This window comes from Larkinella punicea, from assembly GCF_003334855.1.
GTDB lineage: Bacteria > Bacteroidota > Bacteroidia > Cytophagales > Spirosomataceae > Larkinella > Larkinella punicea.
This window is the reverse complement of sequence record NZ_QOWE01000040.1, coordinates 560-49852: the sequence shown is the minus strand read 5'-3', so window position 1 is coordinate 49852 and position 49293 is coordinate 560. Positions and strand designations below refer to the sequence as shown.

Genomic DNA, 49293 nt, shown 5'->3' with positions numbered 1-49293 from the left:
GTGCCTTTGGGTACGCAACAGGCAGGTGCAGGTGATTGCGTACCCAAAGGCACGCGGGCTTTCTTGATGGCACACTGTGGCTACAAACATCCGTCCGCTACGCGGCCAACCACCCCTCATTTGCGTTTGCATCGACAAGAGTCTGCAAAAATCGTGACCAAAAAAGGGAAGGAAAAACGGTTTACTAATCATTTTAAATCCTTCGTACAGTACTGATTTAAAATGATGAATGTCAAATGTAAAAGTGCGCGGCATTGAAACACTTTATCATTTGACATTCATTATTTTAAATTTTAAATTAAAAAACTGCTCAATACCCCGGATTCTGCGTCAGATTCGGGTTCAGATCCCGTTCGCGCTGCGGAATCGGATACAGCGTATGCGTTTCGGTAATGCTGGTTTTGCCTTTGGCTTTCAGCAGTGGCACCAACCGGCCCGTCCGTACCAGATCGAACCAGCGGTGTCCTTCAGCGTTGAACTCCCAACGCCGTTCGTCCCAAATCGCCTGCCGGAAGGCTTCTTTGGTTAAAGCCGCCGTGAAGTCGGCTGTCGAAGCGCCGGTCAACGGAAAACCGTAAGCCCGGCGACGAATGGGGTTGATAGCGTCCAGAGCCGCAGCCGTGGGGCCGCTGATTTCATTTTCGGCTTCGGCAAACATCAGCAGCACATCGGCATACCGGATGATCGGGAAGTTGTTGTTGGCATCGCCAAACGCCCGCGCCGACGGATCGACGTATTTGTTGAAATGCTGGAAGGTATTGACAGTTTGACCCGCTCCGTTTACGTACGAATTCAGGAACAGTTCCCTGCGCTTATCCCCGGTTTTGAAGCTGTTGTACAGATCCATCGTCGGAATGAACGACCCGAAACCCCGGCCCGTAATGGGCGAGTTTTCCGGCGCAAAATACGTCACCATACCACTGCCCTGGCCACTGCCGCCACCCACAAACTGAATCTCGAAAACCGACTCCTTCCCGTTTTTATTCGAAATGGCAAACACGTCGATGTACCGATCAAACAAACCGTAACCGTATTTGGCGGCATTGTCGATCACCTCTTTGGATTTAGCCCGCGCGTTCGCAAAATCCTTCTTGTTGAGGTACACCCGCGCCAGCATCGACTTGGCGGCACCGGCGGTAACACGGCCCAGATCGGCACCAGTAAACTTGTCCGGCAACGACGTTTCGGCCTCGGTCAGGTCCTTGATGATTTGCGTATAGACCTCATCGGCACTGGCCCGGGCCACATCTTTCCCCGCACTCAGCGACTGGGTTTCGGTCAGCATCAGCGGCACCCCACCATACCAGCGAACGAGGTAAAAATAATAGAAGGCCCGCAGGAATTTCGCTTCCCCGATCAGCCGCTTTTTCAGCGTTTCGTCCATCGAAATCCCCGGAATCCGGTCGATGGCGGTGTTGGCGCGGTTGACGCCCTGGTAGATCACCTGCCAGCTCTGCGTTACCACACTGTTGGTCGGAATGGTCTGGAAACTCCAGAGCTGAACCCGGTCGGCATTGTTCAGCAGGGGGTCCATATCATCCGACGGCAAATCGCCCATGATGATGAAATTCCGGCTTTGATCGCCCACCTGATTGGCAATGTCATAGACGGCATTGACGGCCGCCGTGGCATCGTTGGCATTCGTATAAAAATTGACCGGAGCCAGCGACGACGGGGGCGTTTCTTCCAGCGAACACGCTCCCAGCCCGAAAGTCAACGCGGCAACAGCAAGGATAGGTTTGATTTTCATGATCTTACAAAAAGTTTAAGGTCGGATTAGAGTCCAATGTTCAGACCGGCCAGAATCATTTTATTGCCCGGATAGCTCCCGTAGTCACTGCCCTGGCTCAGCGTACTTTGTCCAAACCGGTTCACTTCCGGATCAAAACCGCTGTAGTTGGTGAACGTAATCCAGTTCTGCGCACTGACGTAGACCTTCACGTTATACAGTTTGATTTTACTGACCAGCGACGACGGCAGCGTGTACGACAAATTGATGTTTTTCACCCGCAGATACGACCCATCTTCAATCTGGCGGCTCGACAACACGTAGGCATTACCAACGGCGTTGGCGCGCGGAATGGTGTTGCTCGGATTCGTCGGTGTCCAGCGGTTCAGCGTTTCCGTCGACTGGTTGCTTACGCCGGTCAGCGACTCCTGCTCAAAGCGGTTGATGTTGAAAATGCTGTTGCCGGAGGTTCCCTGCATGAAAATGCTCAGTTCGACGCCTTTGTAGGAGAACGTATTGGTCAACCCACCGTAGAGTTTCGGCTGGGCATATCCCAGAATCACGCGGTCGCTGGCGTTGATGGCACCGTCGCCGTTCTGATCGACGTAACGCCGGTCGCCGGGTTTAGCGGTTTTCTGCGCTGATCCATCGACTTCGGCCTGCGTCTGAAAAATGCCATCCGTTTTGTAGCCGTAGAACAAGCCAATCTGCTCGCCCACCCGCACCAGCCCGGAGTTCGGAAGCTGAAGGTGACCACTGGCATCGCCCGACGCAAATTCCGTCTGATCGCCCAGATTCAGCACTTCGTTGCGGTTGGCCGCAATGTTAAACGCCGTTGTCCACTTGAACGCACCCGTCAAATTGGTGGAATTGATGCCCAGTTCTACACCCTGATTCCGGATGCTCCCCAGGTTTTGCAGAGCCGACGCATACCCCGAAACGTACGGCAGCGGCACCGACAGCAGCAGATCGGTCGTTTTCTTGTTGTAATAATCCGCCGTCAGCGTGATGCGGTTATTCAGGACGCCCACATCGACACCGATATCGAACTGCGCGGTGGTTTCCCAGCGCAAATCCGGGTTGGCCACGCGCGATGGCCCGATGCCGATCACAACCGTGTTGTTAAAGTTGGCATTTTGCGTTCCCAGCGTCGCCAGGGACTGGTATTGCGTAATTTCCTGGTTTCCGCTCAAGCCGTAGCTTACCCGCAGTTTCAGGTCGTTGATCACGTTATTACCTTTCAGGAAATCCTCTTCCGACAACCGCCATGCCACCGAAGCCGACGGGAAAACCGCCCATTTGTTGCTGGCTCCAAACCGGGATGAACCATCGGCCCGAACCGTTGCAGTCATCAAATATTTGCCGGCATAATCGTAGTTGGCGCGACCGATGTACGAATTAAGCTGCCAGTTGCTGGCCGACGACGCCGGCACCAGCGCCGTTGACGCCGACCCCAGGTTTTCGTAGGTCAGAATGTCGTTGGCAAATCCCTGCGAACGGGCCTCGACGCTTTCAAACCGGTTTCCCTGCATCGTATAACCCGCCAGAAGCGTCAGGTTATGAACACTCCCGAACGTTTTGTTGTAAGTCAGCGTGTTTTCGTTCAGCCAGGTCGACGACTGGGTGTTGATGATCGACGCCTGACCGCTCAGTTGCGTACCGGTGGCGGTATTGCGCGACAGATACAGGCTCCGTTTGGAGTAATTGACATCGGCACCGAAGCTCGTCCGGAACGTTAGCCCCGGAATGATTTTGTAGTCGGCGAATACACTCCCGATCATCCGCGTTCCAACGGTTTTGTTGAACGTTCCCAATGCCTGTGCCACCGGGCTACCAATCTGAATCCGGCCGGGCGTGTTGAAAACCACCAGCGTTCCGTCCGGGTTGCGAACCGGCTGCGTCGGCGAGAAGTTCAGCGCACTGTAGACGACGGTTCCACCCGTTCCGCCATCGGCATCCGTCGGCACGGCATTGTTGCGGCTCCGGATCACGTTCAGGCTGGTTCCGATGTTGAACCGGTCGTTGATTTTATGGTCGAAATTGAACCGGAACGAAGCGCGGTCGTACTCGGAATTGATGATAACACCTTGCTGATTCAGGTAGTTGGCCGAAACCGCATAGCGCGTTTTGTCCGAACCGCCCGATGCCGTCAACTGGTAGTTTTGAATCGGCGCTTCCCGGAAAATTTCATCCTGCCAGTTGGTTCCTTCGCCAAAACCGGCGATTTGCGCATCCGTGAAAACCGGCGCACGACCCGCATTCGTGTTGGCTTCGTTCACCAGCGTCGCATACTGCGTCGCATTGAGCATCGGCAATTTTTTCCGCACCTGCTGAATGCCGTAATAGGTCTCAAATTCGATGCGGTTTTGGCCTGATTTACCGCGTTTGGTCGTAATCAGCACCACGCCATTGGCCCCCCGCGACCCGTAAATGGCCGTCGCCGACGCATCTTTCAGAATTTCCATCGACTCGATGTCGTTCGGGTTCAGGTTCGCGCCACTTTCGTTATACACCGGAAAACCGTCGATGACGTAAAGCGGCTCGTTTCCGGCGTTGATGGAGTTCCCCCCGCGAATCCGAATCGTTACCCCACCGCCCGGCGCATTGGATGCCTGCGTTACCTGCACCCCGGCGGCCCGGCCCTGCAAGGCCTGCCCAACGCCCGTCACCGGAACGGACTTGATGTCTTTTGCCGAAACGGATGAAAGCGAACCGGTCACGTCGCTTTTTCGCTGCGTTCCGTAGCCCACCACCACGACTTCTTCCAGCGCTTTCTGGTCTTCGGCCAGCGTAATCGTAAGCTGGCTCCGACCACCGATGTTCACTTCGAGCGAGGTGAATCCCAGCGATGAAACGACTAACGTACCGTTGGACGGCGCGTTCAAACTAAATGTACCCTGTGCATTGGTAGAGGTTCCGGTGGTCGTTCCTTTCACAACCACGTTGGCTCCGGGAATGGCTTCACCGTTGGCCCCCGTTACTTTCCCCGAGACCGGGGCGGTTTGCTGCGCCATGAGCAGGATTGGAAACTGCAGGCCCACCAGCAGGGCGAACCAGATCCACCGGCTGGCTTTTGTACCGTTTTTTTTCATAGGATTTAGAATTGTAAAATAGGTTGTACCCTCGACGCCCACATGCTTGTTGATCGGGTTGACAAAGCTGATTGGTTAATTACTAAGCAATATTAATTGCCAGGAGACTAAAAAATGTCGGAATAATCTAAATCGAACGGTTTGTCCACCTCTTTGAACGGTTTTTGATCGACCTGAACGATTTGTCCACCAATTTGACCACTAGACGTTATCAAGAAAAAGTTGGACGTAACTAAACTTGCACTTCCAAACCGTAGGAGCGATCCCTGTGAGAAAAAACAGACTTATTCTATCCATTGCTGAAGTCGGGTCCATCGTAGTACTCGTCTCCTTTCTCCTATATTTGCTTTCGATCCTGCTTTGATTTCACGTTTACGACAGCCCCGTTTTCGGGGGTTGCCGGACGAGTCTGTACCTTTTAAGTCATACCGATGCAAACACGGTTACTCCTCTTCCCGGTTTTGATCTGCCACTGGCTGGCGGGGATTGTTTATGGGCAGTTGCCCAAACCGCCGAAAGCCGTTGTGGCCACGTTAAAGTCCGACGTTCTGGCCGAAGCCCGCTGGGCCATGCAGCAGGAACCCATCACCGTGACGGCGCAAACCTCGCCCCGGAGCGCGGGTGGCAAACACGATTTCTTTTCGGAGGGCGACTACTGGTGGCCCGACTCCGCCAACCCGCAGGGGCCGTATGTCCAGCGCGACGGCATGACCAACCCCGACAATTTTGTGGCCCACCGCCAGGCCATGATTCGCTTCAGCCGGGTGGTGGGGGCGCTGGCGTCGGCCTATGTCATCACCCGCGACGAAACCTACGTCCGGCAGGCTTTCCGGCACCTCAACGCCTGGTTTGTCGATCCGGCCACGCGCATGAATCCGTCGTTGCTCTACACCCAAGCCATCAAAGGCCGGGCAACGGGCCGGGGCATCGGCATCATCGACACCATTCACCTGATGGAAGTGGCGCAGGGATTGCGCGTGATGGAAACCGCCCAAAGCAGCGATAAACGATCCGCAGCGGCTGTTCGTCAATGGTTTGCCGACTACCTGATCTGGCTGACGACCCATCCGTACGGGAAAGATGAAATGAATGCGAAGAACAACCACGGCACCTGCTGGGTGATGCAGGTGGCGGCTTTCGCCAAACTCACGAAGAATGACTCGCTGCTGGCGGTCTGCCGAAACCGCTACACAACCGTTCTGCTCCCTGACCAGATGGCCGCCGACGGCAGTTTTCCGCTGGAACTTCGCCGGACCAAACCGTATGGGTATTCGCTGTTCAACCTCGATGCCATGACGATGATCTGCCAAATTTTATCCACCAAAACCGACAACCTCTGGACGTACCAGACCGCCGACGGACGCGGTATTCGAAAAGGTATTTCTTATCTGGTTCCGTTTGTGCAGAACAAGGCCGACTGGCCGCTGAAACCCGATGTGATGTACTGGAACGACTGGCCGGTGGCGCATCCGTTTCTGGTGTTTGGGGCTGTGGCTTTCGACCAACCGGCCTGGCTGGCAACCTGGCAAAAACTGGAGCATCGTCCGCAGGTTGAGGAAGTGCTGCGAAACCTGCCCATCCGAAATCCCATTATCTGGCTTTAATGTCTCCATACTAATGAAAAAAATAACCATCTCACTACTGGCAGTGCTGGGTCTGCTGACCGGTTTCGTCCCCAACACCCGGATCAAAACCCTGTTCGATCGAGCGGAACAGCAAACGCGGCTGATGCTGAGTGAAGTAGCCGCTATCGATAAAAAACCGAGCAGCAATAAACCGCTTTGGGTCTCACCCCGAACGTTGAATGAAGCTGGTGCGTTGCAGCTCGTGCCCGCCCGCGACTGGACGAGCGGTTTTTTCCCCGGCGAACTGTGGTACCTCTACGAATTTACCGGCAAAAAAGAATGGGCCACCCAGGCCCGGTTCTACACGGTCAACCTGGAAGCCGAGAAGATGAATGCCGGTACGCACGACATGGGTTTCAAAATCTATTGCAGCTACGGCAACGGTTTTCGGCTGACGCGCGATCCGGCGTACCGCGAGGTCATTATTCAGGGAGCCAAATCGTTGAGCAAACGGTTTAAACCGACGGCGGGCATCATCCGGTCGTGGGACCACCACAAGGAAGTCTGGCAGTGTCCGGTGATCATCGACAACATGATGAATCTGGAATTGCTGTTTGCGGCCACGCGACTGACGGGCGATTCGAGTTTCTACAAAATAGCGGTTACGCACGCCAAAACAACGCTAAAAAACCATTACCGCCCCGATCACAGTTCCTTTCACGTGGTCGATTATGATACACTAACCGGGAAAGTTTTGAAGAAAAACACGCACCAGGGCTTCAACGACGCGTCGGCCTGGTCGCGCGGCCAGGCCTGGGGGTTGTACGGCTACACGCTTTGTTACCGCGAAACCAAAGATCCGCAGTTTCTGAAACAGGCCGAAGCCATTGCCCGGTTTATGCTCGATCACCCCCGGATGCCCGCCGATCTGGTGCCGTATTACGATTATGATGCGCCCGGCATTCCGAACGAGCTGCGCGATGTGTCGGCGGCAGCCGTAATGGCTTCGGCCCTGTATGAACTGAGCACCTACGGTTCCGGCAACGCCCGCTACCGGGCCAAAGCCGATCAGGTCATCACCAGTTTGTCGAAAAGTTATGCTTCACCGGTCGGAAAAAACCACGGTTTTCTGCTCCTGCACAGCACGGGCGCGAAGACATTCGAGCGGGATGTGCCGCTGGTTTATGCCGATTACTATTACCTGGAAGCGTTGTTGCGGGCGAAGAAGCTGAACGAGAAAAAACCGCTGTTCTAAAACCGGAACCGTCGCCCGTTTCAGGATTTCTCCCATTCATCGGCGTTTTTAATACCCAATTCTCTCGGATTGAAAACAGGATCTTTCCCCGCTTTTTTCTGAGCCTGGTAGTCTTTCAGCGCCAGCAACGCCGGTTTTCGCAAGAGAACGATGGCAATAATATTGAGCCAGGCCATGATGCCCACGCCGATGTCGCCCAGCGTCCAGGCCAGAGCCGCCGTTTTGACCGAGCCGTAAAAGGTTGCACCCAGAATCAGAATGCGAAGGGCCAGCAACAAGGTTTTGCTGTTCTTTTTCTGATCCAGGTAGCTCAAATTCGTTTCTGCGATGTAGTAGTAGGCCATAATGGTGGTAAACGCAAAGAAAAACAACGATACCGCCACAAAACCTCCCCCAAACGACGGGAAGTGGGTGTTGATAGCCATTTGCGTGTATTCGCCCCCAATGGCCGCGCCGGGGATGTTTTCGACCAGAAAACCGCCTTTCGGATTCACGACATTGTATTGGCCCGTAAACAAAATCATGAAGGCGGTGGCAGTACAGACGAACAGCGTATCGACATACACCGAAAATGCCTGCACCAGCCCCTGTTTGGCGGGATGGCTGGTTTCGGCGGCTGCGGCCGCGTGCGGGGCCGTTCCCTGACCGGCTTCATTGGAGTAGATGCCTCTTTTCACGCCCCAGGCCACGGCCATGCCGAAAACGCCACTGTAGAGCGGTTCCAGATCAAACGCCGACCGAACGATGAGGCTCATCACTGAGGGGATTTCGGTGATGTTCATGACAATGATGATAACGGCCATCAGGATGTAGGCCCCGGCCATAAACGGAACGACAATCTCGGCCACTTTCCCGATGCGTTTTACCCCGCCGAAGATGATCAGGCTCAACAGGAGCGTCACAATGCCGCCGGTAACGGCCACCGGGATTTGAAACGCATTTTGGGCACTGATGGCAATGCTGTTGCTTTGAACACCGGGCAAAAATAAGGCAGTACTCAGAACCGTTGCAATGGCAAACAGCGTCGCATACCATTGAATTCCAAGCCCTTTTTCGATGTAATAGGCCGGGCCACCGCGGTATTGGCCGTCTTTCACCTGCTTGTAAATCTGACCCAGCGTAGCTTCGATGAAGGCTGATGCCGCGCCTAAAAAGGCAATGGTCCACATCCAGAAGACTGCGCCCGGCCCGCCCATGGCGATGGCCGTGGCAACACCGGCAATGTTTCCGGTTCCGACCCGGCCCGAAATGGCAATGGCAAAAGCCTGAAAGGAGCTGACCCCTTTTGCGGATGATTTGCCGCCAAACAGCAACTGAACCATGTCTTTGAGGTAGCGTACCTGCAAAAACCGGGTGATGATTGAAAAATAAACACCGACGCCGAGGCACAGGACGATCAGCGCATTACTCCAGATAATGTCATTAATGGCATTGACAAGGTTTTCCATGAAACGTACGAGGTGGGTTGGAATAGGATGTTAGCTTGCAAAGAAAGGTCCATTCTTCAACAATGTCGTAAAAAAGCTAAATTTTGCCACAGATTATCAGTCATTTTAAAAAAATAACCCTATTCTTTGTTAACCAAGCCCGAATTATCTACCTCCGGTCACATCGATGAAAATACCGGTCGAATACGACGCTTCATCCGACAGTAACCACAAAATGGCCCGGGCCACTTCTTCGGGCTGCCCACCCCGTTTCATGGGAACGGTTTCCTTGACCCGCTCGACCCGGTTGGGTTCCCCCCCGCTGGCATGAATATCGGTATAAATGAACGCCGGCCGGACGGCATTGACCCGGATGCCTTCGCCGGCGACTTCTTTCGACAGCCCCAGTGTTAAACTGTCCATCGCGCCCTTGGAAGCGGCATAATCGACGTATTCGCCGGGGGAGCCGGTACGGGCCGCAATCGACGAAACGTTCACGATTGCTCCCCCTGCCCCGCCGTGTCGGGTAGACATCCGCAAAACCGCTTCTTTTGAACACAGAAAACAACTCACTACGTTGGTGGTAAAAATGCGCTGCAAACGACTCGCATCCATTTCCTCGACCCGCTGTTGCTTTTCCAGAATACCAACATTGTTGACCAGGGCATGCAGGGGGCCAAAGTCGCGGTCAAGGGCGTTAAACAGATCGGTGACCTGCGGCTCCGACGAGACATCGGCTGCGTAAGCCGCAGCTTTTCCGCCCTGTTGCCGGATAGAATCCACAATTTTTTCGGCCGCTGCCTGATTTGTCAGGTAATTGATACCGACCGCGTACCCTTTTTCAGCGGCCAGATAGGCGGTTGCCGCTCCAATTCCCCGGCTCCCGCCCGTAATGAGAATAGTCTTTTTCATCCTGCAAGAAAAGTACTTTATTTGAAAAATGATCAGCCTTTACGTCAATGCAAATCTCTGTCCAACAGGCCGTCGCCCAGCTTCAGCAGACGACCGGGAGCGTGTTCACGACCGTCATGCAACACGGCTCGATGGTGGTTGAACTCTACAAACCCGACCGGATCGATCTCCAGCAACCTCACGAACAGGACGAACTCTACGTAGTAATCAGCGGCACCGGTGAGTTTTTGAATGGAGAAACCAAAACCGCTTTTCAGCCGGGCGATGTCTTGTTCGTCCAGGCGGGCGTCGTTCACCGCTTCGAAAACTTTACCCCTGATTTCAGTACGTGGGTGATTTTTTACGGCCCCAACGGAGGAGAAGCTCCGCACTAAACACGCAAAGCCGACTCGTTAACCTGATTGCTATACTCCGTCGGCGTCACGCCAAACTGGGCGCGGAAAGCCCGGCTGAAATACCGGGGATCGCTGAAACCGACCGCAAAAGCGATTTCCGACACGCTGGCTTTCTTCTGTTTCAGCAGGTTCTCCGCTTTTTTCAGGCGGGTGGTTCGCAACAGGTCAATGACGGACAAACCGGTCAGCATTTTTACTTTGCGGAACAAAACCGGGCGGCTCATGCCCATTTCGCCCACCAGACTGGTCACGTTGAAATCGGCATCGCTGAGGTGCGCGTCCAAAACCGTCATCAACTGATTCAGGAATTTATCGTCGGGGTGATCCAGTTGCTGCGCCTGCGGTTGCAGCGTCACGATCCGGTGGTATTTGGCCCGCAACTGCTCCCGCAACAACAGCAGGTTGCGGACGCGGGCCTGGAGCAAAACCGGGTGAAAGGGCTTGGTCACGTAGTCGTCGGCACCGGTTTGCAGCCCCACCAACTGATCGTCGGTCGTGCCTTTGGCCGTGAGCATAATGACCGGAATGTGGCTGGTGCGCGGATCGGATTTGATGCGGTGCGTCAGCGTAAAACCGTCCATCACCGGCATGGCGACGTCAGTGATGATCAGATCGGGCAACACCTGCGATGCTTTTTCCCACGCCGTCAGTCCGTCAGCCGCTTCGATCACCTGGGCGGTGTCGGCCAGCAAATCCCGGATATACGCCCGGATGTCGTCCTGATCTTCCACCACCAGAATGAGTTTTTTGCCGGAAAGCGGTATTTCTTCCGATTCCTTCGCGCTTTCCAGGGCCACGATCAAAGCCGCTGGCCGAAGAACGCCAAATTCCGGTTCTGTCGACAGGTCGGTTGGCACCGGTTCGAATTGACCCGGCAGGCGGACGGGGAGAGTGATCGTAAAACGCGTGAAACCAGCCGTTTGCCACACCTGCTCCCGACTCTCGACCGTGATCTGACCGTGGTGCTGATCGACAATACTTTTACTGAGCGCCAACCCCAGTCCAAAACCGGAATCCCGCGTTTTGGAACGATTGACCTGATAAAATGGGTTAAAAATAGGATCCAGTTCATCCGCCGGAATGCCGCTACCCGTGTCTTCGACGGTAATAACCGCCCGATTGGCCACGTCTGACTCGCCAAAATCCTGCTGCAACCGGACAGAAATAGTACCGCCCGCCGGGGTAAATTTAAATGCGTTCAGCAGCAGGTTGTAGATCACCTTCTCCATTTCCCCGGCGTCGATCCAAACCGGCAGAGCGGTCACTTCCGACTCTGTGAGCAGGACGACCTGACGCGAACGGGCGTGTTCCAGAAACGAATCCGTGATTTTTTCCAGAAAAACCACCAGATCCGTCTGCCGTTTTTGCAACTGAATATGCCCGGTTTCGTGCTTTCTGAAATCGAGAAGCTGGTTCAAAAGCCGCAACAGCCGGTCGGTGCTGCCCCGCATGACGGCCAGTTGTTTTTGCAGAAAAGCATCGTCGGTCCGGTGGGCGGTCAGCACCTCCAGCGGCCCCATCACCAGCGTCAACGGCGTTCGGATTTCGTGCGCAATTTCCGTAAAAAAGTTCAGTTTGGTCTGGTGAAGTTCCTGCTGTTGGGCTTTTTCGATCTGCTCCACCTCCAGTTCGTGCGCCAGTCGAAGGCGGTTTCGGTTAAACCGCGACCAGAGTCCCAGCAAGCCCACAAAAGTCAGCGCATAAAGGATGTAGGCCCAGGCGGTTTTCCAGATCGGCGGCAAAACCGTAATGCTCAGTTCCAGCGGCCGGGGGTTCCAGATGCCGTCGTTGTTGGCTCCTTTCACCTGAAGTACATACGCGCCGGGAGCCAGATTCATGTACATCGCGCGGGGTTCGTTCACGTAATTCCAGCCTTTATCGAAGCCTTTCAACCGGTATGCATACCGGTTTTTGAAGGAATTGATGTAATTGAAAGCCGCAAAATCCAGCGAAAAAACATTCTGCTGGTGCGTAAACGTAAGCCCCTGTTTGTAGTCGATGCCGCCGGGGGAAAGGCTGGTAACCGGCTCGTTGAACAACCGCAACTGGGTGAACGCCAGCCGGGGCGGGGCGGTGTTCCGGCGAATGCTGTCGGGGTGAAAATAGACAATGCCGTCGTAGCCTCCAAAATAAAAATAGCCGTTGGCGTCCCGATGCGTTGAATTGGAGGTAAATTCCTTGCAAACCAGCCCGTCGTGCTTGTTGTAGGAAATGATCTTCGACTGGTCGGGATCGAGTTGGGCCAGGCCATTGTCGGTGCTGATCCACAAACGCCCCTGTTGATCCTCGCGAATTCCGAAAACCGTGTTGCTGGGCAACCCCTGCGCCATGGTGTAGTGTCGGAACGAGCGGTTGTCGGTTCGCATCAGGTTCAGACCGCCGTCGCGTGTGCCGATCCAAAGCCGGTGTTGCCGGTCTTCCAGAAAACAGGTGATGTGGTTGTTGCTGATCGAGGTTGAATCGGTGTCGCGGTGAACAAACCGGACGAAGGCATCCCGACCCGGCACCTTCCGGTTGAGGCCGTTCGTGGTGCCGACCCACAACTGTTGCCGGCTATCGATGAGCAGGCTCATTGCGTTGTTGGAACTGAGCGAACTCGGTTGATCGGCCCGGTGCCCCAACTGCACAAAAGCGTTTGTTTCAGGCTCAAACCGGCACAAACCGCCCAGGTTCGTCACAATCCAGAGGATTCCTGCCGCATCGCGTTTGAGGTCGTAAATGCGATCGTTCGGCAACGAACGCGGGTTGTTGGGTTCGTGCAAATACCGGGTGATGGTTTGTCGGCGCAAATCCAGGTAATTCAATCCCTGCAACGTGCCGATCCACAGGCCGTCCGGCCCATCGGCCAGCAGGCATTTGACCTTGTCGTTGGACAAGGATTGGTTGTTTTTCGGATTGTGGACGTAATGCCGGGCAACGGTTTTGTCGGCATTGAGCAGAAAAAGTCCCCGGTCTTCGGTGCCGAGCCAGAGTTGATTCGATGCGTTGGCGGGCAGCATCGGCCCCGCAATTTTGAACGGCATTCCACCTTCGCGACTGATTGGGCGGTAGGACCCAAACTGCCGGGCCAGCGGACTGTAGAGATCGACGCCCCCGTAGTAGGAACCGACCCAGACCGAGCCATCGCGGTCGCGGAAAATGGAGCGAACCGAGTTGTCGCTCAGCGAACCGGGGTCGGCGGGCTGATTGGTCAGGGTTCGAAACCGGCTGCCATCCTGCGCCACAATGTGCAGTCCCGACATGGTTCCCACCCAGAAATTGCTTTTCCCGTCAGCCTGAATCGTTCGGATGGTTTGGGTGCTCAGATCCAGTCCGGGTGCGGTGTTCCACGAAACAACGCGCTTTAATTGTCTGTCGAACAGCGCAATACCGTGCCGTTCGGTGCCCAGCCAGAGCCGTCCGGCCCGGTCTTCGCCCATGGCGTTGATGCTGTTGAAGGCGTTGTGATAAACCGCATCGGTGGATTCCAGGAAATGATGTGTCAGTTGGAATTTTCCCGAAGGCATCGGCCGGAGTTGCACCAAACCGCCGGATGTGCCGACCCAGAGGTTGCGGTTACGGTCTTCGAAGAGGGTTCGGACTTGCCGGTTTTTCAACTCCCGGCGGTTCTCCGTCAGGTTCGCCAGCGGCTCGAACTGCCGGGATTGGCCGACCTGCAAGCGGTATAATCCGTGAAACGTGGCGACCCAGAGATTGCCCCGGCTGTCTTCCGCCAGACTGATGATGGTGGAATCCTGGGAATCGTTGAACGAAAACCGCTGAAAATCATCCCGATCGGGCCGGAACAGACACAAGCCTTTCGTGGTGCCGACCCAAAGCCGCCCGTGTTGATCCACCAGCAGGCTGTTGATCGTGTTGGAAGCCAGGCTGTGCGGGTTGCCGTTCTGGTTTTTGTAGACCACCACCCGGCGGGAGTCGTAGCGGTTCAGTCCGTCGCGGGTGCCAAACCACATGAATCCGCTGGGATCCTGCGCGATGGCGTACACGCTGCTTTGCGACAGACCTTCTTCCACGCTAAGGTGGCTGAACGTTTGCCCGATGGCAGCCGGTAGCAGCAGAAATGTATAGAGAACGCCCAGCCAGAACCGGACGCGGAGTTTGTGATGAGTCATCTTCGCAATCTTAAACCATCCCGATACTGGATTAATTGCATACCGGAATGGAATTATCTTACAAAGACAGGAGTGGTTCGTTCCTCCTCACGTTCTTCTAATTTACCAGCGAACGGACTGAAATTTCCAGCCGGGCTGTTTTTTCTGCATCTCCGGTTCGTCGTCCCGTTTTTTCAACCCGCAATCCAGGTAATTTTGGTGCAGTCGGGCCAGCGCTTCCCGGTCCAGTTCCACGCCCAAACCGGGTTCCTGCGGAACCAGAACCGCCCCTTCCTCGAAGGTAAATCGCCCGGCGGTGATGATTTCGTCCGACTGCCACGGATAATGGGTGTCCAGCGCATACGGAACCTGCGGCAGTGCCGCGCCGAGGTGAACCATGGCCGCCAGCGAAATGCCGAGGTGGCTGTTGGAGTGCATGGACAACCCGCGCCCGAAGGTTTCGCAAATGCCGGAGAGCGTCATCGAAGCCCGCAAACCGCCCCAGAAATGGTGATCGCTCAGGATAATGTCCTCCGAACCAATGGCAATGCTGTTCGGAATGTCTTCGAACGAAGTCGTACACATGTTCGTAGCGAGGGGCGTTTTCAGGGCTTTCCGAACCTCCGCCATAGCCGCCTGTCCTCGAACCGGATCTTCGAGATACTCCAGAATCGGCTCCATTTCCCGACCGTATTGAATGGCGGTTTCCACTTTCCAGAGCGCGTTCGGATCGATCCGCAACGGCACATTCGGGCCAAACGCTTCGTAGAGCGCAAACATCGCGTCGACCTCCTGCCGGGGTTCGAAAACCCCGCCTTTCAGCTTGATCGACTGAAATCCGAATTCGGCACACATGGCTTTGGCCTGCGCGACAATCTCGGCCGGGTTCAGGGCGCTGGCTTGCCGGGCCGCGGCCCAGCCTTCCGCATTCGGGTCGGTGCCGAACGCCAGCTTGCCCCCGGCACCTTCGTATTTATAAAACAGGTAGGCCGAAAACGGCACCCGATCCCGCATTTTGCCGCCGAGAAGATCGACCACCGGACGACCCACCACTTTCCCGATAATATCCAGACAAGCGACTTCGATCGAACTAAAAATATGGACCATTTTCCGCTGATCCCAGGGCGCGTCGCCCCGTTGAGCCGCCGTGTCGGTGCCGAAATGATCGACCAGAACCTGCCGGATTTCATGGAGTTGAAACACGTCGCGTCCGATCAGCAACGGTTTTGACGCTTCCAGAGCGGCATCAATGTCGCTGTTGCCCGGAATCTCACTGATGCCCGAAATACCGTCGTCCGTCACCAGTTCCACGATGGTGCGGAGGGCATACGGTGCGTGCAGACCGGCGGCATTCAGCAAGGGCGGATCGACAACGGCAATCGGTGTAACGGTAATCTCCTTAATTTTCGGTCCGGCCTTGTAGGGAAAAGGGGTTGTCAAAGTCATCGTGAAATGCGGGATTCTGTTGTCATTTAACTAACTCTTCACTTCGTCGGAAACCGCCTGGAGCAGCCCTTTGATGTAGCCATAGGCAAACGAAAAAGCCTGGGGCGTACTGCCTGCATCGTGGTGGTGCGGCACGTGGTCGGGCATGACCATTCCGGAAAAACCGACATCGCGCAAGGCCCGGACCACGTGCAGGAAGTTCATGTCGCCGTTGTCGGGATAGACTTCCTGAAAATTGTTCCAGCCACCTTTGATGTTCCGCAAATGAACATTAAAAATCTGATTTCGCTCACCCACCCACTTAATAATCGGCATAATCTCGGTTTTCGGATCTTTCAATCCTTCCGCAATCGAGCCGATGCAAAAGTTAAAACCGTGGTATTCACTGTCGTACAATTTCGCAAACCGCTGAATCCCTTTGAACACATCGGGGCTGTTCCAGCGCGTGATGCCGCGATACCCAACGGGTGCCGGGGGGTCGGCGATGTGGTTGGCCAGTTTCACTTTGTACTCTTTTGCCACCGGCAGAATCCGGTCCAGCATGTACGTAATGCGTTCAAACATCTGCTCAATCGACACATCACCGGCCACGGTTTTGGGGTGATTTTGCTTGAGGGCTTCCTCATAATTCCAGACGCTGTAGGAGGCATTGCCGCGCTTGGGGTCCGTATACCGCCCGGTGCGCAAAACCGGCAGAATGGTGGTGTTGTAGTTCAGGACTTTGATCCCGGTTTTGCCGGCCACCTGAATCATCTGCTGGAGAATTTCGATTTCGCGGTCCCGCTCCGGGCTTTTCCCGAGCATGATGTTCGGATATTCTACTTTGTCGATCCCGGCGGAGGTCAAGGGGTAGTGGTAAGCGTCGAGGCTGATGCCGTATTTCTCGCAGGCTTCCCGCTTTTTCATCGAATCGTCGAGGTCCCAGCCTTTGCCCGGTATGGTTTTGGGCGAACCGCCGTCCAGGTTGTAGACGCCGTGCCGGGCCTTGAACTCCAGGTTTTCCACGGACGTGCCGCCCGACTGGCAGCCAACTTTCATGAGCACTTTTTTGGGTGCAGCTTTCACTTCTGCCCGGGCCTGTTCGGCACCAAACGCAGCCGCTCCAACGGAGCTGGCGGCCATGACTTTGATAAAACTGTTCCGTTTCATGTTGGTAAGGGATTTAGGTGAGATTTCGCTTCAGTCTTCCAATTCCAATAGAATCCCGCTGTGATCCAGTTCGGCGTTCCCGGCTTCAATGGCGGCTTGCATCTGCCCCGCGACCAGCGCCGTCGCTTTCAGCGGCACCGCAAACTCTTCGCCAGATTGCAGCGCGATTCCCAGGTCTTTTTTGTGCAGTTTGATTTTAAAACCGGGCGTAAAATTGCGCTCGATCATCCGTTTGCCGTGCAGGTCGAGAATGCGGCTCTGGGCAAAACCGCCCAGCAGAACTTCCCGCATTTTTTCCAGATCGACCCCGGCTTTTTTCGCCAGTGTAAACGCTTCGGCCACGGCCTGAATGGTGATTCCGACAATCATCTGGTTGCAGGCTTTGGTGGTTTGCCCCGCGCCCGGTTCGCCGATCAGGACGATGTTTTTGCCCATCGCCTGAAAAACCGGCAGCGCACGTTGAAAGGCCGCGTCGCTCCCGCCCACCATGATCGACAACGAGGCCGAAACCGCCCCCACCTGACCGCCCGAAACCGGCGCATCCAGCGCTTCCACGCCTTTTTCCTGCATCTGTTGGTGAATAGCCCGGGCCGTACTGGGTGCAATCGTGGACATGTCGATGAACAACGCGCCCGGCTGAATGCCTTCCAAAACGCCATCCTGCCCGGAAACGACCTGCTCCACATCGGGCGAATCCGGCAGCATCGTGATGACGATGTCCGTGTTTTGCGCCAGGGCTTTATTCCCCGGAAACGCGGTTGCACCGGCCTCAACCAACTCGGCAGCCGCGCTGCTTTTTTCCAGAACCGATACCGGATAACCGGCTTTGATCAAGTTCAACGCCATGGGTTTCCCCATAATTCCTAAGCCAATGAATCCTATTTTTTCCATAAGTAGACGATTTTCGGTATACCGTTAAATTAACGGAAACAACTGGGCGCCGATCATGATGATAATCAGACCGGTCAGGCCCATGACGACGAGCAGGGGCGAGATGGTTTTCAGGGCCTCCTGTTCAGTTAAATTGCTAAGTTTACAAATGATCCAGAAACCGGCGTCGTTCATCCACGGCACCAGTTTGGAACCGCAACCGATGGCCAGACCCAGGTACACCGGATGAAATTCGAGATTCGCATTGCTCGCCATGCCCGACAGAATCCCCGATGCCGTGATTAACGCCACCGTCGCGGACCCCTGCGCGGTTCGGACCACGGCGGCAATCAGAAATGCCAGCGGAATCAGGGCCATCTGGTAATCTTTGGTCAGGTCGGCAATCCGCGTGCTGATGCCGGTTTGCTGCAACATACCGCCAAAAGCTCCGCCCGCTGCCGTGATCAGGATGATGCCGCCCCCACTCATCAAAGCCGCCTGAACGAAAGGTGTCAAACCCTCTTTGCCGCTTTTCTTGTGGGCGGCCAGAATCAGCAAAGCCGCAATGCCGCCGGTGACGACGGCAATATTTTTGTCACCAAAAAACTTCACCACCTTCAAAACCGCCGATTGCGTCAGTGCGTCTCCGGGTGTGGCCAGCGTGCTCAGCACGGTATCAGCGCAAATAAAGACCAATGGAATCAACACGGGCAGCAACGACACCCCCAAACCGGGCAGGTGGACGTCTTCTTTAGCCGCAATCAGTTTGATGTCTTCCAGTTTGGCATCCAGCGAATCCCGCAACGGAATCGGCCATTTCCGGTTGGCCCATAGCGCAAAGAAATAGCCGGCAGTGATCGTAAAAAGTCCTACAATGGTCCCGGCAATCATCATCAGTCCAATCGGAATGTGCATTTCGCCGATCAGAAACAGCGGCCCCGGGGCGGGCGGAACCAGGGAGTTTGCCATCGCGGCTCCGGCCATGATGCACAAAACCAGCAACAGGTAATTTTTACCAATTCGCAAGGTCATGGCCTTGGCGAGCGGCATCATCAGGAAAAGAACGGTGTCAAAAAAAACCGGTATCCCAATAAAAAAACTACTGACCAGGAAGGCGATGGGTGCTTTGCCGATGCCCGTCAGTTTCAGCATGGAGCGGATGATGCGTTCGGCGGCTCCGCTTTCCAACATGCACTTGCCGATGATGGCGGCCATCGCAATCAGGATGCCGATTTTGCCGCAGGTGGCTCCAAACTCCGTGGCAATCCGCTCGCCGATGCCTTTTTTGGCCAGGGCCTGCGCAGCCGCCGGGGCGGTTCCTTTCGCCAGGGCGAATTGCTCGATGGCCGACGCGGGCGTCATCAGGGCGACAATGAACGCGCCGAGCAACAGCGCCAGAAAAGGATGCAATTTCAATCCGATGATGCCACCGACAACAATAAATACACCAACGGCTAAGATTAACAGGGGATCAGACATTCAGAGTTTCAGGTTTAGGATTTAAGGAGTTGTTTCGCGGACGGGGCCGCCCGTGCGGTTAAGCGGAGGAAAAAGAGAGTTAAGCGAAGAAATTAATAATAAAACTCTGCTGAACTCCCCTTTTTCTCCGCTTAACTCTGCGAAATAGTTTTTTCAACCGCCCGAAAGGCATCCAGCTTTTTCGCCAGACTGCGGGCACCGTCGGCGACGAAGGTGGCATCAGCCCCGCAGGCAATCATCCGGATGCCGAGGTCGTGGTAGCGTTTGTAATCGTCGGGGTTGAAAAAGAGAATACCGGTGGCTTTTCCGGCTTTCTGGGCCGCGTTGACCGTCTCCCGCAAGGCTTCCTTAAAACGCGGATGATCGAACTGCCCGAAAATGCCGAGTTCCATCGACAGGTCGGCGGGGCCGATGAACAGCACATCGACGCCGTCGATAGCCGCCACTTCGTCGAGGTGATTCAGCACCTCCACGGTTTCGATCTGTACCACGCCCAGAATGGTTTCCTGAGCTTCGGCGTAATATTGCGGAAAGTTCTGCGCAAAACCGGTCGCCCGCACCATCTTGGCAACGCCCCGACCGCCGTGGGGCGGGTAATGCAGGCCGTGGACGACTTTTCGGGCCTCTTCCGGATTGTGAACTTTCGGACACATAATGCCCTCTGCACCCATGTCCAGCACGCGGTGGATGCGCTGGCTTTCAGAGCTTTCTACCCGCACAATAGCCCCCGCCGTCGTGTGTTCGAGGGCCTGTAACTGATACAAAACGTCTTTTTCCGAGCCCGCCCCGTGTTCGAGATCGATCAGCACCCAGTCGAAACCGGACTGACCGACAATTTCCGCCGTGAGTGAACTTCCCAGATTTAACCAGCACCCATTGAGGGTTTCGCCTTGTTTCAGTCGTTTTTTTAGATTTTTCATGTAAAGGAAAGGCGAATAAATGGGCACTTTACTTCTTATCCCACCAAATCCGCGTATCCAGCAGATTGGCACCCTGTCGGCTAATGGCCTGATCGACATTGGCTTTGTTCACATTCAACTCGGCATCGGTGTAGGTCAACCGGCGAATGAAACCCTCCGTTTTCAGATCGCTGCCGGGATAGGGGTTGGGCGTCAGAACCGGGAAACCGCTCCGGCGGAAATTGGCCCAGGTTTCGGGGCCCACCAGAAAAGACGCCACCCAGTATTGCGTGTTGATTTGCTCCAGTTCCTTGCCTGCTGCCAGCGGATTGGCGTCCACATACGCCGTAATGGCACTTTCAGCCACGGCGGTATTGGCTCCATACGTGGCCAGTTGCTGCATGTGCGCCCGAATGCCGTTGGCATAGAGCGTGGCGGCATCGCCCGTCGTCCATTTCCGAAAAACCGCTTCGGCCAGCAGAAGCTGCGTCTGGGCGTGGGTTACCAGAAAACTGGGTGCGGTCAGGCCCGCCATCCGGGTTTTGTCGAGCTGGCTATAATCCCACAAACTGGCTAATTTACTGGCCGTTACGGCGGTACTGATCGTCGTGTTATCGAACCCCTGTGGAGCGCCAATCTGAACCGCCGGGGTTCGGTTGGCCCGCGACTCCACCTGCTGCGCCCCACTGATAGCACCAACATACCGGACCGCAATGGAGGCCAGGCGCGGGTCGTTGTTTTTCTGGAGGAAGTTCACAAACTCCTGATCCAGGTAGAAAAACGCCGACTGCCCTCCGTTCAACTGACTGCCTACAGGGTTGGTAAAACTGGCGGTGTGCCGGATGATCGCGTTGTCGGCATTGGATTGCATCACGCCACCGGCCACCGCTTTGGCCACGTATTCGGCGGCTTTGGCCGGGTTCACTTTGGAAAGCCGCATGGCACCCCGCAGCAGCAGCGAATACCCCAGCCGCTTCCACTTGACCACATCACCGTCGTAGAGCACATCGCTGGCCACCTTGGTTTTCGACGCGTCCAGAGCCGCCGAAGCCGCATCGAGTTCGGTCAGAATATCGGTATAAATCGACTCCTGGCTGTCATAAACCGGTTTTACAATGCCCTCCAGATAGCTCTTTCCGGCCTGAACGTACGGGACATCGCCGTAGGTGTCGGTGATCACCATAAACGCGTACGCTTTCCAGATCCGCGTCATGTTGTAGAGATTGACACGGGCCGGATCATCTTTGGTTTGGGCAATGACATCGACCAGTTCCCGGATGATGGTGCGGTAATACGTATTCCAGTTTCCGTTTGAGACGGTGCGATTGTCCTGGTTAAAGTTGGCCGCCGAACCCGAACCGCTGAACGGCGTGATCATCTGCTTGACAATCGTGGTTTCGTAGCTCAGGTTGCCGTAGCCCGGCGCACTCGACACGATGGCCGTATTCAGTTGAAAAGCCGGTTCCACCGCCGTCAGGGCAATGGGGTTGACATTCATTTCATCGAAACCGTCGTCGCAGGCACTGAGGAGAAGAGCTAACAAAAAAACAGGTATCTTTTTCATGGTTAGTGATTTAGAGAATTGCTTTGTTTCGCGGAGTTGAGCAGAGTTTAAAAGAGTTTAGCGGAGTTATTTATTTCTCTGCTTAACTCTGATTTTCTCCGCTCAACTCTGCGAAACTTTTTTGATACTTAAAATCGCACATTCAAGTTAAAACCAATGCTCCTCGTAATCGGCAAACCGGTGGCTTCGAGACCGACGAGGTTATCAGACGGGAACCCGAACTGTTCGGGGTGAATGTTCGGCACCCATTTCTTGATGACGGCCACGTTGTTAGCCACGGCATTGAGCCGCAATCCTTTGATGAACTTCGCGTTGGTGGGCAGAAATTTGGTGAAGTCGTAGCCCAGCGTGATCTGCCGCAACTGCCACAAACCGGCGTTGTAGACAAACTCCTCGGCAATGTTCTGCGAACGGACGGTTTCGTAATAGGCCTGCACGCCCGACTTGGTCTGGTTGACTTCGCCGTTCGGGTTGACGCCCGTGCCAATCACAAAATTTTGCTCCCGGCCCACCAGCGTGGCCTTGTGCAACCCGTGCCGCCAGGCGTTGTGGTTGGTTCCGGAAATCATCTTATGACCCAGTTTGAAGTCGATCAGGAACGACAGGTTGATGCCTTTGTAACTGAAGCTGTTGGTAATGCCGCCCACCCATTTGGGCAGCGCACTACCAAAACTGATCTGCGTCGGCGTGCGCAGCGGACGACCGTTTCCGGCGTCGAAAACCTGCCGCCCCTGCGCATCCCGCAGATACCCGAAGCCAAAAAGCTGACCCATCGGCAGGCCAACTACCTGCCGGAGTTCGCCGGTGAAGTCGCCGGTTCCCACGGTAATCATGTTGTCGCTGACGCTCGAACCCAGATCCAGCACTTTCGTGACGTTATAGGCCGCGTTGAAGGTGGTATTCCAGGTAAAATTCGGCCGTTTCACCGGCGAAATGTTCACCAGCATTTCCAGCCCCTTGTTACTGCTTTTGCCCACGTTGATCAACTGTGTCTGATAGCCGCCCGCGTCGGAGGTCTGGGCGCGCAGAATCTGATCCGACGAAACTTTGTCGTAATACGTAAAATCCAGACTCAGGTTGTTGTTGAACAGCCTCAACTCCAGACCGACTTCTTTTTCAGAAACCCGCATCGGGCGCAAATCGGCGTTGGGAACGGTGGTGCCACTGATGCTGGCCAGCGGCTGGGCCGTTCCGCTCGGCGACGGGAACTGCTGGGCGTTGATGCCGTAGAACAGGTTGTTGGCGTAGGGCGACACGTCGGTGTCACTCCCAACTTCCGCATAGGCCGCCCGGATTTTTCCGAACGTCAGCCAGGTGGGCAGCGAACTGGCAAAAGCCTGTGAAAACACAAAGCTGGCGGTGATGGACGGATAGAGAATGCTCCGGTTTTCGGGCGACAAGGTGGAGAACCAGTCATTTCGGACGGTTCCGTTCAGGAATAAATAATCCTTAAACGAGACTTCGGCCGAACCGTAGAGCGAGTTCACCTGCCGTTCCGAAAAGTCATAAATGGCGTCGCGTTGCCGGCCGTTGCCGATGGTATACAAATTCCGAACGTAAAAATCCTGCACCAGCACGTTGTGACGGCTGATTTTCCGATACATCTGGTTGCCGCCCAGATTCACATTGACGCCAAAAACGCCGAAGGTTTTATTGGCATTCAGCAGGAAATCGGCGTTCAATTCGCGAACGTGCCGAACGTCCTGCACATACTGCCCGTTGACAAAACCGGCGGGTGCTGCGGGTTGCCGCTGCGTACCGGTCGGCAGGTTGTAATCCTGTTCGCGGGCGTAGAAATCCTGCCCAATCCGGGCTTGCAGAAACAGCCAGTTTGTGAAGTTGTATTTGGCCGTGAGGTTGCCGAAAACCCGGTCGGTGCTGATGTTTTCGAAACGTTTCAGGGCGAAATACGGGTTCGTGCGGTTCGTAAATCGCGACCAGACCGTTTCGTTGCCGTTGGCATCCGACGCGTATTTTTCCAGAATATCCAACGGCATGGAGTTCGCCATGTTGAAGATAATTACCGGACTGTAATCCTGCTCGGCGATGTTAGGCGGGTTTTTCCGGAATTCTTTTGAGTAATTGATATTTCCCGAAACCGTCAGTTTTTTGGCCAGCGTTTGGGTGAAGCCCAGGTTGACGGTTCTGCGGTTGTAGTTCGACCCGCGCAGGATGGTCGTATTGTCCAGATTGGAAAGCGAGAGGCTAAAACCGCCATTTTCGTTCCCCGACGACAGCGTCAGCGTGTTCGTCCAGGTGCTGCCTTTCCGGTAAAAATCGGTGATCTGATTCCGCACCGGCTGGTACGGTACGGTAATGTTGTCGAACAAAACCTGCGTCATGCCGGGCTGGAATTTCTCTCCGAAACTCCATTGCCCCGACGTTGGGAAGGGCGTTGTCGGACGAACGCCGTTCTCACCCTGACCATATTCGTACTGGTAATCGGTGTAATCCAGGGGCGTGTCGGAGGTAAAGTTGGAGTTGTATTCCAGACCAATGCCGTTGCCGCTGCCCCGGGTTTTGGTCGTGATCATGATCACACCGTCTTTGGCGCGCGACCCGTACAAAGCCGAAGCAGCCGCCCCCTTCAAAACCGTCATGGTTTCGATGTTGTCGGGGTTGATGCTGCTCAGGCCATCCCCGCTGTCCGACGTCCGGTTGCTGCCCCGGTCCGATACGTCGCCCCGCGCCCCGTAGTTCGTGTTGTCGATCGGCACCCCATTGACGACGATCAGGGGCGAGTTGTTGCCGCCAAACGACGACTGCCCGCGAATCCGGATTTTGCTGGTCCCGGCCGGTCCCGAACCCAGCGACGTAATATTGACGCCGGCCATTTTCCCCTGTAAAGCGTTCATGAAGTTCGCCGTCCGGTTGATCGTCATTTCGTCCGAACCCACCGTTGCGGTCGCGTAGCCCAGGCTCTTGGTCTGTTTTTTAATCCCCAGGGCCGTCACTACCACCTCATTCAACGCCTTGCTTTCCGGCGTCAGCGCAATCTGGATGGTGGTTTGATTACCGACGGCCAGTTCTTTGTTCACGTAGCCGACATAACTAAAAACCAATACCGTCGAACCATCCGGCACATCCAGTTGAAACGCCCCACTGGCGTTGGTGGTAGTCCCTTTCTGTGTGCCTTTGATCAGTACATTCACGCCCGGCAAGCCCACGCCGGTTTCGTCGGTCACCTTGCCCGACAGCAGGCGTTTGGGAGCCAGCGTTGCGGCTTTTTCGATGAGATCGACCAGGCCGGGCTCGTACACCGGTGCCGTGCTGGCCGACAGAACCACCTTTCGGCCCACCAGTTCGTAGTTGACCGGCAGCGGTTTGAAATACTTGACCAGCACCTCCTCCAGCGTCGAGTTATTGGCCTGAATGCTGATCTTCTGCCGCTTCTCAATCACCTGCGAGCTGTACACAAATTGCACATCCGTTGCTTTTTCAATATCCGCCAACACCCGTTTTATATCCTGGTTATCAGCGTGTAACGTCAGGCGTCGGCTCAGGTATTCCTGAGCGTTACTCGTGTGGGCATACGACACGCCCACCAGCGATAACATAACCAAACTTTGTGTTAATGAAAACCGCATAAGCTTCAACCAGAGTTGTCCGGCAAGGTGTTTTTTCATAGTTTTGTTAAGGTTGACTAGTTCTGTTTTCGGAACGTTTTTCTCTGAGCGGTTACTTTGGCGAGCGACACTCAGTGAATAGACCGGTTGGCAGTGGCGTTGTCACTGCCAACTTTTTTTTTATTACCCCCAACCCCCTAAAGGGGGCTTTCTAATCCGGATGATTTTAGCCCCCTTTAGGGGGTTGGGGGTAATATATCATCGGTATCCCTTTCGGCTGATGACAATTTGACCATCGGTTATTTCGTAACTCGCCGATGAGGCCTTGCAAAGCAAATCCAGCTTCTCATAGAGCGACTCACTCGACAGGATGGCGGTAATTTTGCTGCTTTGGAATAGCTGCTCGTCGAACTGGATTGGAATTCCGTAGCTCTTTTCGAGTTCGTGCAGAATCACCGGCAGGGGAACTTCATCGTAGACAAACGGACTTTCTTTGGCTCTTTTCGCAATCAGCAGCGGTTTGGCCACCAGCGTTTTGGTCAGATTCCCGTCGCTTTTTTCAAAAATAGCCGCCTGATTCGCGTTCAGAATCAGGCCGTTGACTTCCTTGTTATCCGGGACCTTCTCCGGTTTTTTTTTGTAAACCGACACTTTCCCCGACAACACCTGCACCGTAATTTTCTGATCCAGGTCGAAGGCTTTCACGACGAAACGCGTGCCGAGCACCTGCGTAATCATTTCGCCGGTGTAGACCATAAACGGCTGACGCTGACGCTTGACCGAAAAACTTCCTTCGCCCTGCAAATACACGACGCGGGAATTTCCGGAAAACTGGGACGGATACCGAAGGCGGCTTTTGGGACTCAGCAACACCTCCGAACTATCGTTGAGCACCACCCGCAACAGTTGTTGGGAATCGTTGGTGGTTTCCACCAACTGAATGGCGGAGTTAACCGACAACTGAGCAACCCTTTGTTCCGGCTTTTTATCGAAAAAATACCAGCCAAATCCCATCACAGCCACGAAAACGGCAGCAATCGCCGGGAGCCAGCGAACCGGATTATCAGGTCGTCTTTTGTCCCGCTCCGGCTCCAGAACCGCATACCGTTTGGGTGTATACGCACCGGCGTTGTCAATGAACGCTTCCGTCTCTTTGCGGATCTCGGCTTCACTAAGTCGCTCGGGAGCCACGTTGGCAGCCCGGATGAACTGCTCGGCCTGCTGGAAGGCCGTCTGTTTTCCGGGATAACTTTTCAGAAAAGCGCGCCAGAACTCATCCCGCTTACCACGACCCCGCACCCAGTCCTGGAAATCTTCGTCCCGAATAAAATCCTCCACGGTATAGGTTTCGTAGTTTTTCATAAGTGTAGCGGTATTCAGTATACCATAAACTGAGCTAACAGCAACCCGATGCATTGCACGGTCCAGTTTTTCCGCAGGCTGGTCAGGGATTTCTGGAGCAGATTATAGACGGATTGGCGGCCCAGGTGCATCACATCCGCAATTTGTTCGAAACTCAGGTTCTGGTAAAACCGCAGATAGATCAGTTCCTTCTGGCGGTCGGGCAGGTGATTGATCACACGCTCCAGTTTGCGAATCTGGTAGACCTCGTTTTCTTCTTCGATCCACTGGACATCGGCCGCAAACTCGACCGAAAACGCGTATTCGTCCGAAAGCGTGGATTGGTGTGTGGTGTGTTTCCGGGAAAGCTCCCGCAGGACGCGGGTTTTGAGCACCACGAGCAGATAGGCCCGGACGTTGTCGACCGAACAAACGGAATCCTGCCGTTTCCACAGATTGAGGAACAACTCCTGAATGCAGTCTTTCACAAACTCCCGGTCGGCATGCAGCCGCATTCCCCAGTGAAAGAGGTCGGCATAATAGCTCTGCATGATCTTCGCGAGCGCATACATATCCCCCGCCCGGTATTCCTGCCACAGTTGTTGTGCTTCTTCCGAAGGTAGCCGTCTACTCATAGTTTCAGGTGCTATACCTGCAAGAGCCTCTTTTTCAGGAAACCTAACCTCTGTTTTAAGATTATTTTTTTAAAAAATTAGAGAATACCGATAATTAAAATATCAAATGATAAATATTGAATCAGTAGTGTACGAAGGATGCATTTTTTTCCACCCTCTTTGGCTGTTGGCGTAGCACGATCTTTAGAATGGTTCTTTCTGATACTATAATGCGAATGAGGGGTGGTTGGCCGCGTAGCGGACGGATGTTTGTAACGAAAAGACTACCCGGTTCCTCCCGCGTGCCTTTGGGTACGCAACAGGCAGGTGCAGGTGATTGCGTACCCAAAGGCACGCGGGCTTTCTTGATGGCACACTGTGGCTACAAACATCCGTCCGCTACGCGGCCAACCACCCCTCATTTGCGTTAGCATCGACAAGAGTCTGCAAAAATCGTGACCAAAAAAGGGAAGGAAAAACGGTTTACCAATCATTTTAAATCCTTCGTACAGTACTGATATTGAATGCCAAATGATAAGGTAGTGTAGCCGACCAGCCTTTATCATTTGGCATTCGATATTTATCATTTGATATTCAATATCGATGCGCAACGCGGTAGACAATTGCTTTTTATTCATACCGTTTATAACCCTGAATAGCATGCATTCACAGCCTTCCCATCCGCTGGCGTTGCCGGTTGGCACCACCCTCGAACGGTACATCTTGAACCGGCAGTATGCGCCAACGATGGTGAAAAATCTGCGGAGTTTGTTTTGAAAGAGAGTAAAGAGGGGAGACAAGAGAATAGAGATTAATCCGCGTCTCTATTCTCTTGTCTCCCCTCTATTGTCCCAACTTAAAATTTCACGAAAACATAACTTCGGAAAAGGCCGGAATTCGGGGATTCGGAGGAACTTCGGCCCGTGATATTCGAACGGACAACTTCTCCCTCAACTTTCGATTTTATGGCTACTTCCGATTTTTCTGCTTTGCCAACGGCCGACGAGTTCGTGTCCCGGCTGGACGATTTCCGTGATACAATTAAAGGCGCTATTGTGCAGGTGGTGACGGAGTTGGGCGACGATGCCGATGCGTCCGATTTCGATCTGCGGTTTCTTCCGCTGACCCTCACCGAATCCGACCTGGAAATAACGGCCATCACCCTGAACGACGACGAAAGCGATCCACTGACGCTGAGTTTCAGCGACGACAGCGACGTTGAACTGGACGAACTTTCTACGGATGATCTGGTCAGTCTGTATCAGGTGATGCGGGATGCCGCCGACGAGAGCATGGATGAGGACGATGACTAGGTCAGCCCATTCTAACGGTTAAGTAACGCAAAACTTCATACATACTAGGATAAATCGTACAGACCCCGGCTCGTGTCGGGGTTTTGTATGACCGGAAAACCGGATGCTAAACCGGGCCGGAAATGTAGAAACTGTGCGATTTGAGAACCAGGGTGGTTTCGCGGAAGTGTTCCTCAAACAGATCCTGAAGCTCGTGGACGAACTGAATGTACCGGCGTGACTTGACGCACAGCCAGCAGTTCATCCCGGCTACCAGGCGCGCATTTTCGAAGTTCCACACGTTCGCGGCTTTATCGGGTTCAAATCCGAAGGCCAGCAGCCACGGTTTGGTCAGTTTGATCGGCTGGGGTTCATTCGGCGGCTGGAGCTCTTTGATGTGTTTTTCAGTCAATAAAACCGGTTCTTTCTGAACAACATAGTATCGATTGGGCTTCAGGGGTGTCATCATTGTGCTGGTGGTGTTTACCACTCTACGCAAATCGGTAACACAATATTGTTTTTGACCCCGAATTGATCGAGAACTCTTAGCTACCGGGAATTAGGCACGGTTGTTACGTTCTGCCGCGCTTTTGCCCCCCAGCCCGGCGGCTTCGGGAAGAACAGCGACACGATAAAACCGCTGCAAGCGTAGGCTTTAAAAGGATTTAGGGTACATTTGGGAGTATTCCGACAGCCTAATTTCCCGACAAATGAATGCAAAACGGCTCCTGCTCCCGCTGTTTTTTCTCCTGACCACACTCCCGGCGGTTTCACAAAAAGCCTTGCCCCAGGCCCAGCGACTCCAGTGGTGGCAGCAGGACCGCTTCGGTATGTTTATCCATTGGGGACCGGCGACGCTGACGGGTAAAGAGATTAGCTGGTCACGGGCGGGTTACGGCAAAAGTCGGTACGATTCGCTGTATCTGCGGTTTAATCCCACCCAATTCAATCCGAAAGAATGGGTGCACCTGGCGAAAGCCAGCGGCCTGAAATACGTCGTTCTGACCGCCAAACACCACGACGGTTTCTGTTTGTGGAACACCAAAACCATTCCCTACAACATCATGTCGTCGCCGTTTGGGCGGGACGTTTGCAAGGAACTGGCCGATGCCGTTCACGAAGCCGGGCTTGAGTTGGGTTGGTATTTTTCGCCCGGCGACTGGAAAGACCCCGACTGCCGCAATCCTGACCGGGAGCGGAACAGCGTATTTGAAACCCGGATGTTGCAGCAACTTACTGAACTGTTGACCAACTACGGTAAAATCAGCCTGTTGTGGATCGATTACGACGGCTGGCCCTGCCCGACCGATCCGAAAAATGTGTATGAGCTGGCGCATCGCCTGCAACCCGGCATTATCCTCGACAACCGGCTCGAAGCCTTCAACCCCGACGAGTCGCACGGCCAGCCGGGCCGCTACGGCGATTATGTTACGCCTGAGGGTTTCGTGGCCGGATATGGCCGTGTTCCCTGGGAAACCTGCACGAATTTAGGCCACCAGTGGGCGTGGCGGTTTGAAGACAAACCGCGTGCTGCCAAAGAGGTCGTGCATACGTTGCTGCGGTGTGTAGGCGGCAATGGTAACTTACTGCTCAATGTCGGCCCCGATAGTCTGGGGCAGATTCCACCCCTGTTTGCCAGTCGTTTGCGGGAAGTCGGGGCCTGGATCAATCCCCGGCAAGTTGCTATTTACGGCACCAAAGGCGGTCCCTACACCCCCGCGCCGGAGTACGTCTGCACGCAAAAAGACAACCGGATTTTTCTGCACCTGCTGGCGGGAACCACCAGTGAAATGGTGTTACCACCCCTGCCCGCGACGATCAAACAGGCCGCTCTGCTCAATGGCACGAAGCTGACTTTTTCGCAAAATAAAGAGCAGGTACGGCTGATCGTGCCAGTTTCAGCGCGCGACTCCATTGCGACGATGATCACCCTGACCCTCGACCGCCCGGCTGCGCAACTGGCTCCCATACTGCCGTTTTCGAAAACCGGGTCGCTGGCCTATGGCAAAAAACCGTCGGCTTCGAGCGCGGTGGGGCCGTTTCTGCACGATGCGGGAGCCGCTTTCGACGATAACAAGGCCACCTACTGGAAGCTCGGCCGTAGAAGCGACGCCAATTTTGAGGCTAATTACGGAAAACCGCTTCACTATCAGACGAAAGAAGCCCAGTCTCACTATGAAAGCACCGGCTGGCTGCAGGTTGATTTAGGGAAACCGCAACCCGTTGGGCAAATCGTGCTTCAGGAATTTCAGCGAAAAAACAACCCGGAGCTGATCCCGAAAATCAGCCGGTTCAGCGTGCAGTATCAAAAAGGCAACGACTGGGTAACGCTGGCGACGGGCCGGGAGATGGGCGACGAATGGCGACAGGAAATTCCGCCCGTTACGGCGCAGCGGTTTCGGTTGGTCATTCTCGAATCATCGGGCAGCATCGGGGTTAGTGAATTCCAGTTGTTATCGCCCAGATAGTCAATCAATTACACCCGGCGCGTTAGTTCTTAAGTCGTCCGGATTTTTCTTCCAGCGCCAGCCGGATGAGATCGACCGTATTTTTGACGCCCACTTTTTTCAGAATGCTGGCGCGCTGGTTGGCCACGGTATTCGTGCTGATATCGAATTTTTTGGCGATTTCCTGGCTGTTCATCCCTTCCGTTAAACAGGTCAGGATCTGGGCTTCCCGCGAGCTAACCTTGTTCCAGATGGACGAGCGGTTTTTGGAACCCTGGCTGTGGTCTTCTTTTAGGGTGGCGGTTTCGGGCACCACCCAATGTCTGATAATCACCGTCGAAGCACTCGGTGGATAATACAATTCGCCGTCGACCACGGCCCGAACCGCCCGCAGAATTTCTTCGCGATCGGTATCTTTCTGCAAATAACCGGCGGCTCCGTACTGCACTGATTTCAGAATGTAATCCTTGTTGTTGTGCATACTGAACATCAGAATCCGGATTTTGGGATACTGCTGCGTTATGATCTGCAGGGCTTCGATCCCCGACATGCGGGGCATGGTGATGTCCAGAAACAACACATCCGGCTTCACCACCGGAATCAGATCGATGGCTTCGTCGCCGTCGGGGGCTTCGCCAACCACCTCAATATCAACTTCATCTTCCAGCAAGGTCCGAACCCCTTTTCGTACCACAGAATGGTCGTCGGCAACAAGAATTCGTATCGGCATCATCCGTTCGTAGTGTCTGGTAAAGTGACGGTAACTTTCGTTCCTTTTTTCAATTTCGACGTAATCGTCAGGTCGCCGTTCATCAACCGAGCCCGGGTGCGCATGTTTTCCAGGCCATTGATGGGCTGAATTCCTTTTTCGTATTTCGGAGTCGATTTCACGGAAAATCCCTTTCCGTTATCTTCCACCGCCAAAACAATTTTGGGCGCTCGTTGCCAGCTAATCCGGATTTTCTGAGCCTGCGCGTGCTTGATGGCGTTGTTCAGAGCTTCCTGTGCAATCCGATACAGGCCAATTTCTACCGCTGGCGGTAGCCTGCTCTCGTCACGATCCCCTTCAAAGATAACCTCAATTCCGGATGATCGGGTGGTTTGTTCTGCTAATAATTGCAAGGTTGCGCCCAAACCGAAGTCGCCCAGCACCGACGGCATCAGGTTGTGCGAGGTCTGGCGGGTTGTCTGAATAACGTCATAAATCAGCTCGCACAATTCCTCGAACCGCTGCCGGTGTTTGGGTTCCGGAAAAGGAATGACCTTCAGCTTTTCCGCGTGCAGTTTCAGGCCAGTCAGCATTTGCCCGATGCCGTCGTGCAGCTCGCGCGCAAACCGCCGTCGTTCTTCTTCCTGCCCTTCCAGCAGGCCCGCCGACCGCACGGTTTCCTCGGCAATCTGCAATCGGTATTTTTCTTCGGTAGCCCGCAGAAGTTCCCGCTGGGTTTTAACCAACTGCTGGTTAGCCACTTCCAGATCCGTGTTGGCCACCGCCAGGCTTTCGTTCACCGCCCGCAACGCATCGTCCGATTGGGTCAGTTTCCGAATCACATTTTTGGTATGCGTCACCACTGGCCGGAAAATCAACAGCCCTTCGATCAGCAGCGTCAGCAGGGTCGCCACCGTCAGCACCCACTCTATCTGCTCAAGCGACCGAACCCGTTCGAAGCTTTCTTTATCGAACTGAAACACGATGGCATTCATCTGATTCAGAAAAGAAGGCTCGTCGCGCAGAATAACCTGCAGAGCGGTTTTCTTCTGCTCCGGCGTTGCCGAAGCGACATCGATCCGCACCAGGCTTTGGTACATGGACTGAAAAACCGGCTCAATTTCTGCGAACATCTGGTCGAGCTGGCGGCTTTTTCGCACCACATACGCCTTTTCCATCCGCAAATCACCATTTCGCAACTGAATGTGGCTCTGGCTCCAGGTGTGCAGCAGCGCCGAAAACGAGGTCGTATCGGCCGTCGGCGTTCCCATGATCCGGAGTAGCGCCAGTTTTGTCAGTCGCTGGCTCAACATGCGTTGCCGACCCGCCACGTTCACCACCCGGCTGTCGTCGTAGTGGTCGCTCAGCGTCTGGCGGATAAACAGCAGCCCGCTCAGCGATAACACGGCAATGCACGTTAACGCCAGGACGTAAAACCGGGTTAACCGGCGGGCTACCTGCTCATCGAGTTGATTCATTCGGTCTCTATTCTACCCCAATATACACCATTCCGTTGGTCACTTTCACCGGAAAGGTCATAATCTGGTAGCCATCATCATTCAGGCACTGCCCCGTCTGGAGCGAAAAGGTCTTTTTGTGGAACGGACAGGCCACTTTCGGCTCGTCGCCCTGGCTGCCGATCATGCCCCGCGACAGGGCCATCTGCTGGCGGTGCGGACATTCGTTGTCCGTTGCATACCACTCGCCCCGGCGCGCAAAATTGTAAATGGCGATCTGGTGACCGTTGATCAGGACACAAGCTCCCCCATCAGCCGGAACATCCTCGGCCCGGCAGGCCAGATACCACGTAAGTTCTTCTTTTTCAGCTAATAAAGTTTCCATGATTTTTTTGCGTCTGCAGAAAATAAAACGACAATGATTTGTTCATAGCCCACGGTTTCAACCGTGGGCTGGTAAATCCAATAAATCCACCGGGTATTACTTCCATTCCTTCGCCCGTTTCATCTCCCGCAGGGATTCGAATTCTACTGTTGGATCTTTTTGTTCAGGAACGTTGACGAAGTGGGCAAACCGCTTGCGGAGTTCGGGGTTGTCGACCACTTCTTTCCATTCGCATTTGAAGGTGTCGACCAGCAACTGCATCTCGCGCTCCAGATCGGCGGCAATGCCCAGCACATCGTCCACCACCACGGCTTTCAGGTAGGTCATGCCGCCTTCCATTTTGTTCATCCAGGTGGCGGTGCGCGTCAGCGGGTCGGCGGTTTTGATGTAAAACATCAGGAACCGGTCAATGTAGCGGATGCAGGTTTCCTTATCCACGTCCGAAGCCAGCAACTGCGCGTGCTGCGGTTTGGAGCCGCCATTGCCACCGACGTACAGATTCCAGCCTTTTTCGGTGGCGATAATGCCAAAATCCTTGCTTTGCGCTTCGGCACATTCTCGGATACAGCCCGACACGCCCGACTTGATTTTGTGCGGAGAACGAACGCCCTTGTACCGGTCTTCCACTTCGATGGCAAACGACACCGAATCCTGCACACCGAATCGGCACCAGGTGCTGCCGACGCAGCTTTTCACCGTCCGCAGGGATTTCCCGTAGGCGTGGCCGCTTTCAAAACCGGCGTTGATCAGTTCTTCCCAGATCAGGGGCAGATCGCCGACGTGGGCACCGAAAAGGTCGATACGCTGTCCGCCGGTTATTTTGGTATACAACCCGTATTTTTTGGCCACCTGACCAATCACGATCAGTTTGTCGGGCGTAATTTCGCCCCCCGGAATGCGCGGCACGACCGAATAGGTGCCGCCTTTCTGGATGTTCGCCAAAAACCGGTCGTTGGAGTCCTGAATGGTGGCGCGGCCTTTTTCGAGAATATTTTCGTTCCACAAACTCGCCAGAATCGACGCCACCGCCGGTTTACAAACCTCGCAGCCGTCGCCTTTTCCAAACGTGTCCAGCACGTCATCAAACGTTTTCAGGCTGTTCATTTTCACCAGATCCAGCAGTTCCTGGCGAGTGTAGTCGATGTGTTCGCAAAGCACATTCCGGACATAATGCCCCTGCTGTTTCTGGACGCCCTGAATCAAATCTTTCACCAACGGCGTACAACCACCACAACCCGTGCAGGCTTTCGTGGCTTTCTTGAGGGAATCGATGGTCGTGTGGCCGTTTTCACCGATTTCGTGGCACAGCATCGCCTTGGTAATGGCTTCGCAGGAACAGATCAGCGCATCGTCGGGCAAACCCATGACGCCTGCTCCCGCTTCTTCGCCCCCGCGCGAACCCAGGATCAGGTCTTCCGGATCGGGCGGCAGGATGGTTCTATTCTTGCAGGTTTGCAGCAGCATGTTATACTGATCGGCATCGCCCACCAGAATACCGCCCAGCAGCGTTTTGCCATCGGCCGAAATATTGATGCGTTTGTAAACACCTTTGGCTTTGTTTTCGTAGGCGATGGTCCGGCAGGACGGTTCGGCAATGAACGGATCACCAAACGAAGCCACATCGGTGCCGATCAGCTTCAATTTGGTCGACATGTCGAACGGTTTGAACTCCTTCTCCTCGCCCATCAACCGGGACGCCACCACCTCCGCCATTTCGTAACCCGGAGCCACCAGGCCGTAGATCATGTGGTGAACGACGGCGCATTCGCCAATGGCAAAAACCGATGGATCGGAGGTTTGCAGGGAATTATCGACCACAATGCCCCCGCGCGGGTGCGTATCCAAACCGGTCGCTTTCGCCAGTTCGTCGCGCGGACGAATCCCGGCGGAGATAATCAGCATATCGACATCCAGCGTGCTGCCATCGGCAAACTGGATTCCTTTGATGGTGTCTTCGCCCGTAATTTCCTGGGTACTCTTGGAGAGGTGGATGTTCAGGCCCAGCGATTCCAACTGGCGTTGCAGAATACCCGAGCCCGCGTCGTCGATTTGCCGGGGCATCAGGCGGGGCGCAAACTCAATCACGTGGGCTGTCTCCAGACCCAGATCGAGCAGGGCTTTGGCGGCTTCCAGACCCAGTAAACCGCCCCCCATCACCGCTCCTTTTCGCGCTCTGCGCGCATACGATTGAATGAGGTCCAGATCTTCGATGGTGCGGTACACGAATACCCCGTCTTTTTCGACGCCGGCTACGGGTGGCACAAACGCGCCGGAGCCGGTGGCCAGGATCAGATAGTCATAGGGTACTACCATTCCGTGGTGCGAACGGACTTCCTTCCGCTCCCGGTCGATGTCCACCACCGGATCGGTCAAATACAGTTGGATACCGTTTTCGGCATACCACGATTCGGGTGCCATCGTGAGGTCTTCGGCCGTTTTTCCATCGAAATAGGCACTCAAATGCACGCGATCGTAGGCCGCCCGCGGTTCTTCCCCAAAAACCGTCAGGGTAAACTGCACCCCGTTTTTTTGTTTGGCTACTAATTTTTCACAGAATTTGTAGCCCACCATGCCATTGCCTACGACGACGACATGTCTCATTTTGTTTGCGTTCATAGTTATTAGTAACTATAGTTATAAAACAAACCCGTTTATTTTTTGTACTATTTCAGTAAAATTCCCCAATCACTCCTGAAATACTACGATTCAAAATTAAACTGATTTTTCTCAATTTCCTATATTTTTATTCGGTTACACCTAAATTTTAATCCTATTTTTATTGAATTCACTTGTTTTTCCAAATTATGTCTTTAATTTTGAACCAATAATTTAATAGTTATCAAATACTAACAATAGTACATTTTAACTATTCACCACTACTAAACACCAAAGCGATGAAGCCAAAGCTTACACTCGTGGGGGCGGGTCCCGGCGACGGCGAATTGATCACCTTGAAAGGGATCAGGGCGCTTCAGAAAGCAGACGTTGTGCTGTACGACGATCTGGCCAATGACTCCTTACTGGATTTTGCACCCGAACACGCGCTGAAAACCTACGTGGGGAAACGGGCGGGGAAGGCATCGTTTACGCAGGAGGAAATCAACGGTTTGATTGTGCGGATGGCGCAGGAACACGGCCACGTGGTTCGGCTGAAAGGTGGTGATTCCTACGTATTCGGACGCGGATACGAGGAATACGAACACGTCCGGCAGTACGGTATTCCGTGCGATGTCGTTCCCGGCGTTTCCAGTTGCATTGCGGTTCCGGCTTCGCAGGGCATTCCGGTTACCTCCCGCGGGGTCAGTGAAAGTTTCTGGGTTATCACCGGCACCACGCGCCACGGCGAACTGTCCGACGATCTGCGGCTGGCGGTTCAGTCGAAAGCGACGGTGGTGGTGTTGATGGGCGTGAATAAACTGGCGGAGATCTGCGCACTCTACTGCCAGGCCGGTCGGGGACATGTCCCGATGGCGGTTATTCAGAACGGGACCCGCATCAACGAACAGAGTGTGGTGGGTCAGGTCTGGAAAATGCCTCATCTCGTAGCAGAGCATGGCGTGGGGGCGCCGGCTGTGCTGGTGATCGGCGAAGTGGTTGCCCTGCATCCGGCCTACCTGGCCGAATGCCTGCGCAGCCTGTCGGTCGCCGGTTGAAACAAAAAAGCCGATCCGGTGTGGGGGCACCTTTGGATCGGCCAAAACTGGGTTTGTCTATGTAAAACACAAACGGTTCAAAGAAAATGAAAAAACCGACATAAAGCAAATCGCTTCATTTCGCCTTATCGGGTCCGGACGACCAGACGAATCGAGTCGTCACCCGTAAGGCCTGTCCTTTCAGAGGGTTGCCTTTCTCTTACCCGCTTCGGGTATTCTGCTTACTTTTTGCACCGGCCGCTTCTTTTCTTTCAACCCACGTATGCCATGAAACGCTACTTCATGCGGTTAGGGCTTCTATGCCTGCTGCTGACTATTTTCCACACACAACTCCGGGCGCAGGTTTCGCTGACCGGCCAGCTTCGTACCCGTACGGAACTGCGCGACGGTTTCGGCAATCTGGCACCCAAAAACAGCCGGGCGGCCGCTTTCACGTCGCAACGCACCCGGCTCACATTCGGTTATAAATGGGATCGCGTTCTTTTTAACGTTTCCGTGCAGGACGTCCGGGTGTGGGGCCAGGATGCTTCCAGTATCAACAGCACCGACGGAAACCGGCTGATGATCCACGAAGCCTGGGCCGATCTGACGCTCATCAATGCCGCCGATAGCACGCTGAAATTCAAGCCCATCGACAGGTTATCGCTAAAAATCGGACGTCAGGAACTGGTGTATGACGACGTCCGCTTGCTGGGCAATCTCGACTGGCTCCAGCAGGCCCGCCGGTTCGATGCCGCCATCCTGAAAGCCCAACACCATGGCTGGGCGCTGGATCTGGGCGTCGGCTTTAACCAGAATTCCGATGCGTTTGGAAACACCGGCACCTATTATACACCCGCCAATGCACCAGCGTCGGCACTTTCCAACAAAAACGTTTCGCTGGCGATTCCGGGCGGTTTTTTGCCCACCGTCGGAAAAGGCGGGGCGCCGGTGGTGGCCAACGCGGTCAGCACCAATGGCCAGAATCAGCAGTTCAAGGCGTTTCAGATGGCGTATCTGACGCGGAAATTTAACGGGACTAAATTCTCGGCTTTGGTCTTTAAAGACGATTTCTCAAAATACCGCATCGACTCTCTGGGCAGTGTTTCAACGGGCTACGTATATGGCCGACGTTATGATGTTCCGGGCGTTCATTCCCGGCTGACGTACGGAGCGATGTTGACAGGACAGGTCACGGTTTCGGCCGCAAAAACCGGTCAGATTTTGTGGCAGGCTTTCGGGTATTTGCAAAGTGGCAGAGATCGCGACGGTTTGCGCATCCGGAACGCCTATCACTACGGTGCCAATGTAACGTTCCAGAAAGGTCTGCTGAGTGTTACTCCCGGTTATGAAGTTCTTTCCGGCACCAATGCCGCAACGGCAAAAACGGGAGAAACCGGTCGCTTCGATCCGCTGTATGGCACACCGCACAAACACTGGGGCTACATGGATTATTTCTACGTGGGCACCGGCGCACCGGTCGGCGGTTTGAAAGATGCGTTTCTGAAGTTCAAATACGCCGGAAAACGCCTGACGACGGGCCTTGACGTGCATTATTTTGCCCTGGCGGCAACCACGTTTAACAAAATGCCCGATGCGGCATCCGGCGCAAAACTCGATTCGAAACTGGGCATGGAGTTCGACTTTACGGCCACCTACAGCCTGAACAAATTCACGAGCCTGGAAGCTGGATACGCCTTGATGCGCGGCACGAATTCGCTGGAATATACGAAGCAAAACACCATGAATCAGAAAGATAAACTGGGAACCTGGGCGTATTTGATGATCAACATCCGCCCCACTTTCCTCTAATCATAAACCGAAAAAGCCATGAACGCACACGTAAATAAACCGCTCGAAACGCTGCCCGTATTCAGTTTCTCAGGCATTCAGATGAAGACTTTTCACATCACCTGGATGACGTTTTTTGTCTGCTTTTTCGGCTGGTTCGGTCTGGCCCCGCTGATGCCCGCCATCCGCGCCGATCTGGGACTGACGAAGCCCGAAGTTGGTAACACGATCATTGCCGCCGTGTCGGCCACCATCTTTGCCCGTCTGGTCGTCGGAAAGCTGTGCGACACCTGGGGGCCGCGTAAAACCTACACGGCTTTGCTCGTGCTGGGCGCGTTTCCGGTCATGTTCGTCGGCCTGGCCCACGACTACACCACGTTTTTGCTGTTCCGTCTGGCGATTGGCGTCATTGGTGCCTCGTTTGTCATCACGCAGTTTCATACGTCGGTCATGTTTGCCCCCAAAATCAAGGGAACGGCCAATGCCGTGGCCGGGGGCTGGGGGAACCTGGGCGGGGGCATCACGCAACTCGCCATGCCGGTGATTATGGCGACGATTATCGGTTTTGGCTACACCAAGCCTGAAGCCTGGCGGCTGGCGATGATTTTCCCGGGCGTCCTGATGCTCATCATGGCGTTTGTTTATTTCCGCTACACGAAAGACACACCGAACGGCAACTACGACGAGATTCAGCGTACGACGGTGAAAGGCGAGAAAATAAGCTTCTGGAAAGCCTGCGCCGACATCCGCGTCTGGGCTTTGTCGCTGGCGTATGCCTGCTGCTTCGGGATGGAAATCACCTTCGATGGGGTGGCGTCGCTCTACTTTTTCGACAATTTCGATATGAAAGAAACCGAAGCCGGTTTCTGGGCCATGCTGTTCGGGTTCATGAACATTTTTGCCCGCGCCCTCGGCGGAATCGTCGCCGACAAAGTGGGAAATCAATACGGTATGCGCGGCAAAGGGCTGCTACTGGCCGGTTTGCTGCTGATGGAAGGCGTCGGCATTGCACTCTTCGCACAGTCGGGTAGCCTGTCGATGGCCATTATTTCCATGATCACCTTCGCACTATTTCTGAAAATGGCCAACGGCAGCACCTACGCCATCGTGCCGTTTGTCAATCCAAAAGCCGTTGGGGTCATTTCGGGGGTTGTCGGTGCCGGTGGTAACATTGGCGGTATGCTGATGGGCTTCCTGTTCAAATCGCAATCCATCAGCTACGGACAGGCCTTCCTCTACATCGGTGGAATTGTCGCAGCGACCGGCCTGTTGCTGTTCCTCGTCAACTTCGGCAAAACCGCCGTCGTAAAAACCGCCGAAACTGAATTGCAAACGGCGTAATAAAAGGAGGAAAGGAGGAAGGAATTAAAGGATAAAGGGAAAAGGCAACTTTGCTCAACTCTTCCCTTTATCCCCTCCTCCCTTCCTCCTCTCCTTCCATTAATTCCTCAAATCATGACTCATCAAACTACCTGTTGCTACTGTGGTGTTGGCTGTGGAATCGTGGTCAAACAGGAGCAGAACGGACGGCTGACGATTGAAGGAGATAAAAGCCATCCTTCCAACCGCGGCATGCTGTGTTCGAAAGGGATGAATCTGCACTATACGGTAATGGATCAGTCGGATCGGTTACTGTATCCGCAGATGCGACTCAACCGGTCGATGCCGCTGCAACGGGTGGGCTGGGATGCCGCGCTGGAACGTACGGCTGCGGTTTTTAAGACCTTCATTCAAAAGTACGGGCCGGATTCGGTAGCGTTTTATGTGTCAGGGCAGTGTCTGACGGAAGAATATTATCTGGTCAACAAGCTGATCAAAGGCTTTATTGGCTCCAACAACATCGATACCAATTCCCGCCTGTGCATGAGTTCCGCGGTGGTGGGCTACAAACTGTCACTCGGGGAAGATTCCGTGCCGGTTTGCTACGACGACATCGAGGAAGCCGACGTTTTTCTGGTGCAGGGTGCTAATCCCGCCTGGTGTCATCCCATTCTCTGGCGACGGATCGAAGCGCACAAAGCTGCCAATCCACACGTCAAAATCATTTGCGTCGATCCCCGAAAAACCGATACTGCCCGTTCGTCGGATCTCCATTTGCCCATTCGCCCCGGCACCGACATTGTGCTGAACAACGCGATTGGCCGGGTACTGATCGAGAACGGCGACATTGACATCGACTTTATCACCAATCATGCCGATGGGTTTGCGGCCTATCGCGATCAGGTGATGCAGCGCACGATTGAGGAAGCCGCCGATCTTTGCGGTATTTCGTCCGAAGGCATTCGGCAGGCGGCCGACTGGATTGGCCGCTCGAAGGGCTTTCTATCGCTGTGGACGATGGGCCTGAACCAGTCGGTGATTGGTGTGAACAAAAACCTGTCGCTCATCAATTTACACCTGATTACGGGTCGGATTGGCAAACCGGGTAACGGGCCTTTTTCGCTGACGGGACAACCGAACGCAATGGGTGGCCGCGAAACCGGCGGCTTGGCCAACATCCTTCCCGCCCACCGCGACGTGATGAATGCAGCCCACCGCGCCGAGGTGGAAGCTTTCTGGAAGAGTCCGGTCAAGATTGCGCCCAAACCCGGCCTGACCGCTACTGAGATGTTCGAAGCGCTGGCCGACGATAAGTTGAAAGCCATCTGGATCATCAATACGAATCCGCTGGTGAGTATGCCGGATGTCAATGCCGCTGAACTGGCCTTGAAAAAAGCCCGGTTTGTGGTTGTGCAGGATGTTTCGAACCGCGCGGATACCGTTGGCTTTGCCGATGTCGTGCTGCCCGCTGCGGCCTGGCTCGAAAAAGACGGAACGATGACCAACGCCGAACGGCGGATTGCGTACCTGCCCAAAGTAATCGACGCCCCCGGCGAAGCCTTACCGGATTCGGAAATTCTCTGGCGGTTTGCGCAGAAAATGGGTTTTGGCAAATCGTTTAATTATGCGAATTGCTCGGAAGTCTATGACGAATACACCCAACTCACGGCCGGAACGAACGTCGATGTAACGGGCGTGAGTTATGAACTGCTGAAGAAATACCGGACGATTCAGTGGCCGTTTTCGGAGAAGAATGCCCCTAAATCCCCTAAAGGGGACTTGGACGCAGCCAAACCAGATGCAGAAGTCCCCTTTAGGGGATTTAGGGGCGAAACCGGCACCAAACGACTCTTTACCGACCACCGGTTTTATACCGCCAATGGTCGCGCGCAGATTCATGCGGTTCCCGACGAAAACGCGTCGGAACCGACGGACGAAGACTTTCCGCTGGTGCTGACCACGGGGCGCATTCGCGACCAGTGGCATACGATGACCAAAACTGGTCGGGTGGCCAAACTTAATCAGCATAGTCCGCAACCGTTTCTACAAATCCATCCCAACGACGCAAAAGCGCGGGGCATTCAGGAGGGTCAGTTGGTCGAAGTACGGGGTCGGCGGGGCGAGGTGCGTGTCAAGGCCCAGCTCACCGAGGATGTGCGGGCCGGTTTGTGTTTTTTGCCCATGCATTGGGGCAAAATGTTGAAGAGCAATCTGAACCGCGCCAACAACCTGACGAATGCCCTTGTCGATCCCCGTTCGAAAGAACCAGATTTCAAGTTTTCGGCGGTTGAGGTGGTCCCCTACCGCAAACCGGTTGAAAAAATCGTCATTATCGGGGCCGGGTCGGCGGGGTTGGGCTTTATCAATGCCTACCGAACTTTAAATACGGACGATGAGATTCACGTCTTTTCCAAAGAAATTTATCCATTTTACAACCGGGTTTTGCTGCCCGATTACATCAGCGGAGCGCAGTCGTGGGAGCAACTCGTCAAGTTGCGCGAGGACCAGTTCGAAGAAGCCAACATCGTTGTTCACAAGGGGGTTAGCATCGTCCACATCGACCGGAAAGCTAAAGTTCTGATCGACAGCAACGGCGTGGAACACACCTACGACAAACTGCTGCTTGGTACAGGAAGCCGGGCGTTTATGCCACGGGGCGTTCCGAAATTACCGGGCATTTTCAACATGCGGTCACGACTCGATGCCGATTCGCTGCTGCCTTTTCTGAAACAACCGGAAGACGGGGCCGAACCGCACACGGTCATTGTGGGGGGCGGTTTATTGGGTCTGGAACTGGCGGCTTCGCTGCGTCAGATCAACGTTCGGGTGACGGTGATTCAGCGGGCGGGGCGGTTTATGGAACGCCAGATCGATCCGCTGGCGAGTGAACTGTTGTATCTGGAACTGAAAGAACGGGGCATCGATGTGTTTTTCAACGAGGAAGTTCAAACGTTTGCCGGAACCAACAAAGTGGAAGGCATTCAATTAAAATCGGGCCATAAAATACCGTGTCAGGTCGTGGTGATCGCCATCGGCACGGAGCCGAACATCGAACTGGCGCGGGAAGCCGGACTTGAGTGCAACCGGGGCGTGGTGGTAAATGACTACCTGCAAACATCGGACCCGGACATTTTTGCCGCGGGCGAACTGGCGCAGTGGAACGGTCAGATGTGGGGCATCACGCTGGCGGCCGAGCAGCAGGCCGAAATAGCCGCCGGTTTCATCGCCGGTGATGTTTCCAAACCGTATCGGGGTAGTGTTTCGATCAGTATTCTCAAAATGGAAGGGCTGCATTTGTGCAGCATTGGAATGGCCGAAACGCCCCCGAATGATTCCAGCTACGAAGAAATCGTTTTCATCGACAAGTCGAAACGGTATTATAAAAAATGCATCGTTCAGGGCGACAAGCTCGTGGGGGCCATTTTGATTGGCGACAAGAACGAATTTGCGGAGTTCCGCGACCTGATTGCCAGGGGAACGGAACTGTCGGAAAAACGCCTGCAACTGCTGCGGGCCAGCAAAACCGTCGACCCGATGGAGGGCAAACTGGTGTGTTCCTGCAACAGCGTGGGTCAGGGCAACCTGGAGCGCGCCATTCAGGCGGGTTGCACCGATTTCCAGCAGTTGTGCCAGAAAACCGGTGCAGGAACCGGCTGCGGTTCGTGTCGCCCGGAAGTGCGGAGCATCCTGGAAAAAATGAGTGAATTAGTGATTGAGTGATTGAGTGGCTCACGCGGTATTTTTCACTCAATCGCTCAATCACTAATCCACTCAATTACTCGTCGTTCATCATTACAATGAGAGATTATTACACCCTCAAAGTCAACCTTCCGGCCGGGATCAGTTCGCCGGGGACGTTGCAGAATCTGTTGTCGCTGGCCCGGAGTGCCAACGTTCGGAATGTTCGTTTTGGTGCCCGGCAGCAGTTGCTCATGACGGTGCATTACGAAGACCTGCGTGCGTTGGAAAAAGAGCTAAAAAAGCATCCGATTTCCTACGAAATCAATACGGATCAGTTTCCCAACATCATCAGTTCCTATTGTGGGGAGGACGTGTTTCGGACGGGCGCGTGGCTGCGGGAGGGCGAATATCACACGGTGCTGGATCAGTTTGATGAGCAGCCCCGATTGAAAATAAACCTGTCGGATTCCAACCAGAGTTTTACGCCCTTTTTTACGGGAAATCTCAATTTTATCGCTTCCCCCGAACCCCATTTCTGGTATTTATACGTCCGTCCGAAGCAGAGTAACACGGTTTTTCGCTGGCCGGAACTCGTCTATACCAACGATCTGGGCCGCCTGGCCAAAGCTGTTGAAACGGCGCTGCTGGACAGCGAATCGGACTTCCGGGATGCGGAAACGCTGCACAAAACCGTCACGAGTCAGGCCAGCTTTATCACCCAACCGGCGACGCAGGAGGTTGAACTGCCGGAGTTTTCGTTGCCGTATTACGAAGGGTTCAACCGCTACAGCGAGCGGTCGTGGCTCGGATTATACCGCCGGGATGAGCAGTTCCCCATCGATTTTCTCCTGGATATTTGCGCGTTATGCCTTAAAACCCGCATCGGCGAAATCTGTGTAACACCCTGGAAATCGCTGATTATTAAAGGAATCGAAGAAAAAGACCGGGGCGCGTGGTCGTATGTACTGGCCAAACACAACATCAACGTGCGCCATGCCGCCAACGAATTGGCGTGGCAAACGGAAGACCACAGTGACGACGGCCTGCAACTGAAAAATTACGTCATCCGGTATTTTGAGAAATACGATATGCGGACGTTCGGGCTGTGTTTTGGCGTACAAACCCGCCCCAAATCGGAGGTATTCGGCTCGGTTCTGGTGCGCAAACGCCCGCTGCTCCGGATCGGTCATCTGGCGCTTTTCAGCGTGTATGATCTGTATTATACCGAGAACTTCAACCCGAATGCCCGGACGTATATCCGGTTCGAGAAAGGACTGCTCAAGCCCTTTTTGCCGTACCAGATCGACCGGTTGTGTCGAAAATTCAGCAACCGCCGTTCGCTCGAAACGGGTAAATCCGTCCGTTTGGAAACGGAAAATTCCGAACCTGCCCCCGTTGCGGCCAATCGATTGTACCAGTGTCCACATTGCTTTACAGTATATGATCCGCAGTACGGTGATGAACGGCGCGGCATTCCGGCTGGCTTGTCGTTCAGCCAGTTACCCAACGACTACTGCTGTTCTACCTGCGATGCCCCCAAAATCGAGTTCCAGGAAGTTCAGTTCGAATTAACCAACCAAATCCAGCATTGACTATGAAACCGCAGGCTGTTGATACCGTATATTTTGCTTTTGAGAACGACTTTGTCGACACATTTCGCTGCATCCCGATGATTGTCCGCTACAAACTCGACACGTGCGGGATCAAGCTGAAACTCCCGGAATGGGTGAAACTGCGGGTCGATGAAAAACGCGAACTGGCGGTCCGCCCGTGTTTTACTGCACCGGAAATCGAACACTACCGCCAGTATTTGATTCATCGGGTGGCCGAGCGTTGCCAGAAAACCGTCAGCGAACTGCCGCCGGTGGAAGCGACCTGGGATATTCTGGGCGAGGTTCCCGGCGAAGTCCAGGAAAAAGCGCGGGAATTCAACTGCGCGCCCCTGACCCTCCGGCAATGGATTCGGCTGGATGTGCTCCAGCGGTTTGCGCTGATCAAGCTCTGCCGGTCGGGTCACGAAGGAAAAAACTTCCCCCGCGCTTTGCGGGAATTTGGGATTGCTACGGCTTAAAACCGGTCATTGCTGCCGATGAGACTGCTTATTTTGTAAACATGGGCAGCGGATTCAGCGGATGTCCGAAGAAGTTCTTCGCCAATTCTTTGGTCAGAAACCAGTGAAACCCCCGATTGGGCAACCGCTCCCGGTTTTTCCGGATCTGGTGCTGATCGGCCCCGAACGTCAACAGGCCCAGCGACACATCGATCCAATCCGCTTTCCGGAAGTTTTCGACGGTTTTCTCGAAGTTGCCGCGATACGGACTGATTTTGTGGTGCCAGTAAATCATCAGCGTAATTTCTTCGATCCACGCTTGTTTCCCGGTTTCAGTCAGGTATTGCCGGGCCTGCGCCACCGAAGGGTCTAAATAATCAATGGTGTGATTGGTCCAGATGCCGATGTCGTGAAAAACGACGGCCAGGGCGTATTTTTCTTCATTGGTTGCATCCCGATCCAGCAAAAGGCAATTCAGAAAAACCCGGTAGACATGGTTGCGGTATTTATCATAATCTGCACCAATGACAGGTTTGAAGATTTGCAGCAAGGCTTCGATGGAGGGATGGGGTTCGTTCATGGATCGGCGGCAGGTTACGCTTTATTCTTTCGCACAGATTGTTTTAAAAGACTTAAAATGTAATCAATATCTTCAAGGTCAGTCAATTTAATTTCATAAGCTCCATTTCCCCAATGTCCAACATTTGAAACATCGCGAGTGACATTTTTTTGATCCTGCAAGTCGCCAATTTTTAAATTCAGGTAAATCTTAAGCCCTTTACCTTGCAATACAACATCGCAGAATATATTATTATCTACCTTAAAGCCAATCGTCTGTTTCTTAGGATGAACGGTGATATTGTCATCCATATTCAGCAATCTATCCTTGACATTCTCGAATAGTTCACGGGTTTCAGAATCCACTTTTTGCAGATGATCTTGCTCCGTATAAACTTTCACTTCTTTACTAACGGCTTCTACCGTATCATCTGAACGGGAAATCGTTTTGATACTTTCTTTTGCAGAAGCCTTTTGTAGTTGTTCAAAAGAAATTGTATCATTTTCAAACTTTTTAACCTCCCAAAGCTCGATAGGTAAGTCTTTAAAATTTATAGCTTCCCGCTGGTAAGTCGTAAAGAAAGGGGCTACAAAAATCACCTTAGATTGTGTCCAGTCAACATCCAGACGCTTCAAACTTTGGTTTTGACTTTCGTTATATTCTAAGATAAAATCTGCTTTATTATTCAGCATTAACGACAAATACGCATAGCCCTGATCAATTACACTAAAGGTTTTATCTCGCTTATATTCAATAATAACAAACGCTTTCGTCTCCGGATCGAAAGCCAGGGTATCAATCCGAAAATTGTTCAGTGCAAATTCAGAGCGTATAAAATTAAGTCGTAATAAGATTTGCAGATTTTGCTCCGTTATACGCTGAATCTCCCGTTCAAATTTGAATGAAACTTCTTTTATATGTTCTAATTGATGTCCTATTTTAAACAATGGCATAGTCGATTGGCTGGTATGGTTACGCTTTATTGTACAGAGAATGCTTACTTGCTACGATGCATTACAGAGCAAAGCACGCAAAAAAAATTGAAACACCTGAAAACTACTTTGTAAAAAGACCATTCCAAAGCCCTTATACCCAAACAATTCATTCATCGTTTTGAAAGTATACCCCCGCTTTTTTGCCCCTCCACAATCTCCCGGATGGCGCGAACCGATTTGTTCCGATAGCCTCTCTTTTTAATTTTCAGTCGGCCAACGGGTCGGAATCAACCCCTCAACTTGTCGTTTTCACCCCTCCTGATTCCGAAAAAAAACCGTCACCTTTGTTCCATACCAAACTCCTATTCAACACCATGGAAAAGCTGGAATATACTATTTTGATCGATGCTCCGCGGGAAACCGTGTGGAATATCCTCTGGAACGATGCGACGTATCCGGTCTGGACGGCGGTTTTTAGTGAGGGTTCACGCGTGGAAACGGATTGGAACGAAGGGAGTAAAGTGTTGTTCCTGGGCGGAGAACACGAAGGAATGATTTCTTCTATTGCCGCCAACCGGCCCAACGAATTGATGTCGTTCAAACACCTGGGTGTTATCAAGAATGGGGTTGAAGATTATGACAGTGAAGCCACCAAATTATGGGCGGGGGCCCACGAAAATTATACCCTCAAAACCGTCGATGGACAAACCGAACTAACAGTGGATCTGGATGTTACGGAACAGGACAAAGCCTACTTTCTGAAGACCTGGCCAACGGCTCTGGACAAAGTAAAAGAACTGGCGGAAAAAGGCGCGTAATCAATCCCACACATACCGCTCATCATAGGCCATACCGTATTTCTGAAAAATCCCCCGGCATTCGTCTTGGAACGTGGTGTTGCCATGGTGCTGGTATTGATTGCTGATGTACCGGACTACGGCATCGACCTGCGACGGATTCACCGAGAACGCGCCATAGCCGTCCTGCCAATAAAAATTCCGGTAGGTGTGGCCTTTCGTCTTCATCCATTTGGACGAGCTTTTCTTCACCTCTTCCAGCAACTTCATGAGGGCGATCTTCTTCGACAGAACGCACAGAATATGCACATGGTCGTAGTAGCCGCCAATTTTTACCGGATTGCATTCCAGTTGTTTGCAAACACCGCCCAGATAGGCATACAATTCGTCTTTCACCTCATCGCCGATGATCGGCTCACGGTATTTGGTGCTGAATACCAGGTGAACATACACCTGGGTTAAGGATTGTGGCATGGTGTACCTGATTTAATGGTTTGCACGATTAAATCATTAGACGATAACCCCTGCAAAAAGTAATGCCCTGAACTCGGATTGGGTTCAGGGCGATTGTGGATCACCTGCCACAAACCTATTATAATCCCATGTTCGGGACGATGACGTGTTCGGGATGATCCCATGTTCGGGGCGATGGCGTATTCGGGATGATCCCATGTTCGGGACGATGACGTGTTCGGGATGATCCCATGTTCGGGATGATGACGTGTTCGGGATGATCCCATGTTCGGGATGATGACGTGTTCGGGATGATCCCATGTTCGGGATGATGACGTGTTCGGGATGATCCCATGTTCGGGATGATGACGTGTTCGGGATGATCCCATGT

Annotated in this window: 35 protein-coding genes; 13 read left to right on the top strand and 22 right to left on the bottom strand. The window is 53.8% G+C overall.

Features of this window, described 5'->3' with window-relative positions:
• Positions 1-216, top strand: a 216-nt coding sequence (locus DUE52_RS32695) for a hypothetical protein (RefSeq protein WP_222930350.1), incomplete at its 5' end; no start/stop codon positions are given.
• A gap of 94 nt (positions 217-310) precedes the next feature.
• Here DUE52_RS32695 and DUE52_RS31250 read toward each other — a convergent pair.
• A complete protein-coding gene (locus tag DUE52_RS31250) occupies positions 311-1750 on the bottom strand; it encodes a RagB/SusD family nutrient uptake outer membrane protein (protein WP_114410073.1) in 1440 nt (479 codons plus the stop codon).
• 26 nt (positions 1751-1776) lie between these two features.
• Positions 1777-4821: a SusC/RagA family TonB-linked outer membrane protein gene (locus DUE52_RS31245; RefSeq protein ID WP_114410072.1), complete on the bottom strand. Its 3045-nt coding sequence runs from the start codon at positions 4819-4821 to the stop codon at positions 1777-1779.
• A gap of 431 nt (positions 4822-5252) precedes the next feature.
• On the opposite strand from DUE52_RS31245, the gene DUE52_RS31240 reads away from it, so the two are divergent.
• Together DUE52_RS31240 and DUE52_RS31235 are read left to right on the top strand one after the other, a co-directional pair.
• Entirely contained in the window at positions 5253-6425 is a 1173-nt protein-coding gene (locus tag DUE52_RS31240; protein WP_114410071.1) for an alginate lyase family protein, read from the top strand.
• Between the two features lie 13 nt (positions 6426-6438).
• Positions 6439-7641, top strand: a complete 1203-nt coding sequence (locus DUE52_RS31235) for a glycoside hydrolase family 88 protein (protein ID WP_114410070.1) — start codon at positions 6439-6441, stop codon at positions 7639-7641.
• A 20-nt stretch (positions 7642-7661) separates the two neighbouring features.
• On the opposite strand, the gene DUE52_RS31230 is transcribed toward DUE52_RS31235, so the two are convergent.
• A complete protein-coding gene (locus tag DUE52_RS31230; protein ID WP_114410069.1) occupies positions 7662-9089 on the bottom strand; it encodes an alanine/glycine:cation symporter family protein in 1428 nt (475 codons plus the stop codon).
• Positions 9090-9233: 144 nt separating this feature from the next.
• Complete coding sequence (locus tag DUE52_RS31225) at positions 9234-9980, bottom strand: SDR family oxidoreductase (RefSeq protein WP_114410068.1); 747 nt, start codon at positions 9978-9980, stop codon at positions 9234-9236.
• A 47-nt stretch (positions 9981-10027) separates the two neighbouring features.
• On the opposite strand from DUE52_RS31225, the gene DUE52_RS31220 reads away from it, so the two are divergent.
• On the top strand, positions 10028-10354 hold the full coding sequence (locus tag DUE52_RS31220) for a cupin domain-containing protein (RefSeq protein ID WP_114410067.1): 327 nt from the start codon (positions 10028-10030) through the stop codon (positions 10352-10354).
• On the opposite strand, the gene DUE52_RS31215 is transcribed toward DUE52_RS31220, so the two are convergent.
• The 10 genes from DUE52_RS31215 to DUE52_RS31170 form a co-directional block, all read right to left on the bottom strand.
• A complete protein-coding gene (locus tag DUE52_RS31215; protein WP_114410066.1) occupies positions 10351-14487 on the bottom strand; it encodes a hybrid sensor histidine kinase/response regulator transcription factor in 4137 nt (1378 codons plus the stop codon). The genes DUE52_RS31220 and DUE52_RS31215 overlap by 4 nt on opposite strands.
• A 102-nt stretch (positions 14488-14589) precedes the next feature.
• Positions 14590-15912: an enolase C-terminal domain-like protein gene (locus DUE52_RS31210; protein ID WP_114410065.1), complete on the bottom strand. Its 1323-nt coding sequence runs from the start codon at positions 15910-15912 to the stop codon at positions 14590-14592.
• A 30-nt stretch (positions 15913-15942) separates the two neighbouring features.
• Positions 15943-17061 carry a mannonate dehydratase gene (locus tag DUE52_RS31205; protein WP_114410064.1) on the bottom strand — a complete coding sequence of 373 codons (1119 nt, stop codon included), beginning with the start codon at positions 17059-17061 and terminating at the stop codon, positions 15943-15945.
• Between the two features lie 30 nt (positions 17062-17091).
• Complete coding sequence (locus DUE52_RS31200; RefSeq protein WP_114410063.1) at positions 17092-17952, bottom strand: 2-hydroxy-3-oxopropionate reductase; 861 nt, start codon at positions 17950-17952, stop codon at positions 17092-17094.
• Positions 17953-17976: 24 nt separating this feature from the next.
• Positions 17977-19410 carry a GntP family permease gene (locus DUE52_RS31195; protein WP_114410062.1) on the bottom strand — a complete coding sequence of 478 codons (1434 nt, stop codon included), beginning with the start codon at positions 19408-19410 and terminating at the stop codon, positions 17977-17979.
• A 131-nt stretch (positions 19411-19541) separates the two neighbouring features.
• Complete coding sequence (locus tag DUE52_RS31190) at positions 19542-20330, bottom strand: HpcH/HpaI aldolase family protein (RefSeq protein WP_114410076.1); 789 nt, start codon at positions 20328-20330, stop codon at positions 19542-19544.
• A gap of 28 nt (positions 20331-20358) precedes the next feature.
• Positions 20359-21873, bottom strand: coding sequence for a SusD/RagB family nutrient-binding outer membrane lipoprotein (locus tag DUE52_RS31185; protein WP_114410061.1), 1515 nt, complete (start codon positions 21871-21873; stop codon positions 20359-20361).
• Between the two features lie 128 nt (positions 21874-22001).
• Positions 22002-25499, bottom strand: a complete 3498-nt coding sequence (locus tag DUE52_RS31180) for a SusC/RagA family TonB-linked outer membrane protein (protein ID WP_114410060.1) — start codon at positions 25497-25499, stop codon at positions 22002-22004.
• 198 nt (positions 25500-25697) lie between these two features.
• A complete protein-coding gene (locus DUE52_RS31175; RefSeq protein WP_114410059.1) occupies positions 25698-26801 on the bottom strand; it encodes a FecR family protein in 1104 nt (367 codons plus the stop codon).
• 14 nt (positions 26802-26815) lie between these two features.
• A complete protein-coding gene (locus DUE52_RS31170) occupies positions 26816-27415 on the bottom strand; it encodes an RNA polymerase sigma factor (protein ID WP_114410058.1) in 600 nt (199 codons plus the stop codon).
• Between the two features lie 944 nt (positions 27416-28359).
• Here DUE52_RS31170 and DUE52_RS31160 point away from each other — a divergent pair.
• Positions 28360-28707 (top strand): hypothetical protein, encoded by a 348-nt coding sequence (locus DUE52_RS31160; protein WP_114410056.1) that lies wholly within the window; start codon positions 28360-28362, stop codon positions 28705-28707.
• A gap of 106 nt (positions 28708-28813) precedes the next feature.
• Here DUE52_RS31160 and DUE52_RS31155 read toward each other — a convergent pair whose 3' ends face one another.
• A complete protein-coding gene (locus DUE52_RS31155; RefSeq protein ID WP_114410055.1) occupies positions 28814-29155 on the bottom strand; it encodes a hypothetical protein in 342 nt (113 codons plus the stop codon).
• 241 nt (positions 29156-29396) lie between these two features.
• Between DUE52_RS31155 and DUE52_RS31150 the strand changes: the two genes are divergently transcribed.
• A complete protein-coding gene (locus tag DUE52_RS31150; RefSeq protein ID WP_114410054.1) occupies positions 29397-31154 on the top strand; it encodes an alpha-L-fucosidase in 1758 nt (585 codons plus the stop codon).
• 22 nt (positions 31155-31176) lie between these two features.
• Here DUE52_RS31150 and DUE52_RS31145 read toward each other — a convergent pair whose 3' ends face one another.
• The 4 genes from DUE52_RS31145 to nirB form a co-directional block, all read right to left on the bottom strand.
• A complete protein-coding gene (locus DUE52_RS31145; protein WP_114410075.1) occupies positions 31177-31863 on the bottom strand; it encodes a response regulator transcription factor in 687 nt (228 codons plus the stop codon).
• Complete coding sequence (locus tag DUE52_RS31140) at positions 31863-33320, bottom strand: ATP-binding protein (RefSeq protein WP_114410053.1); 1458 nt, start codon at positions 33318-33320, stop codon at positions 31863-31865. The genes DUE52_RS31145 and DUE52_RS31140 overlap by 1 nt, the downstream gene beginning before the upstream one ends.
• Positions 33321-33327: 7 nt before the next feature.
• Positions 33328-33684 (bottom strand): nitrite reductase small subunit NirD, encoded by a 357-nt coding sequence (gene nirD / locus DUE52_RS31135; RefSeq protein ID WP_114410052.1) that lies wholly within the window; start codon positions 33682-33684, stop codon positions 33328-33330.
• 96 nt (positions 33685-33780) lie between these two features.
• On the bottom strand, positions 33781-36285 hold the full coding sequence (gene nirB / locus DUE52_RS31130; protein ID WP_229312370.1) for a nitrite reductase large subunit NirB: 2505 nt from the start codon (positions 36283-36285) through the stop codon (positions 33781-33783).
• Between the two features lie 293 nt (positions 36286-36578).
• Here nirB and cobA point away from each other — a divergent pair, with 293 nt between their 5' ends.
• From cobA to DUE52_RS31100, 6 genes are all read left to right on the top strand, one after another.
• Complete coding sequence (gene cobA / locus DUE52_RS31125; RefSeq protein ID WP_114410050.1) at positions 36579-37337, top strand: uroporphyrinogen-III C-methyltransferase; 759 nt, start codon at positions 36579-36581, stop codon at positions 37335-37337.
• Between the two features lie 267 nt (positions 37338-37604).
• Positions 37605-39128 carry an alginate export family protein gene (locus DUE52_RS31120; protein ID WP_114410049.1) on the top strand — a complete coding sequence of 508 codons (1524 nt, stop codon included), beginning with the start codon at positions 37605-37607 and terminating at the stop codon, positions 39126-39128.
• Between the two features lie 18 nt (positions 39129-39146).
• Positions 39147-40448 carry a NarK family nitrate/nitrite MFS transporter gene (locus DUE52_RS31115; protein WP_114410048.1) on the top strand — a complete coding sequence of 434 codons (1302 nt, stop codon included), beginning with the start codon at positions 39147-39149 and terminating at the stop codon, positions 40446-40448.
• A gap of 114 nt (positions 40449-40562) precedes the next feature.
• Entirely contained in the window at positions 40563-44147 is a 3585-nt protein-coding gene (locus DUE52_RS31110) for a nitrate reductase (protein WP_114410047.1), read from the top strand.
• Between the two features lie 77 nt (positions 44148-44224).
• The gene (locus DUE52_RS31105) at positions 44225-45700 is read left to right on the top strand and encodes a rubredoxin domain-containing protein (RefSeq protein WP_114410046.1); all 1476 of its coding nucleotides are present in this window, start codon (positions 44225-44227) and stop codon (positions 45698-45700) included.
• Positions 45701-45702: 2 nt separating this feature from the next.
• Positions 45703-46179 carry a nitrate reductase associated protein gene (locus tag DUE52_RS31100; protein WP_114410045.1) on the top strand — a complete coding sequence of 159 codons (477 nt, stop codon included), beginning with the start codon at positions 45703-45705 and terminating at the stop codon, positions 46177-46179.
• 28 nt (positions 46180-46207) lie between these two features.
• Here DUE52_RS31100 and DUE52_RS31095 read toward each other — a convergent pair whose 3' ends face one another.
• Complete coding sequence (locus DUE52_RS31095) at positions 46208-46738, bottom strand: hypothetical protein (protein ID WP_114410044.1); 531 nt, start codon at positions 46736-46738, stop codon at positions 46208-46210.
• A 14-nt stretch (positions 46739-46752) separates the two neighbouring features.
• Complete coding sequence (locus DUE52_RS31090; protein ID WP_114410043.1) at positions 46753-47670, bottom strand: DUF5655 domain-containing protein; 918 nt, start codon at positions 47668-47670, stop codon at positions 46753-46755.
• A gap of 356 nt (positions 47671-48026) precedes the next feature.
• On the opposite strand from DUE52_RS31090, the gene DUE52_RS31085 reads away from it, so the two are divergent.
• On the top strand, positions 48027-48470 hold the full coding sequence (locus tag DUE52_RS31085; protein WP_114410074.1) for an SRPBCC domain-containing protein: 444 nt from the start codon (positions 48027-48029) through the stop codon (positions 48468-48470).
• Here the strand turns inward: DUE52_RS31085 and tnpA are convergent, their stop codons facing one another.
• Positions 48471-48923: an IS200/IS605 family transposase gene (gene tnpA, locus DUE52_RS31080; protein ID WP_114410042.1), complete on the bottom strand. Its 453-nt coding sequence runs from the start codon at positions 48921-48923 to the stop codon at positions 48471-48473.
• Between the last annotated feature and the right edge of the window lie 370 nt (positions 48924-49293).

Bases quoted from the DNA above. Each gene is read 5' to 3' on its own strand.
- DUE52_RS31090 (WP_114410043.1), bottom strand. From the start codon at position 47,670: ATGCCATTGTTTAAAATAGGACATCAATTAGAACATATAAAAGAAGTT.
- DUE52_RS31225 (WP_114410068.1), bottom strand. From the start codon at position 9,980: ATGAAAAAGACTATTCTCATTACGGGCGGGAGCCGGGGAATTGGAGCG.
- DUE52_RS31200 (WP_114410063.1), bottom strand. From the start codon at position 17,952: ATGGAAAAAATAGGATTCATTGGCTTAGGAATTATGGGGAAACCCATG.
- tnpA (WP_114410042.1), bottom strand. From the start codon at position 48,923: ATGCCACAATCCTTAACCCAGGTGTATGTTCACCTGGTATTCAGCACC.
- DUE52_RS31110 (WP_114410047.1), top strand. From the start codon at position 40,563: ATGACTCATCAAACTACCTGTTGCTACTGTGGTGTTGGCTGTGGAATC.
- DUE52_RS31085 (WP_114410074.1), top strand. From the start codon at position 48,027: ATGGAAAAGCTGGAATATACTATTTTGATCGATGCTCCGCGGGAAACC.
- DUE52_RS31230 (WP_114410069.1), bottom strand. From the start codon at position 9,089: ATGGAAAACCTTGTCAATGCCATTAATGACATTATCTGGAGTAATGCG.
- DUE52_RS31205 (WP_114410064.1), bottom strand. From the start codon at position 17,061: ATGAAACGGAACAGTTTTATCAAAGTCATGGCCGCCAGCTCCGTTGGA.
- DUE52_RS31145 (WP_114410075.1), bottom strand. From the start codon at position 31,863: ATGCCGATACGAATTCTTGTTGCCGACGACCATTCTGTGGTACGAAAA.
- cobA (WP_114410050.1), top strand. From the start codon at position 36,579: ATGAAGCCAAAGCTTACACTCGTGGGGGCGGGTCCCGGCGACGGCGAA.
- DUE52_RS31245 (WP_114410072.1), bottom strand. From the start codon at position 4,821: ATGAAAAAAAACGGTACAAAAGCCAGCCGGTGGATCTGGTTCGCCCTG.
- DUE52_RS31235 (WP_114410070.1), top strand. From the start codon at position 6,439: ATGAAAAAAATAACCATCTCACTACTGGCAGTGCTGGGTCTGCTGACC.
- DUE52_RS31105 (WP_114410046.1), top strand. From the start codon at position 44,225: ATGAGAGATTATTACACCCTCAAAGTCAACCTTCCGGCCGGGATCAGT.
- nirD (WP_114410052.1), bottom strand. From the start codon at position 33,684: ATGGAAACTTTATTAGCTGAAAAAGAAGAACTTACGTGGTATCTGGCC.
- DUE52_RS31240 (WP_114410071.1), top strand. From the start codon at position 5,253: ATGCAAACACGGTTACTCCTCTTCCCGGTTTTGATCTGCCACTGGCTG.
- DUE52_RS31100 (WP_114410045.1), top strand. From the start codon at position 45,703: ATGAAACCGCAGGCTGTTGATACCGTATATTTTGCTTTTGAGAACGAC.
- DUE52_RS31155 (WP_114410055.1), bottom strand. From the start codon at position 29,155: ATGATGACACCCCTGAAGCCCAATCGATACTATGTTGTTCAGAAAGAA.
- DUE52_RS31250 (WP_114410073.1), bottom strand. From the start codon at position 1,750: ATGAAAATCAAACCTATCCTTGCTGTTGCCGCGTTGACTTTCGGGCTG.
- DUE52_RS31220 (WP_114410067.1), top strand. From the start codon at position 10,028: ATGCAAATCTCTGTCCAACAGGCCGTCGCCCAGCTTCAGCAGACGACC.
- DUE52_RS31180 (WP_114410060.1), bottom strand. From the start codon at position 25,499: ATGAAAAAACACCTTGCCGGACAACTCTGGTTGAAGCTTATGCGGTTT.
- nirB (WP_229312370.1), bottom strand. From the start codon at position 36,285: ATGAGACATGTCGTCGTCGTAGGCAATGGCATGGTGGGCTACAAATTC.
- DUE52_RS31215 (WP_114410066.1), bottom strand. From the start codon at position 14,487: ATGACTCATCACAAACTCCGCGTCCGGTTCTGGCTGGGCGTTCTCTAT.
- DUE52_RS31140 (WP_114410053.1), bottom strand. From the start codon at position 33,320: ATGAATCAACTCGATGAGCAGGTAGCCCGCCGGTTAACCCGGTTTTAC.
- DUE52_RS31175 (WP_114410059.1), bottom strand. From the start codon at position 26,801: ATGAAAAACTACGAAACCTATACCGTGGAGGATTTTATTCGGGACGAA.
- DUE52_RS31190 (WP_114410076.1), bottom strand. From the start codon at position 20,330: ATGAAAAATCTAAAAAAACGACTGAAACAAGGCGAAACCCTCAATGGG.
- DUE52_RS31195 (WP_114410062.1), bottom strand. From the start codon at position 19,410: ATGTCTGATCCCCTGTTAATCTTAGCCGTTGGTGTATTTATTGTTGTC.
- DUE52_RS31210 (WP_114410065.1), bottom strand. From the start codon at position 15,912: ATGACTTTGACAACCCCTTTTCCCTACAAGGCCGGACCGAAAATTAAG.
- DUE52_RS31150 (WP_114410054.1), top strand. From the start codon at position 29,397: ATGAATGCAAAACGGCTCCTGCTCCCGCTGTTTTTTCTCCTGACCACA.
- DUE52_RS31170 (WP_114410058.1), bottom strand. From the start codon at position 27,415: ATGAGTAGACGGCTACCTTCGGAAGAAGCACAACAACTGTGGCAGGAA.
- DUE52_RS31160 (WP_114410056.1), top strand. From the start codon at position 28,360: ATGGCTACTTCCGATTTTTCTGCTTTGCCAACGGCCGACGAGTTCGTG.
- DUE52_RS31185 (WP_114410061.1), bottom strand. From the start codon at position 21,873: ATGAAAAAGATACCTGTTTTTTTGTTAGCTCTTCTCCTCAGTGCCTGC.
- DUE52_RS31095 (WP_114410044.1), bottom strand. From the start codon at position 46,738: ATGAACGAACCCCATCCCTCCATCGAAGCCTTGCTGCAAATCTTCAAA.
- DUE52_RS31120 (WP_114410049.1), top strand. From the start codon at position 37,605: ATGAAACGCTACTTCATGCGGTTAGGGCTTCTATGCCTGCTGCTGACT.
- DUE52_RS31115 (WP_114410048.1), top strand. From the start codon at position 39,147: ATGAACGCACACGTAAATAAACCGCTCGAAACGCTGCCCGTATTCAGT.